Consider the following 42,681-nt stretch of genomic DNA (forward strand, 5'->3'; position numbering starts at 1 on the left):
AGCGACGATGGAGATCGACTGGTGCTCGGCAAGCCATGATCGAGACGTATCCAGCGCACGATCCGGCAACAGGGTGACAGGCTTCCGCCGCTCCAGATCGCAAACGATCGTCCCATAGGTTTGGCCCCGCCTGAAGGCAAAATCATCAATGCCTATGACGGTGAGTTCATCGTTCTGATCGGCAATACGGCGGCGAACCACCCGCAATAGTGTGTCGTTGCTCACTGGCACCATCAGACGATCGGCAAAGGCTGCCGCCGGTCTGCCGCCGAGCGCTAAACCAAGGTGGTGGACGATGGTCTCCAACCGCTGGGTGCGCCGACCGTAACGTGCCAACACGCCATTATCGAACTGTTCGCAGAAGATGCGCCGACCGCACAGAACGGCATCGCACCAGAACCGACGCGCCACGATCGTCAATTCCACTCGCCTGCCGCTGAGGGGGAGATCAGCGGGTCGCCGCACATTTCGACTTTGAACTCTCTGGCTTTGCCGCCCGCAGTCCGGACAACTTCCCGAGCGAAGGCGCGATCGCAGCCGAATTTGAACTCGGTCCGCAACAATCTTCACATCATCTACTGCAAGGCCGTAAGGGGCAAGGCTCGCGCGCTCGAAACGATGCTGCATAAGCTGATCCTCCGATGAATCAGCAAAAGCGTCGTCCGCAACAGCAGCAAATGTGAGTCAGAGCCGCGATTTCACCCATTTTTGCATTTCGCCATGACCTTCTTTGATCTCGATGTAGCGTGTTCGTCAACGGGTTCTCGGCAACTGGATGGGTTAACGCCGGGTGGAAATACCGGTCGGAGCATTGTGAAACTCAACAACCGGTTCTTAACAAGCTGCGGTTCGTGTCAAAACGGTGCCAATGCATCAAAATATTGCTTTTAAACATCAATAGGTACATCATAGACCTTAATTATCAGGGCTTGCGCAAGATAAACGATGGTTCAATCGTGATTACTGCCGCTCAGATGCGGGCCGCCCGGGCCCTTCTCGGTATTGACCAGCGCCAGCTGGCCGAACTGGCGGGAATTTCGGTTCCAACAATCCAGCGAATGGAGGCGAGTGCCGATGTCGTGCGCGGCAACGTCGACTCCCTGATGCGCCTTCTGGCTGCCTTCGATGGCGCGGGCATCGAAGTGATCAACGAGGGAGCCGCAAGCACCGACGGCGGGCGAGGGGTCAGGCTCAAGTCGAAGACGAAACCATCCGAAAGCGGAACGGCCGAACCATCGGCGCCCTTGCCCGCAGCGAGGACAAACTCGTGACACCGGTTTCCGTCCTTTTGTCATGTGTGGCCGCGTTGCTTGGGACGGCGGCTTTGGCGGTACGGATCGCCTCCTCGAATCGATCCACGCCAGTCATTTACAGCGCTAGCCTGGTTTTCTCCGCGATCGCCTTTGTAACCGCACTGGCATATCTTGTCATAGGTCTTCCTTCCACGAACGCACCGGTGCTTGTCCTTCCTATTGGCCTGCCGTGGCTGGGAAGCCATTTCCGTCTCGATACGCTTGCCGCCTTCTTCTTGATGGTCGTCAATCTTGGTGGCGTCATGTCGGCTCTTTATGCCATTGGTTATGGTCGTCACGAACACGCGCCGCATCGCGTGCTGCCGTTCTTTCCGGCTTTCCTCGCCGGCATGAACCTGGTCATTCTGGCAGACGATGCCTTCACCTTCCTCATCTCTTGGGAGTTCATGTCGCTTGTATCCTGGGCGCTGGTGATGGTCCATCATCACGACGCCGACAACCGGAGGGCCGGCTACGTCTATATCGTCATGGCGAGTTTCGGCACGCTGACCCTGTTGCTTGCGTTCGGCCTGCTTGCCGGTCTTCGTGGCAATTACGACTTCGCCGCGATGCGGATATCCGAACATACGCCACTGACAGCCGGCCTTGTACTCGTCTTGCTTTTGCTCGGTGCTGGTTCCAAGGCTGGTTTGGTACCGCTGCATGCCTGGCTGCCGCTGGCGCACCCGGCTGCTCCAAGCCATGTCTCCGCCTTGATGAGCGGGGTCATGACGAAGGTCGCCGTCTACGGTTTCATCCGGGTGATCTTCGATCTGCTTGGCATGCCGACGTGGTGGTCAGGCATCGTCGTCCTGACTATCGGCAGCGGCACCGCGGTGCTCGGCATCCTGCAAGCGCTGATGGAGAGCGATCTCAAACGGTTGCTCGCCTACAGCACCATCGAAAATATTGGCGTGATCTTCGTCAGCCTCGGACTGGCGCTTGCCTTCAAGGCAAACGGCATGGGGCTGGCGGCGGCGCTTGCACTGACGGCCGCACTGTTCCATGTGCTCAACCATTCCTTCTTCAAGAGCCTACTCTTCTTCGGAGCCGGTGCGGTGCTGACGGCGACAGGTGAGCGAGACATGGACAAGCTCGGCGGCCTCATCCATCGCATGCCGGTCACCAGCATCGCCTTCCTCGTCGGTAGCGTCGCGATATCAGCGCTGCCACCGTTCAACGGCTTCGTGTCCGAGTGGCTGGCGTTCCAAGCGATCCTGCAAAGCCCCGCCGTGCCGCAATGGGGATTGAAGATACTGGTGCCGGCTGTGGGCGGTTTGCTCGCACTGTCGGCAGCGCTCGTGGCCGCCTGCTTCGTCAAGGCATACGGCGTGACCTTCCTCGGTCGTCCTCGCACAGTCGTGGCTGGGCAGGCGGTGGAGATCGACCGCTTCTCGCTCGCGGCGATGTCTGTGCTGGCCGCGCTGTGCCTTCTCGCCGGCATCCTGCCGGGGATCGTCATCGACGGGCTTGCGCCCGTAACGCTGTCGTTAATTGGGGACCGGATGCCGGTGCAGGTGGATATTCCATGGCTGTCGATCGCGCCGATTGCCGAAAGCCGCAGTTCCTACAATGGCCTTCTGATATTCCTGTTCACCCTCTTCTCAGCGTCGCTGACGGCCTATCTCATTCACCGCTATGCCTCACGAGCGCTGCGCCGGGCACCGGCGTGGGATTGCGGCTTCCCCGAGATCAGCCCGGCAACGCAATATACGGCGGGCAGCTTCGCCCAACCCATACGGCGCGTTTTTGGGACGCTGGCTTTCCGCGCCCGCGAGAATGTCGACATGCCGGCGCCCGGTGATCTCCGGCCGGCCCGTTTTACCGTCGAGACGCATGATTTGATCTGGGAATGGCTCTACCTGCCGATCACCGGCGCCGTCGGCTTTACCGCCGAGAAGCTCAACCACCTGCAATTTCTTACGATCCGGCGTTATCTGAGTCTGGTTTTCCTCACGCTCGTCTTCCTGCTGGTGGTGCTAGCGTTATGGTCGTGATCTCCGCTCTCATCATCCAAGCTTTCCAAATGGCGCTCGTCGTGCTGCTCGCACCACTGCTGACCGGTTTCATCCGCCTGATCAAGGCGCGCTTGCTGCGTCGGCAAGGGCCTTCCATGATCCAGCCCTATCGGGACATCCTTCGGCTTTTGCGCAAGGAAGTGGTGCTGGCCGAGAATGCGTCATGGTTGTTTCGGGTGACGCCCTATCTGATCTTCGCCGTAACCTGGATCGCAGCTGCCATCGTCCCGACTTTCGCCACCGGCCTCATCTTCAGCTGGACGGCGGATTTGATTGCCATTATCGCGCTGCTTGGCAGCGCCCGTTTCTTTCTGGCGCTCGCCGGCATGGACGTCGGCACCAGCTTTGGCGGTATCGGATCGAGCCGTGAGGCGATGATCGCAACCCTCGCGGAACCGTCGATGCTGCTGATCATTTTCACGCTCGCCCTGATCGCGGGCTCGACCCAGCTTTCGAGCATCGCCGCTTTCATGACCTCCCCGCAGGTGGGGCTGCGCGTTTCGCTGGCAATCGCCTTGATCGCTCTCGTCATGGTCGCGATTGCCGAAAATGCCCGTATCCCCGTTGACAACCCCGCAACTCATCTGGAGTTGACCATGGTACATGAAGCCATGGTGCTCGAATATTCAGGACGGCACCTCGCGATGATCGAGCTGGCGGCATCCCTGAAGCTCCTGCTTTACATCTCGCTAATCGCCTGCATGTTCCTTCCATGGAAACTCGCCGTACTGGGGGAGGCGCCAGTGGCCTATCTGGCGGGCCTGCTCGCCTATCTCGTCAAGCTCGCGGCCGCCGGCGTCCTCCTTGCCTTGTTCGAGACCGCGACCGCTAAGATGCGGGTCTTTCGGGTGCCGGAATTCCTGGGCGCAGCACTCATGCTCGGCCTGCTCGCCACCTTGCTGCGATTCGTCTCGAGGAGCCTGTGATGAATGGACCGGTCTTTGACATCGCTCATATGCTCGCCGGCGGCCTGGTGCTGGTCAGCATGATGATGCTCTATCAGGACCGCCTCTATGCGCTGCTCAACGTGTTCGCGCTGCACTCATTGCTATTGACCCTGTCGGTGGCCTGGCAAGCTTTCGTCCAGGACGCTCCGCATCTCTATGTCACGGCCGCGATCGCGCTGGTCTTCAAGGCTATCGTCATTCCTGTGGTGCTCCATCGCATGATTCGCCAACTCGGCATTCACCGCGAGATCGAGACCGTCGTCGGCATCGGCCCAACAATGCTCGCCGGCATCTGCTTGGTCGCCTTGGCGACTGTGGTGATGTTGCGGGTAACGCCGGAGGCGGATCCTTTGGCGCGGGAGGATCTCGCCTTCGCATTGTCGGTGCTGTTGCTTGGGCTGCTGATCATGGTCACCCGCCGCAATGCCGTCAGCCAGGTCGTCGGCTTCATGTCGCTCGAAAACGGGCTGGTGCTTGCCGCGACCGGCGCCAAGGGCATGCCGCTGGTCGTCGAGATCAGCGTCGCTTTCTCGATCCTGATCGCCTTCATCGTTATTGGCGTCTTTCTGTTTCGCATCCGAGAGCGGTTCGACACGGTCGATGTTCGGGCGCTCGATGACTTCAAGGGGAGGAGGCGCAAATGATCGCGTTTTCCTCTGTTCTGACCTTCGATGCCGTGACTGCCGTTCTCGTGATACCGATTGTGGCAGCCGTCCTCCTGGCCTTCCTGCCCGGCTATCGGATGACTGCACGGCTGAATGTGTTCGCAAGCCTGCTGACCTTGCTCGCCGCTCTTTCCCTGTTCGTCACCGAACGGCCGACACCGGGACAATATCTGATTGTCGACGATCTCAATATTGTCTTCATCGTCCTCAACACCTTCGTGGGGTTTACTACCAGCATATTCAGCGCCAGCTACATCGCGCATGAATTGGAAACCGGCCGGCTGACGCCTGCCAACCTTCGTTTTTACCACGCCATGTATCAGATCATGATGTTCGGCATGAATCTCGCTTTCGTATCGAACAATATCGGTCTGATGTGGGTCGCAGTCGAGCTTGCGACGCTCACCACCGTGTTGATGGTCGGGATCTACCGCACGCACGAGGCGCTCGAAGCCGCCTGGAAATATTTCATTCTGGGGAGCGTCGGCATCGCCTTTGCGCTGTTCGGCACCATTCTTGTCTATCTGGCGGCGCAGCCGGTCGTCGGTGAAGGTTATGACGCGATGGTTTGGACCATCCTAATCGATCACGCCTCCGCCTTCGATCCGGCGCTTCTTAACGTCGCCTTCGTCTTTCTGCTGCTTGGATATGGCACCAAGATCGGTCTAGCGCCACTGCATGCCTGGTTGCCGGACGCGCATGCCGAGGGACCGACTCCAATCTCGGCGGTCCTGTCCGGCCTGCTGCTGAATGTCGCGCTCTATGCAGTTCTGCGCTTCAAGATGCTGCTGTCGGCCAATCCCGAAGCTCTTGCGCCTGGGCCGCTGATGATGACGATGGGGCTCGCATCGCTGATTTTCGCGGCTTTCATGCTCTACCGTCGCCGCGATATCAAGCGTCTGTTCGCCTACTCTTCGATCGAGCACATGGGTATCATCGTCTTTGCCTTTGGCCTCGGGGGATCGATCGCCAATTTTGCCGGGCTATTGCACATGGTCATGCATTCGCTGACCAAATCGGCGATCTTTTTTGCCGTCGGCCACATTGCCCAGGTCAAGGGCACGCAAAGACTGTCTGCCATCCGCGGTTTGACCGAAACGCATCCGGGGCTCGGCTGGGGCCTGCTCACCGGCGTCGTTGCTATCGCCGGACTGCCGCCGGCAGGGGTGTTCATGAGCGAGTTCCTGATCGTCAGCTCGGCTTTCGCAAAGCACCCGCTGCTGGCCATTCCGCTCGTCTTCGGATTGCTGGTCGCGTTCGGCGCGCTGCTGCTGCGGCTGACAGGGGCCGTCTTCGGGCAGCCGCGCGGCAGCAGGGCGCCTGCCGAGGCATCCTATGTGCCGATGTATGCCCACCTCGCGCTGGTGCTGGTCGCCGGCGTCTATCTGCCGTCAGAGCTGGTGGCCTGGTTCCAGCATATCGCCAACCTTCTTCGATGATTGGGGGGGAGATGTCGACGCTCAGTGATATCCTCGAGAAAGGGCGTTCCGTTCCGCACCATGCTCCGTGGCCACGCGCCGTCGCGGATGCGGATGCATGGACATCGGCGGCACAGGCTCTGTCCGAAGGACGTCTGGTCCTGCTCGGTCTTTGGGGCGAAGGAAACGCAGTTCATATGGCCTTGCTCGATGAACCGGCTGGCACGATCGGCGTCCTCAGCCTGGAAGGATTGGACAGCGCCGGCTATCCTTCCATCGCGCGATTGCATCCGCCGGCGCTTAAGCCCGAGCGGGCGATCCGTGATTTAACCGGGCTCGAACAGTGGGGTTTGCCGGACAACCGGCCGTGGCTCGATCACGATCGATGGAATTTGCACTATCCTATGGGAAAGCGTGGCGTTCCATCGTCGAAGACCGCTCCCTATACCTTTTTGCCGGCCGAGGGCGACGGCTTGCATCAGATCCCGGTCGGTCCGGTGCATGCCGGCATCATCGAGCCGGGACATTTTCGCTTCACAGCTAACGGCGAGACCGTCGTCCGACTTGAGGAACGGTTGGGCTATACCCATAAGGGCATCGAGGCGCTGATGGCCGGCGCGGACCTCGTCCGTGGAGCGCAGCTTGCCGGGCGAATATCCGGCGATAGCACCGTGGCCTACGCCTATGCCTTTGCGCGGGCTGTGGAGGCGGCCCTGGGACTCGCAGTTCCGCCCAGGGCGGTTTGGCTGCGCGCTCTGATGGCCGAACTGGAGCGGCTCGCCAACCATCTCGGTGATATCGGCGCCATCTGCAACGACGCCGCTTTTCCGCTGATGCTGGCTCATTGCGGCGTGCTGCGCGAACGCGTACTGCGTGCCTCCGATGCCGCCTTTGGCCACCGTTTGATGCGTGACCGCATCGCGCCCGGCGGCGTCGCGATCGACCTCGGCGACACCGGGCTGGTCGGCTTGCGGAACCTGTTGGCCGAAATCCGCCGCCGATTCCCGGCCCTGGTGGAACTCTACGACAACACTGCCTCGCTGCAAGACCGGACGGTCGGCACGGGCAAGCTGCGCGTTGATATGGCCCGTGAATATGGAGCAGGTGGTTATGTCGGGCGGGCCTCGGGACGCAGTTTTGACGCCCGGTGGGCCCTGCGCTACCCACCCTACGATAATCTGATCTTTGATGTTCCAGTGCTTGACGACGGCGATGTCAACTCCCGTGTCTGGATCCGTATTCGGGAGGTCGAACAGAGCCTGTCGCTAGCCGAGCAAATTCTCGACCAGCTTCCGAAAGGCCCAGTCCTCACCGCTGTACCCTTCGTTAGCGAAAGCCGCGAAGGTCTGGCCCTCGTCGAGGGATTTCGCGGTGATGTGCTGGTCTGGCTGCGGCTCACACCGGAGGGCATCATCGAACGCTGCCACCTGCGCGATCCATCTTGGTTCCAGTGGCCGCTCCTGGAGGCAGCGATCGAAGGCAACATCGTCGCCGACTTCCCGCTCTGCAACAAGTCTTTCAACTGCTCCTATTCTGGTCATGATCTTTGAAGGCAGGACCCCATGCGAAAGCTCCTCTTCGAAAGCCTGCTCCACCTGCCGCTGACCGAACCGGCGCCGCACCTCTCGGATGCAGCGATAGAAGAACTTTCCGCCGCCATCGACGCGGCATCCCGCCGGCGTCTCGGCCGCAGCCTCTCGATCCGCGCCATCGATGCCGGATCATGCAACGGTTGCGAGTTGGAGATGCACGCGTTGAGCAACGCCTTCTACGATATGGAGCGCTTCGGCATCCGTTTCGTCGCCTCACCGCGGCATGCAGACGTGCTGCTCGTAACCGGCCCGGTAACCAAAAACATGCACGAAGCTCTGGAGCGGACGTACAATGCTACGCCGGCCCCCAAGTGGGTTGTCGCGCTTGGTGATTGCGCGCGCGACGGCGGCTGTTTTGCGGGCAGCTACGCCATCATCGGCGGGGTTTCGAAGGTCGTACCTGTCGATCTCCACATCCCAGGCTGCCCACCGTCGCCGACGGATATCCTCAGAGGTCTTCTTGCTTTGCTTGAACATGTGAACACGGGAGGCCGCGCTTCGTGACGGCGAGCTTCAATGGTTCGACTTCTCCGGGCTGGATTTATCGCAATAGACGCTCTGATCGCGGCCGTTCGACGCTGGATTTTTCCGCCACCGCCACTGCAGCTGCGCGGCAAGAAGCTGCATGACCATGAGACGGATCCCGCCGTCCGCCTTGCCATCGACGCTGTCGAGAAGGTTTTTCTTCGGGATTTCAAATGGGCTTTCCGTAGGTTGTCAAGTTCGGACACCGGCATCGATGCGCGCGCCGAAATCCTTGATGACGGCCGGCCGACAGGCCGGTTTTTGCCGTTGCAAATCAGATCCGTATCGCCCACGAGCCGGAGGCATGGCGATCATACCCATCGCGGAGAGAAGAAAAACCTCGATTACTGGACAAGGCATTCACTACCGGTCTGGGTGATCATCGTCGATTCTGAAAGCGGCCTGATGCTCTGGCAACAGGTTGAGGAGCGGTTGTGCGAGGTAACGGACGCGGAATGGTCGATCGTCATTCCGGCGACCAATGTGCTCGACGCCTCCGCCCGGCTCTGCTTCGAGGAGACCATAGCGACGGATCCCGAGTCCTTGATGCGCTCCGCCTTTGCGCTTGATCACGCACTGATGCAGGAAATACGGGATCAGACGACATTTTTTGTCTGGGACGAGTGGGGTGACACGACTGCGATCTTCTGCAATCTCCGCATCTATATCGGCGAAGGCCGGGAGGAAGAGCCGGATGTGCGGATCGACTATCATCTTCGCGCGCATAGTCTTCATGACGTGATGACTACCCTTTTCCCCTGGGCAACCTATTCCTATGCCGAGCCGATTTCGGAGTATTCCGGTGAAGTTGCAGTGCACATCTTGGAGGTAGAACTGCGACCTGGAGCCTACGCCTACCTAGAGGCTGAGAGTTTCCTGGAGGCAGGTTATCCCGAAGACGAGGAACCATCGGCTCCGGAACCTGATGGCTTCATCACGGAAGAAGAGGAGCGAGAATTCTGGCAAAGACGAAGAAGGTCCCGGCGCCCCGATAATCGGACGGATTAAGCAGCAAAAATCCGGCAACTTCATATCAGCCGATGAAATTTGCTATCCGGCGTGCGGGGACTGGCACAAATGCCGAGAAAGCTCCCTAGCCCTCTTCCGGTGGACGACGTACCCGTGCGTGCCGAACGTCTATCTTTGGATTCAAGCGATCCTGCATCTCCTTACTCGCTCTGAAGAAAGGCACCCATTTTTCTTCTACGAAGACAGCCTTGCCTGTTGACGGATTGCGCCCCGAACGTGGTGGCCGGTGGCGGACAGAAAATATGCCGAAGCCTCGCAGTTCGACCCTTCCGCCCTCCGCCAGTGTCCCGACAATCTCGTCGATAATCGTCTCAACAATCCGCATCACGTCGCTGGGGTAGAGGCGCGGATTGCGAGACGCGATAATATGTACGAGTTCCGATTTGATCATTGTACCCTGTATTTCCGCTCCCTACCGCAAGACGCGGACTTAGCCGGCCATAAACCGCTTCTCAAAAAGTCTTGTGGCCAACTAACTGCTGTGCAGCGATCGCTTTTCCGATACTGATCTTCCCGAGGTACGTCTTTACCTTGGGGAGTGGCAAGGAAAAATATCGCGATCTATCTTTTCGCTCATGAACGGCTCAGCGCACCAATCCAGATATTTACTGCCAAGCATTAAGTTTACGCTGCCACGGTTCCTCAGGTGTAGCGACGGGCAAGCGAATTACGACCTCGAGGCCGCCGTATTTGGATCGTTCGAAGGCAATCGTTCCGTTGTTGAGGGAGACAATCTCGCACGCGATCGCCAGGCCAAGGCCTGTGCCTGTTTCATCGAAGCGTCTGCCGCGTTGACCGATCGAGCTGAGAGCGGACGGTGGAATGCCCGGACCATCGTCGGATATCTGCAATTCGACGGCCGTCGCGTCATCCTTAGCCTGAATGCAGATAAGCGAGTTTGCCCATTGGGCGGCGTTCTCCAGTATCACGCCGACAAGCTCGATGAGATCGTTTGCGTCGATATCGACGTTTAGACCATCGATGACATCGACCGCCCAGTCGAGATGTTCGCCGGCGCGTGTTTTCTTCAGCACCGCGACCGCTCGGGGGACGACGCTGCTCAAGGATGCGCTGAGGGCATGCATCCGAGTGCGTTGACGCAGCCGGACGAGACGCAACTGGTAATCGATCCGATCACGCATCTCGTTCGTCAGGTCAATGATCGAGGCTGCGCCGCGCGCGTCGCCGCCTTCTTCGAGCTGATAGGCAATGGTGCCAAGCACCGCGAGCGGAGTTTTTAGTCCGTGTGCAAGATCCGAAGCACGCGACCGTGCAAAATCCATTGATTTCTGCTGCAGGGCAAGGAGAGCGTTTACTTCGCTGACGACAGGAACTACTTCCAGCGGATAGGCAGCCTCGATCGAGGAAGCAATGCCCTTGCGGATGGCTTCGATATCCTGACGCAACCTCCTGAACGGCGATAGGCCGAACCGCACTTGCAGGATGGCGGCCAGTACCAAGACGACACCAAGGATTAGGAGCGCCACGGCCAGCTCCCGCCCAAAGCGGGCGATCGCCTCGTCGAGAATCGACCGGTCTTGAGCGACGATGACCTGATAACGGCGCTCGCTTTTGGCTTTCGGAAAGCGAGCCGTCAAGGAAAAGGCGAGTAACGATTGTCCGACAGGCCCCCGTGCGGTTGAGAGTTGCCCGCCCTCGCCGGGGAAGCCGACCCTTAGGACATCATCCCAAAGCGAGCGAGAGCGGATGGTCTGCTCGGTGCCCAAATCTGTGATCTGCCAGTAGAGACCACTAATCGGCGTATCGTAGCGTGGATCAGGCAAAGTGCCGGTAAGCACTGGCGCCGTACCACGCGCGTCCGGATCGATCAGGGCGATAAGGCGCGACATCGTCGCCGACAAATCTGCAGAAGCGCCGCGTTCGACGTTCTTTGTGAACAGATACCCGATAGTTACGCCCGCCAAAACCAGCGCGACGGCGATCCAGACGCCTGCTCCCAGTATCAGACGAACCCGTAAAGACTGAATTCTCAAGGATTATTCCTATCGAGGACGTACCCAAAGCCGCGACGTGTTGCGATAATATCGGCGCCCAGTCGCTTCCGCAGGCGGCCAATAAGCACCTCGACCGCGTTCGAGCCGCCTTCGAAGTCCTGCGCATAGAGATGTTCGGCTATCTCGAGCTGTGAGACGACGCGACCGCCCTGATGTGCCATGAAGGCGAGCAGCCGGTATTCCTGTGGTGTAAGTACGATCGGAACGCCCGCCCGAGATACCTGTCTCATCCGCGTGTCGAGCATGAGCTCGCCGATTTCGATCTGCGATGACGCAAGACCACCGGCCCGGCGGATAATCGCTCGGACACGCGCCAGTACTTCCTCCATACGAAAAGGCTTTGCCACGTAATCGTCAGCGCCGGATTCGATCCCCTCGACCCGCTCGTCCCACTGTCCGCGCGCTGTCAGAATCAATACGGGCGCGTTACGTCCAGCGCGGCGCCAACGCTTAAGGATCGTCAAGCCATCCAGGGTCGGAAGACCGAGGTCAAGGATCACCGCATCGAATGTTTCAGTCTCGCCGCGGAACCAGGCGTCCTCTCCATCTGTGGCATATTCCGCGACGAAGCCGGCGGTCGACAACGCAATGCCAAGCGACTCTGCGATGCGGCGATCATCTTCAGCAACGAGTATCCGCATATTTATCTCACCTTGAGCAGTTTTCCCGTGCGGGCATTGAAAGAATAGCGGCGCACTTCATTGTCAGTTTCAAGTACTTTCAACTCGTACTGCAGAACACCTTTCACGGCATGCAGGCGCGCATCAATGATCTGCCCGTTGGTCAGTTGTCGGGCGATTGTGACGATGCCGTCTAACGGAAGGGCTCGATCGCTTTGAACAGCTTCCAAAGCGCCATTCGGTCCGTTAAATCTATCGTCGGTCCCATTGTGCCCGGATCCTTCGGGACCGGACGACTCGCCGCCGTCGGAATCATCGGAATCGGTGTCGCCATTGCTTGAGTCCGGATTCGATGCCCCAGCATCGGGATCTTGGCCAGAGGAACCTTCCGAACCACCGCCGCTGTCAGCAACTTCGATGTAGTGAACGCCTTTCGCCGCCCTGGCGGTTTCCTGTGCGTGCGCGACAGCCGGAAGATGCAGTGCAAGGGCAACCGCAGTGAAACACGTGAAGGCTCTTAGGGACCGAAAACGCACATACATCTCCCTACGCCGTCAAAGCCGCTCGAGTGGTGAGCTTAGACGAACGAAGCTGACAATTCCCTGACAACGCCCTCACGGGATTTTCAGGCACTATGGAGTATATCAGCCACCATCGAGGCAAAACAAGGCAACCGGAAGCAAGGTTCTAGCTCATCCGACCGAGCGGTCTTTTGACAATCGCGCGCGAGGGCAGGTCTCTTCGACATTCGATAGCAACTGAAGGAATACAATATGCAGACGCTGTTTCGCTTTATGCCAGTCGTCATATATGCGTCCGCGCTGTTTGCCATCTTTCTGATGATGTTGGTCATTCGACCAACACATAGATGCGGGCCTTTTCACATTTTCAGACACCATCGAACAAACCAGTCGCCGTTAAGCCCAAACAAGGAAATCGGAAACAGGTCCTTGCTCCAAGTGACCCCGGCAGGCGTGTGGCATGCGAACGCTCAGGGTGCCAATTTGCGAATTGGCGCCGATCAAGGTCCGACGACGATCCGTCTCTTCGACGTTCGATAGTAACCGAAGGAACACAATATGCAGACGCCATTTCGCTTTGTGCCAGCCATCATTTACGTGGCCGCGCTATTTGCCATCGTTTTGTCGATGTTGATTGTTCGACCAACGCATGTAAGAGGGCCATTTAGCCCCCATTTGGCGTACATTGCCAAGATGCGAAATACTCCGGTTGCAGACTCGTGCACTGAGACCGAAATGCAAACGCGGGAAAGACACGGTTACTGCAGCAATTTATCCACGAGTGATCGATGATGTTTATCGTGACGAATACGGTATTCAGAAAACAGATCGGCGCGCGCCTGAGGTCGCCTTCGCAGAGCACGTGATTGCGTGCGATGACACTGCTGTCTGCGGTGGCAATCATAGGAAGCTTGGTTTCGGTTGGCCAAGATAGAGCCGCGGTTCTAGTTTACCGAGGTGGAGCTTTTCCGGAGCTTTCGGCCCCCTTCCTCATCAGAATCGACCTTGAAAGTATTGCAGCGGTGGCTCGCTCGAACGCGGGCATGAAACCTGCAAGCGCGTTCGAAGGCACAAATATGGGTTTTCCAATATGTTCATAACTTCGATACTGAACAAAATTGCATCAGGCAGTTTGATACTCACGATTTCCGCTCAGGCGGCTAGTTCGATACCGATTGCCGCAGCGGCCTATATCACTCAAGTAAGCCTTGCATCTTCCGCTGTTGCCGCGCTTCCGACCAAACGAAATGCCCAAGGGCTACTGTTGGATTTGCGTGTGTCATTCGGGATGATCGCGGGGAGCTACAAGGAAACCTTCGGCATCCGACACCGAAGTGCTACCAACGTTCTCGAAGGTGTGACCCGTGCGGCACGTGCCAACCAGCGACTGGAGGATGCGCTTGCGACCCACAGCAGCAAGGCCATTGCCGATGCCACCGGCAGCCTATCAAGGGCTATCGGTGAGTTGCAGACGCTATATGCCTTAACGCCAGCGCAAAACAGGCAGGCTGCACAAGGCATGCGCTATCTGAACGCTGCATGGAAAACCTATTCTTCCCGGTATGTACTCTCAACGTCAGGCAATCAAACCAAGACAGTAAGCAGGGCCGAAGTTCGAGCTCTACGTGAGAAGGTGACCGCTCTGCAAAAACGCGTTTCGTCGCTGGAAGGTCAGGTTTCCGCAAATGCGACGCTTCAGCGACAAATGGCACGACTGAGACAGGACCTCGCCTACTACGATAGCCGACCTGATGACGACCGGACTTACCAACATATGCTGCTCACACTGACAATGGTGGCGGGCTCTTTCGATGCACTCGCTTACACCACACGAGTCTATTATCCAACATATTATGCGTATCTCGAACCGGTCATCCCGGAATTCTACATCTGGCGTTCCTATTGGGACGGCTTCTACGACGGATATTACGAAGGGCGTAGTTCGGTGTGGTATGACGAGCCGGTCGTTGTCGAAGGTCCGTTGGTCGAGATCAACCAGATTGAGGTCAATCAGGAGATTACCTATCAGACGATCTACAATATGGCAGATGAGATCCGTGTCGAATACGAATCTCTGCCGCAAGAAAATTTAACTGAGATCGATATACCGGCGATACCAGAAGACACAATTCTCATTCCACGGACCTTGGCGCGGACGACAGATGACGATGTCATATCCAAAGTGGACGAGACAACCCCGGTCGCCGCCGAACCGAATGGCATTTCGTCTAAGCCCGATGAAGAATATGGACTATCGAATGACAAAGGGCCAGATATGACTACACCGCGTGGCAGTGAAGATCATTTCGGTAGCGTGCAGCGACGAGATATGGGCATTGTAGAAGAAATCAACCACGACAATAATCGGGATGATTCTTCGGACGATCCTGGAGATTTGCTTCAAAAGAACAACATCTTGCCCGCAGAAAGTGAGGGAAATTCACATAAAGTTCCACCGGCAAAACTGATACCACAACAGCAGATGGAGCCGCAGGAAGAGGGTAGTGATTCTATCAAATGCCAAGAGGATAACAGCAGTTGCTGATACGGCGATCTATTGGTTTCGGGACCCCCATGAACGCGCCGGAAGTCTCAGACGCCTTAGACTGACCGGATCCGTTCTTTCTTTGCCCGTATGGAGTCGGTAACAGCCATTCAAAGTGACGAGCTGATCGTTAACCGTTCCAGTTCGCTTACGCGCTAATTCGGCCGTGAACTCGCGGTTTTTGCCTGCCACCGGAACTTGCAGAGCGTGCTCATCATGTTCATGCGAACTGTGCAACGGCTGCGGGTGTATTAGAGAAATAGTACATTCAAATTATCTCAGGACTGGTTGGCGGAGCTGAAGTCCGGCCAGGTCATTCGCGTGCACCACGAGAAACTGTCCGATGGTGGTTGGGTCTCGACGCATGAGGATATTACCGAACACCGGAATGCCTAGCGACAAATAGCGCATTTGGCACTGCACGACTCGTTGACTGAACTGCCGAACCGTGCCGCGCAAAATCGGAAACTCGACGGTTTGCTTAAACAGCACGGCGTGGAAGGATCACAGTTTGCGGTCCTATACCTCGATCTGGATCGGTTCAAAGAGGTCAACGATTTGTTCGGTCACAATATTGGGGACGTTGTTCTGCTCACGGCAGCCAAACGCCTTTGCGTGGCTGCGGATAGTGCTTTTGTTGCCCGCTTTGGAGGCGACGAATTTATGGTTTTGGCAGAAGTTGACGCTGCCTCCGCGGCGGTTCTCGCCGACCGCATCATCGCGACCTTGAGCGCGTGATCTCGACGCTTGGGCGCCTCAAGTCGCTTGGGGTGCGGATCGCGATTGATGATTTCGGGACCGGTTATTAATCGCTCTCCTATCTGCAATCCTTTCCATTCGACAAGATCAAGGTAGATCAATCGTTCGTTCACAATATCGGACAGTCCTCGTCAGCGGCGATCATACGGGCAGTTATCGGGCTCGGGCGTGGCCTGAATTTGCCTATTGTCGCTGAGGGTGTTGAAACGACAGATCAGCTTGCGTTTCTGACCCGTGAGAGTTGCGACCAGGTGCAGGGTGTGAATCGGATCCGAACGTTGACCCCTTACGCGCGGAACCCAACATATTGATCTGCTTTCCCAATTCGCGCCAAAGTTGGGATTGGGAGCAGCGCGGGGATGCCACCACTCCTCTCTCAATTTTTACTGCATTTCCAAAAAGTTATCGCCGGCATCAATGGGGTGAATCTTTAGAGCCGATTCGCAGCTTGGTCGCTATTACGGCAAGTGTTCCATCAGAAGCCACTCCATCATCGGTGTTGTTTCGAACACGACGATGCCAGCGACGAGCGCGCTGGCGCTGGCCAATACAAAGCGGCCACTGTATGCGCGACCGCCCAAGACTAAAGCGTATGCGGTTTTTGCCACCGTATTGGCGATGATGGCTGCCCCGAGAGCCGTTGCCGTAAATTCAGCTCCTATGCTGTCAAGGATGCCGGCAATTGTAACAGTGATGGCATCAATATCTGCAAGCCCAGAGAGCGTTGAGACGACAAGCAAGCCAGATTGCCCGAACCAGGCCGCGGCCGCCCGTGCGAAGAACCCTACGGCAACGAGAAGGAGCGCAGTTTTCAAAACGGAAAGCAATTCGAACGGGTTTCGTGTGCGGTGTTCAGTGTGCCCGGCAGTGTCCTTCCGCGCAAAGAGCAGTGAGAAACCGGCCATCACGAGGGCGGCGGCAACTAGGGAGGGGCCGAGGCGCACGGCGATCGGCGGCGCAAGGATGGCGATGTAAAAAAGCACCTTGAGGTACGAGACGGCGTTTGCGGCCGTTGCGCCGGCAACCAACAGTGCTGCGGACTGTCCGGTAAGGCTGAGACGGGCATTCGTGACGGCAATCGCGGTTGACGATACCAGGCCGTTGACTGCTCCCGCGACGAGTTCGCCGCGAACCTGGCCGAACGCCTTGACGGCCACATATCCCAGGAAGGAGATGCCTGCGAGAAGGACTACCAATTGCCAAGTGCCGGAGGGAGAAATGCCGCCAAACGGGCCGAGCGGAGCAGTGGGCAGGATCGGCAAGACAATGACAGCCATTGCAAGGAAAACGATGGCCGATCGCAGCTCGTTCCAACTCAGAGCCCGAACGAACCGATGCAATATCTCGCGACTGGCCAGGATTGCCACGAGCGAAACGCCGCCGGCTGCTGCCAGCCGCGCATTACCAAGCACGGCGAGGGATCCCAGCGCAAAGGTTGCCATGGCTGCGACGACGGTGGTGACACTGTAATCGCCTTCCACGATCGATTCCCGAAACTGATAGAGGGCGAAGATGGCGCTAAAGATCGCGAACATGGCGACGACGACGAGGCCGTATAGCGCCGGCTGCGCGGATTGCGTCTGTTCAATCAGGCCCGAAAGACCGCCGAGCATGCCGACGATCATGAAGGTGCGGATTCCGGCAGTTCGCTTTCCCGCACCTTCATCGCGCTCCCGCCAGTGGCGCTCTACGCCGACGACTGCGCCGATAGCCAGTGCCAAACCGAGCCGCTCGAAAGATTCAATGCTCTCCATCCCACCCCCTTATTCGAATCCGCTTCATCTGTGTTGTCCCATCATTCCGGCCGTTTCTGCGCCCGCCCTCTCTCACGCCCGCTTTGTCAACAGCTTGTGTGCACCGAGCCGGTTGGTGTTACACCAGGAGCGCCTGCGAGCTCTCTGAAGCCTCACTCGGCGATCCGACTGGTATCCCGCCTCGAAAGCCATACCTGCAATCTGGTGAGGCTGGACGATTGCAGGTCGGTTGTCACCGCAAGAAATGAAAGAGTGGCCTTTTCCTGGGGAGGTTAAGGACATGCTGCTGCAATGTCGCCACTTATGGACATTGGTTTGCCGTCGATGCCGCGCCAGGCTTGAATGTCCGAAATAGGCGACACCGAATTGTAATTATCATTTTCGATTTCAACGCATGTATCAGGTCACTGTTTGAAAGCCCGCGCCGAGTGGTCGCCGGTCTTTGCGTTGGCCTTGGCTTCCTCGCCGAAACCGGACAAGCCTTTCCACGCAACACACAATATCTGCCCGTTCTCGGCGCGGCAGGCTTGATTGTGGAGCAGCATGCTATGCCACGGTAGCGGGTAGAAACCTCTATGCTCCGTGATCTAGGTCAATGTAGGGGCGGTTGTCCGGCAATAGAAGCAAGACATTGGTTCCAATGACGGATCCTTGTCTTTCAACACTTGCCGGAGTTGCGGTTTCGTGCGTCATTTTCTGCCTCTTTTCATAATCGCGACACTGACGATTGGCACTGGCATCGGCTGCCGCCCTGCGGCAGCTGCCAATGAGGCAAACCTCACAGGCAGATTGCACGCATTGTGGGACAGGCTGGGAGGCAAACGGCTTCCCGAAGGCATAACCATGGCTAATGGGCGGATCGAGGCGGAACAGGTTCTGGTTTCCGCCAAATTTGGCGGACGCGTTTCCGAAGTCCTGGTCAGCGAGGGGCAGACTGTTGATGCCGGCGCCGTGGTGGCTCGAATGGATACCGCTGATCTGCAAGCGCAGTTCGCGGGTGCCCAAGCGGAAGTTCGGCGCGCAGAAAAAGCGGCAATCCAGGCGGAAGCCTTGATCGCCCAACGTGACAGCGAGTTTGTGCTCGCCGAGCAGGAATACGACCGTGCGTCTGATTTGAATACCCGTGGTGCTGGTACGAGACAGCAACTCGACTTGCGCCAAAGCCAGCTAAAAGCCGCGCAAGCCGCCCGTATTGCTGCTGCTGCGGCGCTGGACGAGGCAAAGGCGGCGACGGATACGGCGCGCGCCGAGGTCGCACGAATTCAGTCATTGCTTAACGACGCGGTTTTGACCGCTCCGCGCCGAGGGCGCGTGGAGTACAAGCTGGTACAATCGGGTGAGGTCGTTGCCGCAGGTGCTCCGATCGTTACGCTGCTCGATCTTTCAAATGTCTATATGACTGTCTTCTTGCCAGCCAAGGTGGCGGGATCAATTGCCATTGGCGATGAGGCACGGATCATACTCGACCCCGCCCCCGACTATGTAGTCCCAGTCACGGTTTCGTTCGTTGCAACCGATGCACAGTTCACGCCCAAGACCGTCGAGACGCAGGACGAGCGGGAGAAGTTGATGTTCCGCGTCAAACTCCAGATCGCGTCTAGCCTCCTGAAACAATATGAGGCGCAAGTGAAGATTGGGGTACGGGGTGTCGCCTATGTGCGCGGCAGCAGGAACATCCTGTGGCCCGTTGAGCTTACCGTGAAGCTGCCGCAATGAGCGACGCGGCAGTCTACCTTCGGCATGTCTTTCATCGTTACGGCAAGACATTGGCCCTCGACGATGTCGACCTGAAAATTCCCGCCGGCTCCACCTGTGGCGTTATCGGACCCGATGGGGTCGGCAAGTCGACTCTGCTTGGGCTTGCTGCAGGCGTTACTCGCATTCAAGCCGGAGATGTGGAAGTGCTCGGTGGCGACATGAGCCACGCGCGTGAGCGGCGATCGGTATGCGCACGTATCGCCTACATGCCGCAAGGGCTTGGGCGAAATCTCTATCCCACGCTCGGAGTTGCGGAAAATCTTGATTTTTTCGCCCGTCTCTTTGGGCAGGACAGCGTTACACGGAAGACGAGAATCGACGAGCTTTTGCTTGCCACTGGCCTTGCCCCGTTCAGGGATCGGCCTGCGGGCAAACTTTCGGGCGGTATGAAGCAGAAGCTGGGAATCTGCGCTGCTCTGATTCACGATCCCGATCTATTGATCCTTGATGAGCCCACGACGGGTATCGATCCATTGTCGCGCCGGCAGTTCTGGGAACTCATTTCCAGCATGCGTGGCCGCCGCCCTGAGATGAGCGTCATCGTCGCGACGGCCTATATGGAGGAGGCGGAAAGATTCGACTGGTTGGTTGCGTTGAATGCCGGCCGCGTCATCGCGACGGGTAGTCCGGCCGAGATCAAACAACGGACGGGTGAGAACTCGCTCGAGCAGTCTTTCGTGGCACTTATGCCGAAGAATGTTCGTCGGGCTCATAGTCCGATCGAGGTTCCTCCCCGCGTGCCATATGGTGGCCCTCCTGCGATCGAGGCGGAGGGGCTTACCCGCCGCTTTGGCACTTTCACCGCAGTCGATCACGTTAGCTTTCGTATCGAAAAGGGCGAGATTTTCGGCTTCCTCGGTTCGAACGGCTCTGGGAAGAGTACGACGATGAAGATGCTGACAGGCCTCTTGCCTGCAAGCGAGGGGCGAGCAGCTTTATTCGGTCAGCCCCTTGATGCACGCGATATGGCGACTCGCCGCCGCGTCGGTTACATGTCACAGTCTTTTTCTCTCTATGGTGAATTGAGCGTGCGGCAGAACTTGGCACTGCACGCTCGGCTGTTCGGCATGCCACATGACACGGTCGAACCGCGCGTCGGAGAAATGCTCAACCGCTTCGATCTTTTGGACGTTGCCGGCAATCAGCCGGAAGGCCTTCCGCTCGGTGTACGCCAGCGGCTGCAGCTCGCAGTTGCCGTGATTCATAGGCCGGAGGTACTCATCCTCGACGAGCCGACCTCAGGTGTCGATCCCATTGCCCGTGATGATTTCTGGCGTTTCCTGATTGCTCTTGCGCGCGAGGAGGGTGTCACGATCTTCCTGTCTACGCATTTCATGAACGAGGCCGAGCGCTGCGACCGCATCTCGCTGATGCATGAGGGCAAGGTGCTGGCGATCGGCAGCCCAGACGAGTTGAAACAACAGCGAAAGAAGGAAACACTTGAAGACGTGTTCATTAGCGCGCTCGATGAGGCCGGAATGGGTCACGACGCCGGTCTGGTCAAACTTTCCGATCCAGTTCGGGATAATAAGACCGCGACGTCCGGCGCGGTCGACCCGCGCCGTCTGTGGGCCTATGCATGGCGCGAGACGTTGGAAATCCTACGCGATCCCACGCGTCTGGTTTTCGCTTTTCTCGGGCCGATCCTTCTTCTTCTCGCCTTCGGCTACGGCATTTCCTTCGATGTCGAGCACCTTCCCTTTGCAGCTTATGATCAAGATCAGACAGCCCAAAGCCGGCAATTGCTGGAGAGTTTCCAGGGGTCGCGGTATTTCGACGAGCAACCGCCCATCAACTCGCCCGGCGATATGGACGCTCGATTGAAAAGCGGGGAACTGACGCTTGCGATCGAGGTACCCTCCGACTTTGGCCATGACCTTTTGCGCCAGCGCCGGCCCGAGGTTGCTGTCTGGCTTGATGGCGCCATGCCCTTCCGGGCAGAGACCGCGCGAGGTTACGTGACGGGTCTCGCGTCGAACTATTTGACGGATGAAGCAACGCGCAGAAATGGCAAAGCCAGCTCCCCTTATCCGATCAATATTGAGCCGCGCTTTCGATACAATCAGGCATTCAAGAGCGTAAATGCTATCGTGCCGAGCGTCATCGTATTGGTGTTGGTGCTGATTCCAGCCATCACGACGGCGGTCGGCATTGTTAGAGAAAAGGAAACAGGGTCGATCGCCAATTTCCGGGCGACTCCCGTCACCCGTTTTGAGTTTCTGCTTGGCAAGCAGCTCCCCTATGTGGTGATCGCCTTCCTGAGTTTCCTTTCACTGGTCCTGGTGTCGCGATTTGTCTTTGATGTTCCCCTCAAAGGTTCCTTTGCGACGCTTGCTGCCGGTTCATTGGCTTATGTCCTCGCCACCACCAGTTTCGGCCTGCTTGTATCGAGTTTTGTCAAAACTCAGGTTGCGGCCATCTTCGCTACGGCGATCATCGCCATCATTCCGGCTGTGAACTTCTCGGGCTTGCTCGTTCCTGTTTCCTCGCTTTCCGGCAGCGGGCGATTGATGGGACTCGCCTTTCCGGCTGCCTGGTACCAGCCCGTTAGCGTCGGCATCTTTGCCAAGGGGCTTGGCCTCTCGGCCCTGTGGCCGGATCTCGTCGCGCTAGTCTTGTTCGGCATCGCCTTCATCACTGCCGCAGTCGTCGTGCTGCGCAAGCAGGGAGCCTGATATGATCGCCTCCCTCTTGCGAATTTTGCGGCTCGGCGTGAAGGAACTGCACAGTCTCCGGTCAGATCCGGTCCTGATGCTGTTGATCGTGTACACCTTTACCTTCGCGATCTATGCTGTGGCGACGGGTGCAAAGTTCGACGTGGAAAATGCGTCTGTCGCCATCGTGGATGAAGACCATTCCATGCTCTCAGCGCGGTTGCGCGACGCGCTCCTCAAGCCGTTCTTCAACGAACCGGTCTTAGTTGACGCCAGCGAGGCCGATTCAAGTATGGATGCGGGTCGCTTTGTTTTTGTCGTCGAAATTCCGCCAAAATTCGAGCAGGACGTAATCGCCAACAGGCGCCCTTCGGTGGGCATCGATATTGATGCGACCGCCATGTCGCAGGCGGGCAATGGCGCCACCTACATTCAGAACATTATCCTGCAGGAGGTCCTTGCAGCGATCCCCGGCGAGACGCAGACCAATCCAATTAATCTGGTGGTTCGCGCCAAGTTCAACCCGAATCTCAAATCCGAATGGTTCACTTCAGTCATGCAGGTCATTAACAATGTCAGCATTCTTGCAGTGATCCTCGCCGGTGCGGCGTTGATCCGTGAACGGGAGCACGGCACAATCGAGCACCTTCTCGTCATGCCGATAAGGCCCGTCGAGATCATGCTCGCCAAGATCTGGGCGAACGGCTTGGTCATCGTTGCAGCGGCAATCGTCTCTTTGCTTGTCGTCGTTGAACGCGTGCTGGCAGTTCCCGTGGCGGGCTCGCTTCCGCTCTTCGTCGCAGCGGCCATCCTCTACCTCTTTTCGGTCACAGCTCTCGGCATCCTCATCGCGACCATCTCGACATCGATGGCGCAATTTGGCCTGATTGCCATGCCGCTTCTCGTGGTGATGAACCTCCTGTCTGGCAGCACCACGCCGCTTGAGAGCATGCCAGGCTGGCTGCAGCACGGGATGATGGCTTCGCCATCGACGCATTTCGTGGCGCTCTCCCAGGCAATTCTCTATCGTGGCGCCGGCCTTTCCATCGTCTGGCTACAGATGTCGGCGCTGGCCATCATCGGGGCCGTATTCTTCGGGCTTGCATCAATACGTTTCCGCAAAGCCCTGATTGCGATGCAGTAAAATTGGAGCTGAGCCGCCCATCACTGATCGACAGAAATACGGTGTTCCTCCGGAAGTTTGCACAAGATCGGTCGTTGACGAGGCGATTTGAAGACATTATTGCTTCGATGAGGCGCGATATTGTCGGAGACTGGTTGACCATTCCTAAGTCAGTCAGCTTGCTAGCCTCTATATTCATTCTTGATGCCGCAACGCTCTGGCTGACATTGCGTTCAATTGCAGTGTCTATCGCTTCCGTTGACGCATTTATCAGCTTCGTCCTTGCATCGGTAGTTGCGCGCCTGCTCCAATACCGCTCTGTCTTGGTTCGCTCGAGAATACTTGCGTCGCTTTATTGCATCTCTTCGGGGTGGAGCTCGAGGCCGCGCTTGCAGTGATGCTTGTCTTTCGAGACTTCACTTTTTGGCTGCCAATGGCGCTGGGTATCTGGCTCGCTCGAAAAGAGGCATAAAGAGCTTGAAAGCCTGCGAACAGCTCGGACGCAGGCTCAACGATCGCAGGCGTGTAGTCCTATCAAAAACCGTGGCCCTTGGCTGGTGGGAAATAGGGGTCCTCATACCCCATTCGCGGCTTCTTCTCGACCTTTTCTGCGCTTTCCTTTTGTTCGGTACTTGTTGTGTTCCTCCCTATACCGGCACTGGCGTAAACAATGCCAAGTGCGGCGAGGGATATGATTATTGCCCGAAGCATTTCAGTTTCCTTCCATTATGACAATCTTCTTTGGAGAGAAACTCTGCCCGGGTGTGGGCTTGCTTACATTGTCTTTGATCAAAACATCGCAAAACATGAAATCGCATCAAGGCTCAAAAATTGCGATCGAAAAGTTGACGCCGATCAAGGCGCGTTGAAGCGAGTATTGCAAAATCGGCAAATGCTCATGTTCAGACTTGGAGATCAGGCGATGAATTTCAAGACAATCCTCGCTCCCATCGGAGTAAACCATCTGGAGAACGATCTTAAGCAGGCTATCGTGTTCAGCGAGGCTACCCAAGCGCATCTTTCGGTCTTGGTCGTCGCGATGGCGGCGCCGCCGCCCGTCGGCGGCTATGGCGAGATTGTTTCCGCAGCTTGGCTGGAGGAGCGCGAAGGAGACCTTGCGAAGCTGGCTGATGCAGTGGAAATGGCCAAGGCTAGCCTCAGCCAGTCCGGCCTGTCCCACGATGTCCACGACCTGTACACGGAATATGCGTGGGCTGGGGAGGATATCGCGCCCCGCGCCCTCTATGCCGATCTCGTGCTCGTCGGAGCCCGGGCGGCCACGGACCTGCAATTTAGCAAGCGCGTGATCGACGGCGCGCTTTTCCAGTCGCCGACAGCTTTGCTTTTCAATCCGACTGATCGGCCAGCGACAATCGCGCCACGGTCGATAATGATAGCATGGAATTCTCGGATGGAGGCCGCTCGTGCGGTACAACAGGCCTTGCCGTTGCTTAAAGCTGCGGACGAAGTCCATGTGACCATGATCGATCCTACAGAGACGGCTTCCCGGAATGGCGAGGAACCGGGAGCCGATGTGGCGACCTATCTCGCGCGGCATGGCATATCGGTGGTTGTCGACGTTCTCTCGGGTCAGGGCAAGGGCGTAGCGCAAATGCTTGCCCGGCACGCGGTTGATGTGCAGGCCGACCTGGCTGTCATGGGAGCGTATGGCCATTCGCGCCTCCGGGAATTCGTTTTCGGCGGTGTAACGCGCACGATGCTTGAAACGGCCAGGTTGCCCATATTCTGGGGGCACTAGAAGGCTTGCTGTCACCCGCCAAATTTGGTGGGCCGCAAATCCGGTTATCCAGCAGTGCGCGGTCGTCAAATGCACTCTTCCGCAAATCGGCTGATAACCGAACGATCGATGTTGACGGGTTTGAGGACCCGCCCTGAACTCAACAAGGAGGCTATCGATGTTCAGACATATATTGGTTCCAACCGACGGATCCAAAATGGCCTCACAGGCGGCGGCACAGGCCATGGCACTTGCTGCTGAGATGAATGCCGAGATCACCTTGCTGGCCGTGGCCGAGCCCTTCCGCATGCTGGCCATCGACAGCGATGAGTACCGAAATCAGCAGCAGGAGCACGAAAGGACTGCCGCTTCAAACTGCGAAGCCATGCTGTTGCGCCAGAAGCTCAGAGCTTCCGACAAGGGTGTCCTTTGCAAGACGCTGGTTATCAAGAGCAATGATATTGCCAAGACCATCGTCGACACCGCTGACAGCTTGGATTGTGATCTCATCGCGATGGCTACACATGGGCGGAGTGGTCTGTCTTCATTGCTGATGGGAAGCGTTGCAAACGGCGTGATCGCCAAAGCCCACATACCTGTTCTGGTCTACCGCTAATCTGAGGGAACGCACCCGTATGTCAGTCAAGAATCTAGCTGTGCTATCGTGCCCGAAATCGGTAGCCATCATCGGGGCATCAATCCGCGAGGATGCGATCGGTTCGAAAATTCTCAGGAATGTTATTGATGGTGGTTTTTGTGGGGAGATATGGCCCGTCAATCCCAAATACGCGCATGTCCTCGGGCGGACGTGCTTTCGGGATGTCAACGCTTTGCCCAGTCCCCCGGATGTCGCGATAATTGCAACGCCGGCACCGACCGTCGTCTCCATTATCCGAGAACTCGGCTGTAAGGGAACGAAAGTTGCCATCATCGTCACGGGAAATTTTGACGATGAACTGAAAAAGGCGGTACTTGCCGCCGCTAGGCCATACGGCTTGCGCATTGTTGGACCCAATGTCGTGGGTCTCATTCTTCCCGATGCGAACCTCAACTTGAGTTTTGTCCTGACTGGTGCAGAACGCGGGAAGATCGGCTTAATTTCGCAATCTGGAGCGGTCGTCAGTTCACTCCTGGATTGGGCATGCGATCATTCCGTGGGCTTCTCAAAGATTATTTCCCTCGGCGATATGATTGATGTCGATGCGGGCGACGCTATAGATTTTCTGGCTGCCGACCAGCAGACAGCGGCAATCGTCATGTATCTGGAATCCATTTCTGATCCGAGAAAGTTCGTCTCCGCTGCTCGGGCGGCGTGCCGGACAAAGCCTCTGATCGCCATCGCGCCGGGCAGGCATGGCGAAGCGGCGAAGGCGGCAGCGACCCATACGGGCGCATTGACCGGTAACTCCCGCATCGTCGACGCGGTACTTAAGCGCGCTGGTATCATTCGGGTGAAAAGCCTGACGGAACTGCTCGCTGCTGCAGAAATTACGCAAAAGGCCCATCCGCCGCAATCATTGCGCGTGGCACTGGTCACCAATGGCGGGGGTGCGGGGGTCTTGGCGGTCGATAGCCTCCTTGATCGAGGCGAGCGCCTGGCAGCGTTGACTGCGCAAACGACAAGCGAGCTCGACAAGATCCTTCCATCGGGGTGGTCGAAAAGCAATCCGGTCGATGTCCTGGGAGATGCGCCGCCAGCAAGGATCGCCGAGGCCGTCAAGATTGTTGCACGCGATCCAAACGTTGATGCGATCCTTGCTCTGCATTGCCCGGTTCAGGCCGCGGAGCCGGCCGCCACAGCGGCGGCAATCGTTACCGCCGTGCAGGAAAAAGACTGGCCCGGCAAACCCTTGCTAGCATGTCTGCTTGGGGGCAAGGCCAGCCGTGAGGGCCGGTTTATCCTGCGTGCTGCGGGCGTTCCCGACTATGGAATGCCTGACGATGCGATTGCCGCCCTGCATGTTCTTGGCGAGTGGGGACGGCGCCAAAAGGCGCTGACTGATATCGCCGTCAGCGCCGAACTTGCAGTCAACAGGAAGCAAGCGCAACGTCTGATGGAGGGCGTCGCGAGCCAGTCGCGAACGATGCTGACGGAGCCGGAGGCGAAGACAGTCTTGAGCCTCTATCAAATTCCCAGTGCGGAATGTTCAATTGCGAAAAATGTGGCGGCCGTCGCACAACTTGCCACTGCAATGCTTCGTAACCATCGGTCCATCGTCGTAAAAATCCTATCGCGCTCCATTACGCATAAATCCGAGATTGGCGGTGTCGCACTCGACATTCGCAGCCGAGCCGCAGCATGCCGTGCTGCGCGTGATATGCAAAACAGGGCATCTGACGCGGGGCTGAGCGGGCAAATCGACGGGTTCGTCATCGAACCCATGATAAAGGTGGAGGGAGGTATCGAACTGTTTGCCGGCCTTTCCGTAGACCCGGTCTTTGGCCCGGTAATCGCTTTTGGAGCCGGGGGAATAGCCGTGGAGCAAATCGACGACGTCGCTATCTCCCTGCCGCCCCTTGACGATGACTTAGCGGCCGACCTCATCGACGAAACGAGAATATCGAAGTTGTTGCGCGGGTTCCGTCATGTACCCCCCGCAAATCTCGATGCCGTCAAGAGGACGCTTCTTGCCTTGTCGCAAATGGCCATTGATTTCCCCTTCATCCGTGCGATCGATATTAATCCTTTGGCCGTTGCTGGTCGGGCCGTCGTTGCGATGGATGCGCGAATCGAGATTGACCCTTCCCGCCTACACGAACCAGCACCAAGTCGCCGCCTTGTCATAAAACCCTATCCCACCGAATGGACAGCAAAGATCCGCTTGGCAGGCCGGACTTTCGTATTGCGGCCCATACGCCCCGGCGATGCCCGGGCATACAGCTCGATGCTTGAGCGCATATCGCCATCCGACATGCGTGCGCGTTTCTTTGGGCAAACGAAGCTCTCCAATGCGACTGTCGCTCGAATGACGCATATCGACTACGAGCGGGAAATGGCTTTTGTGGCAACTGATATCGACGAGCAGATTGTCGGTGTTGCCCGGCTTGTGATCGATAATGCTCAGGAAGCGGCCGATTTTGGCCTGCTTGTGCGAAGCGACTGCCAACGAAAGGGCCTCGGAGGTGCGCTTTTGAAACGGCTCCTTGATTTTGCCGGTGTGCAAGGACTGAAAGGCCTGTGCGGTTCCGTGATGCCTGATAATTTCAAGATGCTGAGTTTTTGCCGAAAGGCGGGCTTCACGATGACAGCGCCATCCAGCGACACAGCTCTTTGGCAGGTTGAGCTGTCGCTGTCCAACCGTAGTGACCCGGGACCCAGCTCGCATGCCCGATACGAGAAAATGTATCCAGCTGAATTGATTGAACGCAATGACGCCTGACACCGAAGAGCGATCATACCCTTGAGGTTTTGCCTCAGGCTATTTCTCCTCAAGAGGAGAAGAGCGATGAATGATCTAACCCCACACCAGGACGTCATAGACGAGTTGCAGTTTGAACCCAGCATAGGTGCCGCCAATATTGGCGCTTCCGCAAAAAATGGTGTTGTCACGTTGTCAGGCCATGTCTGTTGAATTCCGTCCTGATTTGACCCTTCTTTCCGCCTGGTGGTGACCCCGCCGGGTGGAGACAGACCCATGAAATGCTTCGTTATTTTGAACCAACCGTAGGTCATCGCGAAACGGTAATTGGAGTGGATTTATTATGGAATTCAACAGTTTAAGTGCCGAAAGACACATCGGTCTGCGCGAATGGGCTCATCGGTCGTGATCAGTGCTCGCTGGTACTAGCAGCCGCACGTGTCCATCCGGCAGAGCCAGTGGGCCTCTGCGAACGAGCATGAAGTGGCGCGAACGTTTCAGTGTGCGACGCCTGGTGTCTCGTGCGCCCTCACGATGGCGTCCGCTTCCTTGCCGTATAGCTCCTCGAAATGATCGAAGGTCTTGGAAAAATAACCAATGCCCTGCGTCGCCGAGCGCAGCGCCCGCGCCAGATCGTCAAGTGCGCTGCCCGGAACGAGCGCCCGGAAGATGTCCCATCCCTTGGCGGTTTCATCCCGGTCGAAGCCGAGAACCTGGCCGTTGAGAGCGGAGACGATCTGGACGAGGCTGCCCGAATAGACCGACGGAATGTGAATCTCGCTGCGGAAGACCGGCTGCATCAAGACGGTCGATCCTTCGGAAAGCGCCTGACGCACCCCCATTTTCGACGCAGTCCGGAAGGCGTGTTCCGAACTGTCGACGGTATGGTGCTGACCATCTGACAGCGTTACGCCGACATCGATGACCTCGAAGCCTAGCGGTCCTTTCTCCATCGCTTCGCGCGCGCCCGCTTCGACGGCGGGGATGTAATTGCGCGGAACGGCGCCGCCCTTGATGGTTTCGCCAAAGGTGAAGCCCTGGCCGCGCTCGTTGGGATGAATGCTCAGCTTCACATCCGCGAATTGCCCGGCACCGCCGGTCTGTTTGCGATGGCGGTAATGAACCTCCGATGGTTTCGTGATCGTCTCGCGGTAGATCGGGCTGGGCGTTCGGTCGGTCACGGAGATGTGAAAGACATCAGACAGCGTTCGGCAGAGATCACGCAGATGCACCGGCCCTTGGGCGCGGACGAGTTGAGCGCCCGTGCCTTCCTCCTGCAAGACTTTCAGGCCGCGATCCGTCTCGGAAAGTTTTGCCAGCGTTTCGGATAGCTTGTTTTCATCGCGCTCGCTGCCCGGAATTAGGATCCTTTCAAGCATCGGCGTGGGTGGTTCCGTCCACTCAGGCGGGGCGACCACCGCGCCTGATGTCAACAGCGAAGGGACGGGCAGGTGGTCGGACTTGACCGTCGCGAAGACATCCCCCGGCGCAGGCAGAACCGCCGAATTGGACCGCCCGTTTGCGAGATTTTGTACGGCGCCGAGGCTGGAGCCGCCCAGTGATGCGCCTTGCCGCAGTCCCTCACCAAGTGCGCGCACGAGCACCGTCTTGCCGACATTCTGGCGATGATAGGCATGGAAGCTCACGGCCACCAGCTTGCCTTCATCGATAGTTCCCGCATGAGCGAGACGCTGCCGAAGAACCCCTACCGGCGGCGCCTCGTGGCGCAGCGCCTTCATCAGCCTCGTCATGCCGTTGCCGTGACTTGCAGCACCGATCAGGACCGGGATAATCCTGTTTTCCCTGAGAACCCGTGATGAAATGGCATAGAGCGCGTCGCTGGGTGGCTCGCGGTCCTCGATCAGTTCCTCGAGAAGCCAGTCATCGAATTCGGACAGGTGTTCCAGAAGCTCAGTGCGCGCTTCGTGCTCGCGTTCGGCGGCGCTTTCGGGGATTGCGATCAGCGCCGAAGTCTGGCCTTCCCGGTAGCGCCACGCCCGTTCCGAAATCAGATCGCAACTGCCTATGATCCTGTCGCCCTCGCGGATCGGGATCTGGCGAAGCAGAAGGGTGTGGTTGGCGTAGTCTTGAAGCGCGGCGATCACGTCCCTCAGCCGCCCTCTCGGTTCGTCCATCCGGTTGACGAAGAGGATGCAAGGCGTCCCCGAAGCTTCGACTATCCGCAGATAGGGCGCGGCGAGCACAGCCTCCTCGGGTGCCGATGAAACGCACAGGATGCAGGCGTCGCTGGCAAGAAGCGCGTGCTGTGCATGCGCTAACGCTTCGTTGGGTCCTGGCGCATCCAGCGCACACCACGCCTCGTTTCTGAAGGTGAATTCTGTGAGGTTCAATCCATAAGGGGAGCTGGATTTTCTCGGCGCCCCCTCCAGCGAGCCGAGCTTTTCCACGACTGTCGATTTTCCGGTCTGCGAGGGTCCAAGCACGGTAAAGCAGCGCATCGGCCTTCCTCCAACTGCCATAAGCACAATTTTCAGCCATCATAGGATGCCCTGAACCGCGGCAAGGCGCCAGAGGCGCTATTTTCTTATTGATCAAAGTTTGACCTAGGTTCGACCCTTGGTCTCTAGATTCAAAAGGTTAGAGCGACCTTTGTGTGTTCAAATGAGCGCACGGCGTTCTAGTGTAGTTGAAAAATTGCGCGGTTCCTTACCGAAGTGAGCATTGAAATCACTTATAAACTCCGTTGCATGAGCGTTGGCAGCCGCGATCGTATCGATGCTGCGCGAGCGCGACTCCTTGACCAGACGGTCCCGCAAGGTCTGGTCGGCGCGTTCCACGCGACGCTTGGCCTGCGGGGTGTTCGCGCAGACGATATCGATCGCCCGTGGAGTTGGACGTGTCGTGATGGGCGCGCGCCCCCCGCAAAGACACCCGGTCAGATAACGCTCTGTTGCACGCGGTTCCCCCATTTACGTGCCATACGACAGCCTCTGTGCCTCGATGCGCATTCGCGCCGGTGGTCAGCGAGCAGATTCGCGTGTCAGAAAATAGAGGTTGCCGCCCAGCTCGGAAACGACGAGCCGCCGCTCGTCCCAGGCGAGAACGGATACTGGCCGGGTCAGGCCGTCGAGAATGATCTCTCGGTCGTGCGTTATTTTATTGAGCTTCAGCAATCGCCCGCTACCCTTCAGGAAACCTTCTTTCTGAGTGTAGGTGCCGTGTTCGAGGACAAGCATATCTCCATCATTATCGAAGGCGATACTCACGGGCGCATTGAGTCCTTCGACATCAAGCCGCGGCTCTGATGCATCGCCGACTTCGGGAATCGACACGATCTTTCCAGCACCAGCAAGGAAAGGAAAGCCGCCAAACAGCGCAATATGGAGGCGCTGGTCGTGAAGGGCGATGCCGGTCGGCACCGCGTCCACTTCGTAGCTGTTGCCTTCCGTGAACTCCGTCGGCGAAAGGCTGTGCAGCGCCGTGGCCGCCTCCGTCATGCGGCGGAATGTCAAGAGTGTGCTTTTCCGGCCGTCCGCCTGCACGCGTTCGACACTGTTTCGAGCGGAATCGATCACGTAGTAGGTTCCGCCCGCCACGATGAAGTCGAACGGATTCCAGAAATCGTTGCTGATGACACGGGCCTGACCAGCAGCGTCGAGCGCAACGAGGGCGTGGTCAAACGGACCCTCGTCGGAACTGACCGGCGTCGCACCCTGGGCGACGACAAGGACATCGCCGGCGTGGACGACATGATAAGGGCCGGTGGGGTCGCCCATCACGTCGAGGCCGTGGGGAAATACCGGACCGAATGCGACAAGCTTGCCGTCCGCGCCGCGCCGGTAGAGCCTGCCACTGGCGAGATCGCTGACGAGCAAGCCCCCGGCGTCGCGGGATAGGCCGGCAAAGGCCGCACCCGGGATGTTGATGGTCTCAAGCACGTAGCCGGGCGCAACTGTCGGCTCGGCGCTAGCACCTACTGCCAGAAACAGGAGACCAGTGACGATAATCAAGGCGTAGAACGGACGCATCGGAAGCCACCATTGGCTGAGAACCGGAATTCCGGATCATAGGCGAGGCGATAGGTCGTCGTAAGGTGGTTTGGATCGCTATTCCAGGAACCACCGCGAAGCACGCGATACGGCCCGGCGCTCCTTGGCGCCGTCCCACCTTCATACGGCGCGTAGAGATCGCGGGTCCACTCCCAGACATTGCCGACAAGATTGAGGACGCCCTCTTTGCTCGCTCCAGCGGCGAAGGACTCCGCCGGTGCGGTCATCGGATACCCGTCTCGCGCGTCGCCAGAGCAACAGACATCCGCTCCAGAATTTGCCCGCGTATCGTCTGGCGGGGTGTCGCCCCATGGAAACGCGTCGCCCTTGGTTCCTCGCGCCGCCCTCTCGTATTGCGGCTCCGACGGCAGCTCCAACCCGTAGTGACGGCAAAAAGCATCGGCGTCTCCCCAACTTACCCCGACGACCGGCCTATCGTCCAATCCCAAGATCGGGTGATTTGCGTAGAAGGCCGGGCGGTGACCGGTGGCATTGACGAAGCGTCCATATTGCCGGTTCGTAATTTCCGTGCGATTGATCGCGAACGCCCGACCCTCCAGCACGCGGCGCGGACGTTCGTTTTCGGGGCCGTCGTCACGCCCAAAGACGAACGCGCCGGCAGGAATTTCGATCAGCGGATTTCCGGCGACAGGGCCGGCATCAGCGGCGGCCGCCGGGAATGCAAGGGCGATCACCATCGCCGCCGTCCAAACGCTAGAAGTCAACACGATCTTGAGTCTCGCCATTGAAGAGAAACACGCGATCCGTCGCGACCTTGACACCGATCTGCTGGTCGATCTGACCGGTGAAATTCTTATCAGCGCGTAAGGTTATGAGCTGACCGCCCAACCGGAGGCTGACAAGCGTGTTCTCGCCGGTGAGTTCCACCGAATAGATCGGCGCAACCAGATTGACGTCCGGATCACCGGCTTCGGCCGGATGGACGTCCTCCGGGCGGACACCGAGGACGGCTCGGGAGTAGTTTGCCCGACCGATCCCCCCGACTCTGAGGTCGGCACTAACGAACACGCCGTTCTTCACTTCTCCAGGGATCAGGTTCATCGGCGGCGAGCCTATAAATCCGGCAACGAAGAGAGTGCGCGGATCGTTGTAGATTTCCCGCGGCGTCCCAAGCTGCTCGATCACGCCCTTGTTCATCACGGCCACGCGGTGGGCAAGTGTCATCGCCTCTATCTGATCGTGGGTGACGTAGATCGTCGTGACCTGCAGCTCATGTTGAAGGTGTTTCAGCTCGGCGCGCATCTGGGTGCGAAGCTTGGCGTCGAGATTGGACAGCGGCTCGTCCATCAGAAAGACGCGTGGCGTGCGAACAATCGCGCGGGCGAGTGCCACGCGCTGGCGCTGGCCGCCGGAGAGTTCCTTCGGCAGACGGGACAACATCGTGTCGAGTTCCACACGCCGCGCGACCTCGGCTATTTGTCGCTTGCGTTCGGCGGGCAGCACTTTGCGGATCTTCAGCGGGTAGCCGATATTGTCCTCGACAGTGAGATGCGGATATAGAGCATATGACTGGAAGACCATCGCGACGTCGCGATACTTAGGCAGGACACCGTTGATGCGATCCGCATCGATGTAGATATCGCCCGACGTCGCTTCCTCCAGACCGGCAACCATGCGCATGGTCGTTGTCTTGCCGCAGCCGGAGGGGCCGAGCAGAACGAGAAACTCCTTGTCCATGATCTCGAGGTTGAAATTCGTCACAGCAACAAATTCGCCGAACTTCTTGCTGACGTTTCTGAATGTGACGGACGCCATAGATCTCAACCTTTGACAGCGCCCAGGGACAATCCCCGGACGAGATGCTTCTGGACGATGAAGGCGAAAATGACGATCGGCACGCAGGCCATGAAACCCGCTGCGCTGATTTCGCCCCAATAGGTGTTGTACTGTGTCACGCGCCCGGCGATGCCGATCGGCAGTGTTTGTGACTGCTCGGTGAGCGTGATGATGAGGGACAACAGAAATTCGTTCCACGAGATGATCAGGCAGAAGATGGCGGTGGCCGCAAGCCCGGGCCGGGCAAGGGGTAACGCCACATGCAGGAATGCGCCCCACCGCGTGTCGCCGTCGACGATCGCTGCTTCCTCCAATTCGACCGGAAGATCCTGGAAATAGCTCTTCATCATCCACGTCGCGAAGGGCAGATTGAAGGCGGTGTAGGCGACAATGAGAGCCGACTTCGTGTTGAGCATGTGGAAATAGTTGAAGAACAGGTAGAGCGGAATGATGCTGACGATGGGCGGCATCATGCGCGTCGACAGGATCCAGAACGAAATCTGCTTCCGCCACTGCCACGGGTAACTGAACCGTGCCAAGGCATAACCAGCCATGGTGCCGAAGGTCACGGAAACGACGGTCGTTCCCACGGCGACGAGAAAGCTGTTCAACGCGTAGCGCAGGAACGGACGCTGGATGAACGCTTCGTCGTAGTGTTTCAGCGTCGGGTTTCGGGGTAGCCACTCCGGCGGCACGGCGAAAATGTCGATATCAAACTTGAATGAGTTCGACGCGATCCAATAGACGGGAAAAAGCGTGACGACCAGCGCGACAAAGATCGTCAGATAGGCCGACAGGCGGATGAGCACCTCTCTGGTACGGCTGCGCGCATGTATGGTTTTTTCCAGCGTCATGGTCATTCCGCCAGCCGCATGCGTTTCATGAACCAAGTGCTCAGAATGATCGTCACAAACAGCACGAAAAGCGACATCGCCGCCGCGTAGCCTGGATCGGCGAAGCGGTAGGCGACCTGATAGATATAAAGGCTCAAAACCTTGGTCCGGTCAGCCGGGCCACCTCCCGTCAGGATGAAGACCAGATCGAAAAGACGCAACGCATCCATGACACGCAGGAGCAAGGCAATAGCGATCACCGGCTTAAGGAAGGGCAGCGTCAGGTCCCAGAACTGCTGCCAGGACGAGGCGCCGTCGAGTGCGGCGGCTTCGTAGGGTTCGACCGGCAGGCTGGCCAGCCCGGCCAACATCAGAAGGAATATGAACGGTGTCCACTGCCAGACATCGGCGACGATGATCGAGAACATCGCGAGGTTCACGTCGCCGGCCCATGCCTGCAATGGTAGGCCAAGGCGGAACATGATTTCGTTCAGGACACCGAACTGCGGCTCGTAGATGAGCTTCCATGTGATCGCGACTGCGATCGGCGGCAGCATCATGGGGATCATCAGGACAGTCTTCAGAAAGGTCAGCCGGCGGATGAATTTATCGAGCAGTAGCGCCAGGCCGAGACCAAGGAGGAATTCGGTCACCACCGCCGCGACTGTGAATACGATGGTGTTCCGGAGCGCGACGTGAAATTGCGCGTCGGAAAGAAGCCGCAAGAAATTGCCGGCGCCGACGAACTCCCAGGGCAGATCCGGATTCGGGCTGATTTTGTGAACCGCTGCATAGAACATATAGACGCTGGGAAAGATCGTCAGGCCCAGCAGTATGAGGACCGTCGGCGCAAGCATGAGAAAGCGCAGGTGACGTTCCGCCCATCGCTCCAGACCGCCACCCATCTGGAGCTGCGCGGTCAAGATGCTGCTTTCGACCTTCAACATTGATCTCTCCCGCAAAGCCTGCCCCGGATCGCCTTAACTGTCGGTTTCACGGTCGCCGAAGGCCATTGTCAGCTCCGCGACAAGAACGGCGTCCGAAAACCCCGCTCGTGTCGCGGCACATTGCTTATTTAAGGCCCGTAATCTGTTCAACCGCCGCCTGCGCGTTCTTCAGGGCCTCTTCCGGTGTGATCGTGCCCGCTACCGCCTTGGAAAGCTCGATGCCGAAGGCATTCTCGATCTCTGGCCACTTCGGGTGACGCGGACGGGGAGTCGAGGCTTGGATCGCCGTCATCAACACCGGATAGTGCCGGAACTTCTGTTGCGAGGTCAGTTCCGGATCGGTGAAGACCGAGGTCCGTACAGGTGGATTGCCGCGCTTGGCGGAAATCTTCATTTGCTCCTGAGAGGTCGCCCAGATCATGAAGTCGAAGGCTTCCTGCTTGTTTTTGGAAGCCGACATGATGCCCATGGTCCAGTGACCGATTTCCGAGCTTCCCGGTTTTGTTCCAGCGGGAATGGGGCTATAGGAAATCTTGCCGACCATCTTCGACTGGCTCGGATCTTCGAAGGTCGCAACCCAGTTCGGCCAGTTGATCGATGAAGCGGCCGTGCCGGCGGCAAGCGCTGTGCCAACCTCGTTGGCGTTATAGCTCTCAACCCCCTTCGGTGAGATATCACGGAGCGCCATAAACGTCTTCATGGCGGCGGCTCCTTCGGGTGTGTCGATCGTCACCTTGGTCCGGTCGGCGTTGAACATATCCGCGCCATAGGACCAGAAGATCGGCATGAAATCGGCAACCACCGGGTTGCCCTGACCTCCGCGGAAGACGTAGCCGTAATAACGGCCGCCGCCGCTTTTGGTCAGCGTCTTGCCCGCCTTCAGCACGTCATCCCAGGTCTTTGGGGCGTCGACGCCGGCTTGCTTGAACTTGGCAGCGTCATAGAAGAACATCTGCGCATTTCCCACATAGGGCAGGCACACATAAGGTCCCGTATTGTAGGGGTTGCGGCAGACCGCTAGCGACTTCGAAAGGAAATCACTGTCCGGTCCCGCCATTCCGGCCTTCTTGAAGAAAGCCGTGAGATCCTCCAGATGTCCGTTCTCGGCGAAAAACGGAATCCACGGATCGTCCATTAGGATGATATCGAAGACGCCGGACTTGGTGGCGCCGGCATTGGCGCCCTGTTCGAACACATTGGCATAAGGCGCCTGGACGGCCTCCACCTTCGTGCCTTTCATCTTCGCGTAGTCGTTGGCAGCGGCCCTAAGACCGTCGCCCTCGCTGCCTGATGGCACGAGGATCGTAATGTCAGCCCATGCTACTCCGTTGATCGCGAGTGCGGACGCCGCAATAGCCAAGGTGAGAAACAATTTGCGAAGCATTGTACACCTCCCATTCCGAGCAGTTATCCAGAGGCCTTCTTCGGGGGGCCTCACCCTTTCCGGCATGGCGGAAACGCTGCCTCGACACCCATGCGAACCACTCTGCGACAAGTCGAAACGTCGACCGGCATCTCCTCCTCGAGCCGGCCGCCAATTTTATCACATCAGGAGCTTTATTTAGAGAGATTATATTAGCATTTTCGGAATTTCATCCTGGTAATCACGGAAGTTCATGAGCCAGGTTTTTGCCTTCGTGGTGCTTGGTTGCGTCATCGCCCTGCTGCAAACTCATGATGCCAGCGAGCGCCGTTTTGACTCTTGGGGGATTCCAATTCTACGACGAATCTGAATCTGTCGCTTTGCATTTAATCGGGGTCTGCCTCACTTTGTGTGGAGATCGGCCAATTTGATTGGCATCATCCGCGCTCTGAGAAGCTCTGGTCCCGCTCTGCCGTACATTGCGCTTAATCGTCTTCAGTCGGTTTATTTGACCTTCCGCCTGACCATTGCTCCAGGGCAGGTCGATGGCGTTATAGACTGCGTCGATATCCCGGCGAAGAACGCGGGCAAAGCGGGTTAGAAAAACGAGGCCAGAATGAATGGCATCATCGATCCATTCTTGCAGTTTCGCCGACGTTCGGCCATGAAATATTCCACGAAATCGCATGGAGAAGCTGCGCAAAACAGCAAACGTCTGTGATCCCTGCTTGAGGGCATCCACTTTCCGTGCTTGATTGATGGTCAGCGCGCCGCGCGGCTTGATGCAAAGAGTAGCGGCGACAACCGGTGAGATCAAATGACCGGTTTGCGGATCACGTACAGGCGCATTGTCATATGTTCTGTTGGCGAACCCAATCAGAGCCGGCGCCGTATCACCCTTATCCTCATCCGTTTCCGGTCTCTCGGCGCGGCGCCATGTTGCCAGGAGGCGTTCAAGATTGGAAAAGCTGCCGGTGTATCCGCGGTGCTTTATGTCATGAAACAAATGCCGCCCGCGGCGGTTGCCGTCCTTCCAACACTGGGTGAGAAAGGCTTCGAAGTATAGAGGAGATGTCGGCTGTAGCGCGCGCCTGCGTCGGTCGGGTGGGGTTTCGAACGTCAGCCACTTCGCGATGCTTCGTCGGCCATATCCTGTGCGACGCGCAATATCCGAGCAGGTCAGCCCTTCTTTGCTCAAGGTGTGTACCGTCTCGAACACATCCCGCCGAGACTGCCGATGTGCCCGGCGAAGCTGATTGCGCCAAGGCGTTTCAGTGGCCCCCTCATGCAAAGCTCGATCGTGATGATCAATCTCGATGTCCGTGTCGGGCAGCAGTGCCCCGCCTGTAGCTCTGCCGGAGAGGCTCATCTCATCCTCGATTGCGAGCCGCAAATTTTGGATGAGATGAAAGCGGTCCGCCACCTGAGACGCTTGCGGGGCACCTTCACGAGCGGCCTGCGCGTAAAGCCCGCATCGATCTCGGCTGACGACCTCAATAGAGGGATGCCGCTTCAACAATCGTGCAACGCTTGCCACGCTCCGGTCTTCGAGAATGAACGCCTTCTGTGCGTCCGAAAACTGCGATGCCTTCATCGTCTTCCGTTCCTTTCCCAGCCAGGAAAATGCACCGGAAAACTCTAACCAAAATTGGTCCAGTTTGAAGGGTTCAGATCAATTAAAGGACGGACGAATGAAGAAGCAGAGATTTACGGAAGAGCAAATTATTGCGGTGTTGAAGGAGCAAGAGGCTGGCGCAAAGGTGTCCGACCTCTGCCGCAAGTACGGGATTTCGGACGCGACATTTTATAATTGGAAAGCCAAATACGGCGGCATGGAGGTGTCCGAGGCGAAGCGGCTGAAGGCACTTGAGGACGAGAACGCGAGGCTGAAGAAACTGCTCGCGGAACAGATGCTTGATGCTGCTGCACTCCGCGAGCTTCTATCAAAAAAATGGTAGGGCCCGCCGCCAAGCGTGAAGCCGTCACGCATCTGAAGGCCGTCATGGGGCTTTCGGAGCGGCGGGCCTGCCAGGTCATATTCGCTGACCGCAAGACGATCCGCTATCGGTCCAGTCGACCGCCGGAAGTAGAATTGCGAGGGAAGCTGCGCGACCTCGCCAATGAGCGGCGGCGCTTCGGATATCGGCGACTATTCGTCCTGCTTCGTCGGGATGGAGAAGCGTCCGGGGTCAATCGCATCTACCGGCTCTATCGCGAGGAAGGGCTTTCCGTTCGAAAGCGGAAAGCACGGCGACGCGCTGTCGGCACACCCGCGGCCCTCAGCATCATGGAACTCGCCATCGGCAGTGAATGCCAATTGTTCAAACGTCATGCGTGAAACGGATCCCCGGCCCGCCGTGTTCGTCTGCGGGAATGAACGTGATTCCACCGTCCTCCAGAGCCCGTTTAATTCGATCGATTGTTGCGGGCCGAAGCTCCTCACCTTTCTCGAAACGAACAATCGTTTGAGTTGAAGCACCGGCGATTTCGGCCAGTTCGCGTACGCTCCATCCAAGGGCTACCCGCGCCGAACGGCATTGAACACCATTCATTTCACAACACTGTATTGAATTTTGTTGCGCATGGAGAAATTGCCCTGTATGTTGCAATCTGCAGACGATCACGCTGAGTGCTGGAACACTCAACGTGATCTAACCACAACCAAGCTATCAGGAGCTCGGATCATGGCTGATTCTGAGAATAGCAGAACTTTGCCTGCAAATACCCGCCTAAACATTCTTTCGTACACGACAGATTTTCTGGCGCGCGTGCAGGATCGCGACGGCAGTGGCGCCGATGCCGATCCGGCCCTGGCAAAATGGCTGGAATGGCACGAAGCCCACCGCGAGTTCGAACTGAGCTGCCGTCTGCAACAGCATCTCGAGACCCAGTTGGTCGAGGCTGTGGGCTTCCCGATGGTTAAGATTGAGGTCCCCGGCACGCTTGAACCGGTCGTCATCCAAAACGAAGCGGACATCGAATATTGGCTAGAAGGTCCGGACAACGAGGAGGCCCGCGATAGGGCCAAGGAGAAGCTATCGGTACAACTCCGTCGTTGGAGCGCCGCAGACCAGGTCATGGGGTACACAAGAGCCCGGGAAGCCGAGCGCGTGGCCGCCGATCGTGAGCTCGCCTTGGCGGCAGAATTATGGGATATGCCCGCGCAGTCCATCGAAGGGATGATCGCCAAGCTGCAGGCTGTTCTGACACTCGGAATAGCATCGCCTGAATGTGACGAATTTCCCTGGCCAGCGCTGCGTTCGGTGATGAACGATCTCATTGAGATGGTCAAATCGCTGTCTGAGCTCGCGACCTCGGACAAAGCACAAACTCCAATTTTTCCAGGTGGCGGCTTTACGAGCTCGTCAACGGTGACCTCAAGTGCCGCTGCGATCTTCGGCCAACTGAAGCGTAGCGACTTTAGAGCGTTTCCGCCTTTTTCTGAATCGGTTCGGATTGAACTAAGCCGCAATTGCCGCGGTAGCGGCTTAGTTTAATCCTCAATCCGATCCCGCGTTCAATGGACGCGCTCTAGACCCAGAGCCGATTTACGTTGGAGCCCTTTCCAGAGCGCAGACTAAACAAGATTCACAAGATTCTTCGGTTCGATACGGGGGACGGCGAGACCATCAAGCCGAGCAAGCACCGTCTCGGGAATAGCGAGACAAGAAAGAAGTAAGTCTTGCTCGCCAAGGCGCAGCAGCAATTCGTGGAAGCGCGGTCGCGTTCCACCGGTGGTGGCTTCGCAGAAGGCGTAGCCTGTCAGGCGAGCAAGCGGGACCCAGGTGGTGAGTGAGGAATAATCTGCGTGCCAGCGGCGACGCGTCGGTCGGTCGCGGCTAATGATAATGAGTTCGTCGGGAGCCGACAGGAGGAGCAGACCCGTTGTCATCCGTCGTCGGCCGTCGCGATCGAGGCACCGATACCCAGGCGGCTCGAAATGAACGGCTGCCATCGACATAAGGCTCCTCCGCTGCGTCGCCACGAACATTGCGTGAAAGAAGTGGTCGGTGATGGCGATGTTAGGTACAGTGGTCGGCAAGCGCGGCATCTGCGCCGGACCTGTACAACGGCTCCTGACGAAATCGGACACGTCCTCGATCAAGCGCTGCGACACGGCATTGAAGGCCAGTTCGACATCGCTCCCACTCGTCATAAGGAACGACAAAGTTCCGTTTAGAAGGTTGAAACCATTGCGGACGACCGCAACGCCGCGCCAGGAGCATCGATCGGAGACGATGCGATTCTCGATGAGGCGGTAGATGCTGACGCCGTTCTCGTCGATAGCCACGACAGCGACATAGAGGTCCATCCCGGGGCGCATTTCGCGGCGGTCGGCATGGACCGGTATCTTCAAGAGAAAGCGGGCGTCGTGATGCTGCGCATAGGCGAAGCGAAAACGCGAGGGCATTTCGCTTTCCTTTGTGATCTCATAGACCCACGGCCCGAAGGCGTCATACTCCTGTCGATCCTCGAGTGCCGCGCTATGGTACCAATCTGGCGCCTTTTCAGGCGCGGGTTTGCGAAACAAGCCTAGCATCCTTTTCCTCCACCCGCTTGAGATACGCAGAAATCAAGTCGAAGCCTCTCACAGTCGCCGCTATGTCTTCCGGCGTCATGTCTGTGAACAGTTGCCGGAACATTCTGAGCCGCTGTTCCTCGAGATGGCGAACGAAGCGTTTTCCCCTGGCGGTGAGCGCCACGCGGTAGCTGCGCTCGTCGCCGGGAATGTCGAGCCTGGCGATCAGGTCCAACTCCCTCAGGCGCCGAAGCACCGATGTCAGGCTGCCTTTGTTGAGGCTTAGACCGCGGCTAAGGTCCATCGGCCGCAGCGTGCCGTTGAGATTAAGCGCCATACAGACGACGATTTCGTAATCGGAATAGGCGCGCCCCTCAAATTCGGCGCGGTGCAGGATCGGATTTATGTGCACCTGGAAATAGCGCATGAAGCCACTGATACTGCGATCGAGAAGATCGGGCGTGCACGCCTCTGTTATCATTGTTCGACGCCAAATCCGTATTGTTTGATTTCAAACAGTCTATTTTCAAACCAAAATCCAGTCAAGCCGACTTGGACCTGGCGCCCATTGAGACCCCATGTCCTTGGCCGGCAGGGTGGCTCGTCTCGCATTATGTTCAGAACGAGGGTTAGCTGCAGAGCCAGAGCCTCAAACATAGGAGACGAGCCGTGGTCGATGATATCGCACTTTACGTTGGTTTGGATGTGAGTAAGGAAAAAATCGCGATCGGTCTGGCGGAAGCAGGCCGCAAAGGCGAGGTTCGCTATTACGGCGAAATCGCCAACCGTGCCGATGCAGTGCGCAAATTTGTCGACAAGCTTGCCGGACGTCACGGACGCCTGTGCTTTTGCTATGAGGCCGGCCCGACAGGCTACGGAT

General features: G+C 57.8%; 33 protein-coding genes and 6 pseudogenes. 21 read left to right on the forward strand and 18 right to left on the reverse strand.

From position 1 onward, the window contains the following. The coding region (locus tag GA0061102_RS28630; protein ID WP_139115117.1) for a transposase family protein at window positions 1-627 on the reverse strand (627 nt) is incomplete at its 3' end. Window positions 628-956: 329 nt separating this feature from the next. Between GA0061102_RS28630 and GA0061102_RS28635 the strand changes: the two genes are divergently transcribed. The 8 genes from GA0061102_RS28635 to GA0061102_RS28670 are packed head-to-tail and all read left to right on the forward strand — an operon-like array spanning window position 957 to window position 9,465. Continuing rightward, window positions 957-1,271: a helix-turn-helix domain-containing protein gene (locus GA0061102_RS28635; RefSeq protein ID WP_342588053.1), complete on the forward strand. Its 315-nt coding sequence runs from the start codon at window positions 957-959 to the stop codon at window positions 1,269-1,271. Beyond that, window positions 1,268-3,289, forward strand: coding sequence for a hydrogenase 4 subunit B (hyfB, locus tag GA0061102_RS28640; RefSeq protein WP_092855539.1), 2,022 nt, complete (start codon window positions 1,268-1,270; stop codon window positions 3,287-3,289). Before GA0061102_RS28635 ends, hyfB begins: the two co-directional genes overlap by 4 nt. Continuing rightward, the gene (locus GA0061102_RS28645) at window positions 3,280-4,236 is read left to right on the forward strand and encodes a respiratory chain complex I subunit 1 family protein (protein WP_092855541.1); all 957 of its coding nucleotides are present in this window, start codon (window positions 3,280-3,282) and stop codon (window positions 4,234-4,236) included. The genes hyfB and GA0061102_RS28645 overlap by 10 nt, the downstream gene beginning before the upstream one ends. Further along, a complete protein-coding gene (locus GA0061102_RS28650) occupies window positions 4,236-4,901 on the forward strand; it encodes a hydrogenase-4 component E (RefSeq protein WP_092855543.1) in 666 nt (221 codons plus the stop codon). The genes GA0061102_RS28645 and GA0061102_RS28650 overlap by 1 nt, the downstream gene beginning before the upstream one ends. Next, a complete protein-coding gene (locus GA0061102_RS28655) occupies window positions 4,898-6,361 on the forward strand; it encodes a hydrogenase 4 subunit F (RefSeq protein WP_092855545.1) in 1,464 nt (487 codons plus the stop codon). The genes GA0061102_RS28650 and GA0061102_RS28655 overlap by 4 nt, the downstream gene beginning before the upstream one ends. 11 nt (window positions 6,362-6,372) lie before the next feature. Continuing rightward, window positions 6,373-7,890, forward strand: a complete 1,518-nt coding sequence (locus GA0061102_RS28660; RefSeq protein WP_092855547.1) for a hydrogenase large subunit — start codon at window positions 6,373-6,375, stop codon at window positions 7,888-7,890. A gap of 12 nt (window positions 7,891-7,902) precedes the next feature. Further along, window positions 7,903-8,436 (forward strand): NADH-quinone oxidoreductase subunit B family protein, encoded by a 534-nt coding sequence (locus GA0061102_RS28665; RefSeq protein WP_092855549.1) that lies wholly within the window; start codon window positions 7,903-7,905, stop codon window positions 8,434-8,436. 12 nt (window positions 8,437-8,448) lie between these two features. Next, window positions 8,449-9,465, forward strand: a complete 1,017-nt coding sequence (locus GA0061102_RS28670) for a DUF4365 domain-containing protein (protein ID WP_092855551.1) — start codon at window positions 8,449-8,451, stop codon at window positions 9,463-9,465. A gap of 85 nt (window positions 9,466-9,550) precedes the next feature. Here GA0061102_RS28670 and GA0061102_RS28675 read toward each other — a convergent pair whose 3' ends face one another. From GA0061102_RS28675 to GA0061102_RS28690, 4 genes are all read right to left on the reverse strand, one after another. After that, on the reverse strand, window positions 9,551-9,877 hold the full coding sequence (locus tag GA0061102_RS28675) for an integration host factor subunit beta (protein WP_092855553.1): 327 nt from the start codon (window positions 9,875-9,877) through the stop codon (window positions 9,551-9,553). Window positions 9,878-10,091: 214 nt separating this feature from the next. Continuing rightward, window positions 10,092-11,480: a sensor histidine kinase gene (locus tag GA0061102_RS28680; RefSeq protein WP_092855555.1), complete on the reverse strand. Its 1,389-nt coding sequence runs from the start codon at window positions 11,478-11,480 to the stop codon at window positions 10,092-10,094. After that, entirely contained in the window at window positions 11,477-12,142 is a 666-nt protein-coding gene (locus GA0061102_RS28685) for a response regulator transcription factor (protein WP_092855557.1), read from the reverse strand. The genes GA0061102_RS28680 and GA0061102_RS28685 overlap by 4 nt, the downstream gene beginning before the upstream one ends. Before the next feature lie 2 nt (window positions 12,143-12,144). Next, complete coding sequence (locus tag GA0061102_RS28690) at window positions 12,145-12,663, reverse strand: PepSY domain-containing protein (protein WP_092855559.1); 519 nt, start codon at window positions 12,661-12,663, stop codon at window positions 12,145-12,147. A gap of 1,069 nt (window positions 12,664-13,732) precedes the next feature. Between GA0061102_RS28690 and GA0061102_RS28700 the strand changes: the two genes are divergently transcribed. Continuing rightward, window positions 13,733-15,187, forward strand: a complete 1,455-nt coding sequence (locus GA0061102_RS28700; RefSeq protein WP_092855563.1) for a hypothetical protein — start codon at window positions 13,733-13,735, stop codon at window positions 15,185-15,187. Window positions 15,188-15,466: 279 nt separating this feature from the next. Beyond that, window positions 15,467-16,257 (forward strand): annotated as a pseudogene (locus GA0061102_RS33925) (EAL domain-containing protein); the annotation flags it as partial. Between the two features lie 147 nt (window positions 16,258-16,404). Here GA0061102_RS33925 and GA0061102_RS28710 read toward each other — a convergent pair. Continuing rightward, a complete protein-coding gene (locus GA0061102_RS28710; RefSeq protein ID WP_092855565.1) occupies window positions 16,405-17,700 on the reverse strand; it encodes an MgtC/SapB family protein in 1,296 nt (431 codons plus the stop codon). 684 nt (window positions 17,701-18,384) lie between these two features. Between GA0061102_RS28710 and GA0061102_RS28715 the strand changes: the two genes are divergently transcribed. From GA0061102_RS28715 to GA0061102_RS33715, 8 genes and pseudogenes are all read left to right on the forward strand, one after another. After that, complete coding sequence (locus GA0061102_RS28715; RefSeq protein WP_342588051.1) at window positions 18,385-19,416, forward strand: HlyD family secretion protein; 1,032 nt, start codon at window positions 18,385-18,387, stop codon at window positions 19,414-19,416. Then, the gene (gene rbbA / locus GA0061102_RS28720; protein WP_092855569.1) at window positions 19,413-22,133 is read left to right on the forward strand and encodes a ribosome-associated ATPase/putative transporter RbbA; all 2,721 of its coding nucleotides are present in this window, start codon (window positions 19,413-19,415) and stop codon (window positions 22,131-22,133) included. The genes GA0061102_RS28715 and rbbA overlap by 4 nt, the downstream gene beginning before the upstream one ends. A 1-nt stretch (window position 22,134) precedes the next feature. Further along, the gene (locus GA0061102_RS28725) at window positions 22,135-23,256 is read left to right on the forward strand and encodes an ABC transporter permease (protein WP_092855571.1); all 1,122 of its coding nucleotides are present in this window, start codon (window positions 22,135-22,137) and stop codon (window positions 23,254-23,256) included. A 289-nt stretch (window positions 23,257-23,545) separates the two neighbouring features. Further along, on the forward strand, window positions 23,546-23,707 hold the full coding sequence (locus GA0061102_RS34120; protein WP_425348573.1) for a lysylphosphatidylglycerol synthase domain-containing protein: 162 nt from the start codon (window positions 23,546-23,548) through the stop codon (window positions 23,705-23,707). A 219-nt stretch (window positions 23,708-23,926) separates the two neighbouring features. Beyond that, window positions 23,927-24,994, forward strand: a complete 1,068-nt coding sequence (locus tag GA0061102_RS28735) for a universal stress protein (protein WP_342588052.1) — start codon at window positions 23,927-23,929, stop codon at window positions 24,992-24,994. 157 nt (window positions 24,995-25,151) lie between these two features. Beyond that, a complete protein-coding gene (locus tag GA0061102_RS28740) occupies window positions 25,152-25,589 on the forward strand; it encodes a universal stress protein (protein WP_092855577.1) in 438 nt (145 codons plus the stop codon). A gap of 19 nt (window positions 25,590-25,608) precedes the next feature. Next, a complete protein-coding gene (locus GA0061102_RS28745) occupies window positions 25,609-28,353 on the forward strand; it encodes a bifunctional acetate--CoA ligase family protein/GNAT family N-acetyltransferase (protein WP_092855579.1) in 2,745 nt (914 codons plus the stop codon). Between the two features lie 66 nt (window positions 28,354-28,419). After that, window positions 28,420-28,539: pseudogene (locus GA0061102_RS33715) on the forward strand (BON domain-containing protein); the annotation flags it as partial. A 290-nt stretch (window positions 28,540-28,829) separates the two neighbouring features. On the opposite strand, the gene GA0061102_RS28750 reads toward GA0061102_RS33715, so the two are convergent. From GA0061102_RS28750 to GA0061102_RS28790, 9 genes and pseudogenes are all read right to left on the reverse strand, one after another. After that, window positions 28,830-30,791 (reverse strand): elongation factor G, encoded by a 1,962-nt coding sequence (locus GA0061102_RS28750; protein ID WP_092855581.1) that lies wholly within the window; start codon window positions 30,789-30,791, stop codon window positions 28,830-28,832. 195 nt (window positions 30,792-30,986) lie between these two features. After that, window positions 30,987-31,172: pseudogene (locus GA0061102_RS28755) on the reverse strand (ISNCY family transposase); the annotation flags it as partial. A gap of 141 nt (window positions 31,173-31,313) precedes the next feature. Next, entirely contained in the window at window positions 31,314-32,321 is a 1,008-nt protein-coding gene (locus GA0061102_RS28760) for a ScyD/ScyE family protein (protein ID WP_092855583.1), read from the reverse strand. Next, entirely contained in the window at window positions 32,300-33,040 is a 741-nt protein-coding gene (locus GA0061102_RS28765; RefSeq protein ID WP_092855585.1) for a formylglycine-generating enzyme family protein, read from the reverse strand. The genes GA0061102_RS28760 and GA0061102_RS28765 overlap by 22 nt, the downstream gene beginning before the upstream one ends. A gap of 16 nt (window positions 33,041-33,056) precedes the next feature. Continuing rightward, window positions 33,057-34,118: an ABC transporter ATP-binding protein gene (locus tag GA0061102_RS28770; protein WP_092855587.1), complete on the reverse strand. Its 1,062-nt coding sequence runs from the start codon at window positions 34,116-34,118 to the stop codon at window positions 33,057-33,059. Window positions 34,119-34,123: 5 nt separating this feature from the next. Beyond that, on the reverse strand, window positions 34,124-34,999 hold the full coding sequence (locus GA0061102_RS28775) for an ABC transporter permease subunit (RefSeq protein WP_092855589.1): 876 nt from the start codon (window positions 34,997-34,999) through the stop codon (window positions 34,124-34,126). Next, window positions 34,996-35,919, reverse strand: coding sequence for a carbohydrate ABC transporter permease (locus tag GA0061102_RS28780; protein ID WP_092855591.1), 924 nt, complete (start codon window positions 35,917-35,919; stop codon window positions 34,996-34,998). The genes GA0061102_RS28775 and GA0061102_RS28780 overlap by 4 nt, the downstream gene beginning before the upstream one ends. A gap of 124 nt (window positions 35,920-36,043) precedes the next feature. Then, window positions 36,044-37,303: an ABC transporter substrate-binding protein gene (locus GA0061102_RS28785; RefSeq protein WP_092855593.1), complete on the reverse strand. Its 1,260-nt coding sequence runs from the start codon at window positions 37,301-37,303 to the stop codon at window positions 36,044-36,046. 381 nt (window positions 37,304-37,684) lie between these two features. Next, window positions 37,685-38,837 (reverse strand): annotated as a pseudogene (locus GA0061102_RS28790) (transposase); the annotation flags it as partial. A 136-nt stretch (window positions 38,838-38,973) separates the two neighbouring features. On the opposite strand from GA0061102_RS28790, the pseudogene GA0061102_RS28795 reads away from it, so the two are divergent. After that, window positions 38,974-39,569, forward strand: a pseudogene (locus GA0061102_RS28795) (transposase); the annotation flags it as partial. 34 nt (window positions 39,570-39,603) lie between these two features. Here GA0061102_RS28795 and GA0061102_RS28800 read toward each other — a convergent pair. Beyond that, window positions 39,604-39,834 carry a helix-turn-helix domain-containing protein gene (locus GA0061102_RS28800; protein WP_092855595.1) on the reverse strand — a complete coding sequence of 77 codons (231 nt, stop codon included), beginning with the start codon at window positions 39,832-39,834 and terminating at the stop codon, window positions 39,604-39,606. Between the two features lie 132 nt (window positions 39,835-39,966). On the opposite strand from GA0061102_RS28800, the gene GA0061102_RS28805 reads away from it, so the two are divergent. After that, window positions 39,967-40,779: a hypothetical protein gene (locus GA0061102_RS28805; protein WP_167668084.1), complete on the forward strand. Its 813-nt coding sequence runs from the start codon at window positions 39,967-39,969 to the stop codon at window positions 40,777-40,779. Window positions 40,780-40,859: 80 nt separating this feature from the next. On the opposite strand, the gene GA0061102_RS28810 is transcribed toward GA0061102_RS28805, so the two are convergent. After that, on the reverse strand, window positions 40,860-41,693 hold the full coding sequence (locus tag GA0061102_RS28810) for a hypothetical protein (protein WP_139115118.1): 834 nt from the start codon (window positions 41,691-41,693) through the stop codon (window positions 40,860-40,862). 97 nt (window positions 41,694-41,790) lie between these two features. Next, window positions 41,791-42,282 (reverse strand): MarR family winged helix-turn-helix transcriptional regulator, encoded by a 492-nt coding sequence (locus GA0061102_RS28815; RefSeq protein ID WP_092855601.1) that lies wholly within the window; start codon window positions 42,280-42,282, stop codon window positions 41,791-41,793. A gap of 188 nt (window positions 42,283-42,470) precedes the next feature. On the opposite strand from GA0061102_RS28815, the pseudogene GA0061102_RS28820 reads away from it, so the two are divergent. Then, a pseudogene (locus GA0061102_RS28820) lies at window positions 42,471-42,681 on the forward strand (IS110 family transposase); the annotation flags it as partial.

This window comes from Martinezella miluonensis (assembly GCF_900094545.1).
In the GTDB taxonomy this organism is placed as follows: Bacteria; Pseudomonadota; Alphaproteobacteria; order Rhizobiales; family Rhizobiaceae; genus Rhizobium; species Rhizobium miluonense.

Excerpts from the sequence above, each read along its gene's own strand:
- GA0061102_RS28805 (WP_167668084.1), top strand. The coding sequence starts at position 39,967 with ATGGCTGATTCTGAGAATAGCAGAACTTTGCCTGCAAATACCCGCCTA.
- GA0061102_RS28670 (WP_092855551.1), top strand. The coding sequence starts at position 8,449 with ATGGTTCGACTTCTCCGGGCTGGATTTATCGCAATAGACGCTCTGATC.
- GA0061102_RS28815 (WP_092855601.1), bottom strand. The coding sequence starts at position 42,282 with ATGATAACAGAGGCGTGCACGCCCGATCTTCTCGATCGCAGTATCAGT.
- GA0061102_RS28650 (WP_092855543.1), top strand. The coding sequence starts at position 4,236 with ATGAATGGACCGGTCTTTGACATCGCTCATATGCTCGCCGGCGGCCTG.
- GA0061102_RS28785 (WP_092855593.1), bottom strand. The coding sequence starts at position 37,303 with ATGCTTCGCAAATTGTTTCTCACCTTGGCTATTGCGGCGTCCGCACTC.
- rbbA (WP_092855569.1), top strand. The coding sequence starts at position 19,413 with ATGAGCGACGCGGCAGTCTACCTTCGGCATGTCTTTCATCGTTACGGC.
- GA0061102_RS28710 (WP_092855565.1), bottom strand. The coding sequence starts at position 17,700 with ATGGAGAGCATTGAATCTTTCGAGCGGCTCGGTTTGGCACTGGCTATC.
- GA0061102_RS28675 (WP_092855553.1), bottom strand. The coding sequence starts at position 9,877 with ATGATCAAATCGGAACTCGTACATATTATCGCGTCTCGCAATCCGCGC.
- GA0061102_RS28655 (WP_092855545.1), top strand. The coding sequence starts at position 4,898 with ATGATCGCGTTTTCCTCTGTTCTGACCTTCGATGCCGTGACTGCCGTT.
- GA0061102_RS28735 (WP_342588052.1), top strand. The coding sequence starts at position 23,927 with ATGATTATTGCCCGAAGCATTTCAGTTTCCTTCCATTATGACAATCTT.
- GA0061102_RS28645 (WP_092855541.1), top strand. The coding sequence starts at position 3,280 with ATGGTCGTGATCTCCGCTCTCATCATCCAAGCTTTCCAAATGGCGCTC.
- GA0061102_RS28745 (WP_092855579.1), top strand. The coding sequence starts at position 25,609 with ATGTCAGTCAAGAATCTAGCTGTGCTATCGTGCCCGAAATCGGTAGCC.
- GA0061102_RS28660 (WP_092855547.1), top strand. The coding sequence starts at position 6,373 with ATGTCGACGCTCAGTGATATCCTCGAGAAAGGGCGTTCCGTTCCGCAC.
- GA0061102_RS28740 (WP_092855577.1), top strand. The coding sequence starts at position 25,152 with ATGTTCAGACATATATTGGTTCCAACCGACGGATCCAAAATGGCCTCA.
- GA0061102_RS28770 (WP_092855587.1), bottom strand. The coding sequence starts at position 34,118 with ATGGCGTCCGTCACATTCAGAAACGTCAGCAAGAAGTTCGGCGAATTT.
- GA0061102_RS28760 (WP_092855583.1), bottom strand. The coding sequence starts at position 32,321 with ATGCGTCCGTTCTACGCCTTGATTATCGTCACTGGTCTCCTGTTTCTG.
- GA0061102_RS28690 (WP_092855559.1), bottom strand. The coding sequence starts at position 12,663 with ATGTATGTGCGTTTTCGGTCCCTAAGAGCCTTCACGTGTTTCACTGCG.
- GA0061102_RS28800 (WP_092855595.1), bottom strand. The coding sequence starts at position 39,834 with ATGAATGGTGTTCAATGCCGTTCGGCGCGGGTAGCCCTTGGATGGAGC.
- GA0061102_RS28725 (WP_092855571.1), top strand. The coding sequence starts at position 22,135 with ATGATCGCCTCCCTCTTGCGAATTTTGCGGCTCGGCGTGAAGGAACTG.
- GA0061102_RS28780 (WP_092855591.1), bottom strand. The coding sequence starts at position 35,919 with ATGTTGAAGGTCGAAAGCAGCATCTTGACCGCGCAGCTCCAGATGGGT.
- GA0061102_RS28765 (WP_092855585.1), bottom strand. The coding sequence starts at position 33,040 with ATGGTGATCGCCCTTGCATTCCCGGCGGCCGCCGCTGATGCCGGCCCT.
- GA0061102_RS28665 (WP_092855549.1), top strand. The coding sequence starts at position 7,903 with ATGCGAAAGCTCCTCTTCGAAAGCCTGCTCCACCTGCCGCTGACCGAA.
- GA0061102_RS28700 (WP_092855563.1), top strand. The coding sequence starts at position 13,733 with ATGTTCATAACTTCGATACTGAACAAAATTGCATCAGGCAGTTTGATA.
- GA0061102_RS28750 (WP_092855581.1), bottom strand. The coding sequence starts at position 30,791 with ATGCGCTGCTTTACCGTGCTTGGACCCTCGCAGACCGGAAAATCGACA.
- GA0061102_RS28685 (WP_092855557.1), bottom strand. The coding sequence starts at position 12,142 with ATGCGGATACTCGTTGCTGAAGATGATCGCCGCATCGCAGAGTCGCTT.
- GA0061102_RS28775 (WP_092855589.1), bottom strand. The coding sequence starts at position 34,999 with ATGACCATGACGCTGGAAAAAACCATACATGCGCGCAGCCGTACCAGA.
- GA0061102_RS28810 (WP_139115118.1), bottom strand. The coding sequence starts at position 41,693 with ATGCCCTCGCGTTTTCGCTTCGCCTATGCGCAGCATCACGACGCCCGC.